Origin of the sequence: Curtobacterium sp. PhB146 (assembly GCF_004342995.1) — a bacterium.
Classification (GTDB): Bacteria; Actinomycetota; Actinomycetes; order Actinomycetales; family Microbacteriaceae; genus Curtobacterium.
Window position 1 is genome coordinate 1 of the sequence record NZ_SMBN01000001.1, and the last position, 56,633, is coordinate 56,633.

53 protein-coding genes, 1 tRNA gene and 1 rRNA gene (1 of these 55 running past the window's edge) are annotated in these 56,633 nt (G+C 71.3%); 20 read left to right on the top strand and 35 right to left on the bottom strand.

What is annotated here, in order from left to right; genetic code table 11:
• The 16 genes from EDF33_RS00005 to infC form a co-directional block, all read right to left on the bottom strand.
• Positions 1-75 (bottom strand): 16S ribosomal RNA (locus EDF33_RS00005); the annotation flags it as partial.
• Positions 76-613: 538 nt separating this feature from the next.
• Positions 614-1,927 carry a tyrosine--tRNA ligase gene (gene tyrS / locus EDF33_RS00010; RefSeq protein WP_123338478.1) on the bottom strand — a complete coding sequence of 438 codons (1,314 nt, stop codon included), beginning with the start codon at positions 1,925-1,927 and terminating at the stop codon, positions 614-616.
• Between the two features lie 127 nt (positions 1,928-2,054).
• Complete coding sequence (locus tag EDF33_RS00015) at positions 2,055-2,750, bottom strand: DNA-3-methyladenine glycosylase (RefSeq protein WP_132099011.1); 696 nt, start codon at positions 2,748-2,750, stop codon at positions 2,055-2,057.
• Positions 2,747-4,183: an argininosuccinate lyase gene (gene argH / locus EDF33_RS00020; RefSeq protein WP_111086277.1), complete on the bottom strand. Its 1,437-nt coding sequence runs from the start codon at positions 4,181-4,183 to the stop codon at positions 2,747-2,749. Before argH ends, EDF33_RS00015 begins: the two co-directional genes overlap by 4 nt.
• Positions 4,184-4,225: 42 nt before the next feature.
• The gene (locus EDF33_RS00025; protein WP_132099012.1) at positions 4,226-5,422 is read right to left on the bottom strand and encodes an argininosuccinate synthase; all 1,197 of its coding nucleotides are present in this window, start codon (positions 5,420-5,422) and stop codon (positions 4,226-4,228) included.
• A gap of 9 nt (positions 5,423-5,431) precedes the next feature.
• Positions 5,432-6,394, bottom strand: coding sequence for an ornithine carbamoyltransferase (gene argF / locus EDF33_RS00030; protein ID WP_123338475.1), 963 nt, complete (start codon positions 6,392-6,394; stop codon positions 5,432-5,434).
• Positions 6,391-7,614: an acetylornithine transaminase gene (locus EDF33_RS00035; protein WP_123293377.1), complete on the bottom strand. Its 1,224-nt coding sequence runs from the start codon at positions 7,612-7,614 to the stop codon at positions 6,391-6,393. The genes argF and EDF33_RS00035 overlap by 4 nt, the downstream gene beginning before the upstream one ends.
• On the bottom strand, positions 7,611-8,663 hold the full coding sequence (argB, locus tag EDF33_RS00040; RefSeq protein WP_123293376.1) for an acetylglutamate kinase: 1,053 nt from the start codon (positions 8,661-8,663) through the stop codon (positions 7,611-7,613). Before argB ends, EDF33_RS00035 begins: the two co-directional genes overlap by 4 nt.
• A complete protein-coding gene (argJ, locus tag EDF33_RS00045; protein WP_243692315.1) occupies positions 8,663-9,871 on the bottom strand; it encodes a bifunctional glutamate N-acetyltransferase/amino-acid acetyltransferase ArgJ in 1,209 nt (402 codons plus the stop codon). The genes argB and argJ overlap by 1 nt, the downstream gene beginning before the upstream one ends.
• Positions 9,868-10,965 (bottom strand): NAGSA dehydrogenase family protein, encoded by a 1,098-nt coding sequence (locus EDF33_RS00050; RefSeq protein ID WP_132099013.1) that lies wholly within the window; start codon positions 10,963-10,965, stop codon positions 9,868-9,870. The genes argJ and EDF33_RS00050 overlap by 4 nt, the downstream gene beginning before the upstream one ends.
• Before the next feature lie 78 nt (positions 10,966-11,043).
• Entirely contained in the window at positions 11,044-13,536 is a 2,493-nt protein-coding gene (gene pheT, locus EDF33_RS00055) for a phenylalanine--tRNA ligase subunit beta (protein WP_132099014.1), read from the bottom strand.
• Positions 13,536-14,576, bottom strand: coding sequence for a phenylalanine--tRNA ligase subunit alpha (gene pheS / locus EDF33_RS00060; RefSeq protein WP_111086283.1), 1,041 nt, complete (start codon positions 14,574-14,576; stop codon positions 13,536-13,538). The genes pheT and pheS overlap by 1 nt, the downstream gene beginning before the upstream one ends.
• A gap of 92 nt (positions 14,577-14,668) precedes the next feature.
• Positions 14,669-15,532 (bottom strand): RNA methyltransferase, encoded by an 864-nt coding sequence (locus EDF33_RS00065; protein ID WP_123293373.1) that lies wholly within the window; start codon positions 15,530-15,532, stop codon positions 14,669-14,671.
• A 65-nt stretch (positions 15,533-15,597) separates the two neighbouring features.
• The gene (rplT, locus tag EDF33_RS00070) at positions 15,598-15,981 is read right to left on the bottom strand and encodes a 50S ribosomal protein L20 (protein ID WP_111086285.1); all 384 of its coding nucleotides are present in this window, start codon (positions 15,979-15,981) and stop codon (positions 15,598-15,600) included.
• A gap of 27 nt (positions 15,982-16,008) precedes the next feature.
• A complete protein-coding gene (gene rpmI / locus EDF33_RS00075) occupies positions 16,009-16,203 on the bottom strand; it encodes a 50S ribosomal protein L35 (protein WP_111086286.1) in 195 nt (64 codons plus the stop codon).
• Between the two features lie 60 nt (positions 16,204-16,263).
• A complete protein-coding gene (infC, locus tag EDF33_RS00080; protein WP_123293372.1) occupies positions 16,264-16,959 on the bottom strand; it encodes a translation initiation factor IF-3 in 696 nt (231 codons plus the stop codon).
• A 288-nt stretch (positions 16,960-17,247) separates the two neighbouring features.
• Between infC and EDF33_RS00085 the strand changes: the two genes are divergently transcribed.
• Positions 17,248-17,604: a DUF1844 domain-containing protein gene (locus tag EDF33_RS00085; RefSeq protein WP_173170823.1), complete on the top strand. Its 357-nt coding sequence runs from the start codon at positions 17,248-17,250 to the stop codon at positions 17,602-17,604.
• 102 nt (positions 17,605-17,706) lie between these two features.
• On the opposite strand, the gene EDF33_RS00090 is transcribed toward EDF33_RS00085, so the two are convergent.
• Complete coding sequence (locus EDF33_RS00090) at positions 17,707-19,059, bottom strand: phosphotransferase (RefSeq protein WP_131877381.1); 1,353 nt, start codon at positions 19,057-19,059, stop codon at positions 17,707-17,709.
• Between the two features lie 141 nt (positions 19,060-19,200).
• On the opposite strand from EDF33_RS00090, the gene EDF33_RS00095 reads away from it, so the two are divergent.
• The 4 genes from EDF33_RS00095 (at position 19,201) to EDF33_RS00110 (ending at position 24,497) form a co-directional block, all read left to right on the top strand.
• Positions 19,201-20,661: a CHAD domain-containing protein gene (locus EDF33_RS00095; protein WP_132099015.1), complete on the top strand. Its 1,461-nt coding sequence runs from the start codon at positions 19,201-19,203 to the stop codon at positions 20,659-20,661.
• Between the two features lie 49 nt (positions 20,662-20,710).
• Positions 20,711-21,166 carry a MaoC/PaaZ C-terminal domain-containing protein gene (locus tag EDF33_RS00100; RefSeq protein ID WP_132099016.1) on the top strand — a complete coding sequence of 152 codons (456 nt, stop codon included), beginning with the start codon at positions 20,711-20,713 and terminating at the stop codon, positions 21,164-21,166.
• Positions 21,167-21,253: 87 nt separating this feature from the next.
• Positions 21,254-23,116: a glycoside hydrolase family 2 TIM barrel-domain containing protein gene (locus EDF33_RS00105; RefSeq protein WP_132099017.1), complete on the top strand. Its 1,863-nt coding sequence runs from the start codon at positions 21,254-21,256 to the stop codon at positions 23,114-23,116.
• A 151-nt stretch (positions 23,117-23,267) separates the two neighbouring features.
• Positions 23,268-24,497 (top strand): hypothetical protein, encoded by a 1,230-nt coding sequence (locus EDF33_RS00110; protein WP_207906610.1) that lies wholly within the window; start codon positions 23,268-23,270, stop codon positions 24,495-24,497.
• A gap of 13 nt (positions 24,498-24,510) precedes the next feature.
• On the opposite strand, the gene EDF33_RS00115 is transcribed toward EDF33_RS00110, so the two are convergent.
• On the bottom strand, positions 24,511-25,560 hold the full coding sequence (locus tag EDF33_RS00115) for an amidase domain-containing protein (RefSeq protein WP_243692316.1): 1,050 nt from the start codon (positions 25,558-25,560) through the stop codon (positions 24,511-24,513).
• A gap of 110 nt (positions 25,561-25,670) precedes the next feature.
• Between EDF33_RS00115 and EDF33_RS00120 the strand changes: the two genes are divergently transcribed.
• On the top strand, positions 25,671-26,054 hold the full coding sequence (locus EDF33_RS00120) for a hypothetical protein (protein ID WP_123293366.1): 384 nt from the start codon (positions 25,671-25,673) through the stop codon (positions 26,052-26,054).
• Positions 26,055-26,221: 167 nt separating this feature from the next.
• On the opposite strand, the gene EDF33_RS00125 is transcribed toward EDF33_RS00120, so the two are convergent.
• The 5 genes from EDF33_RS00125 to galU all read right to left on the bottom strand — a co-directional run bounded on the left by EDF33_RS00125 (position 26,222) and on the right by galU (position 31,246).
• A complete protein-coding gene (locus tag EDF33_RS00125; protein ID WP_132099018.1) occupies positions 26,222-28,054 on the bottom strand; it encodes a hypothetical protein in 1,833 nt (610 codons plus the stop codon).
• Positions 28,055-28,268: 214 nt separating this feature from the next.
• Positions 28,269-28,344 (bottom strand) — tRNA-Ala (locus EDF33_RS00130).
• A gap of 73 nt (positions 28,345-28,417) precedes the next feature.
• The gene (locus EDF33_RS00135) at positions 28,418-29,509 is read right to left on the bottom strand and encodes a hypothetical protein (protein WP_132099019.1); all 1,092 of its coding nucleotides are present in this window, start codon (positions 29,507-29,509) and stop codon (positions 28,418-28,420) included.
• Between the two features lie 99 nt (positions 29,510-29,608).
• Entirely contained in the window at positions 29,609-30,268 is a 660-nt protein-coding gene (locus EDF33_RS00140) for a GNAT family protein (protein ID WP_111086296.1), read from the bottom strand.
• Positions 30,269-30,355: 87 nt separating this feature from the next.
• Complete coding sequence (gene galU / locus EDF33_RS00145; RefSeq protein ID WP_111086297.1) at positions 30,356-31,246, bottom strand: UTP--glucose-1-phosphate uridylyltransferase GalU; 891 nt, start codon at positions 31,244-31,246, stop codon at positions 30,356-30,358.
• A 115-nt stretch (positions 31,247-31,361) separates the two neighbouring features.
• Between galU and EDF33_RS00150 the strand changes: the two genes are divergently transcribed.
• The 3 genes from EDF33_RS00150 to mscL all read left to right on the top strand — a co-directional run bounded on the left by EDF33_RS00150 (position 31,362) and on the right by mscL (position 32,804).
• Complete coding sequence (locus tag EDF33_RS00150) at positions 31,362-31,946, top strand: 5-formyltetrahydrofolate cyclo-ligase (RefSeq protein ID WP_132099020.1); 585 nt, start codon at positions 31,362-31,364, stop codon at positions 31,944-31,946.
• A 1-nt stretch (position 31,947) separates the two neighbouring features.
• Positions 31,948-32,232 carry an FmdB family zinc ribbon protein gene (locus EDF33_RS00155; RefSeq protein WP_131921874.1) on the top strand — a complete coding sequence of 95 codons (285 nt, stop codon included), beginning with the start codon at positions 31,948-31,950 and terminating at the stop codon, positions 32,230-32,232.
• 71 nt (positions 32,233-32,303) lie between these two features.
• Positions 32,304-32,804: a large conductance mechanosensitive channel protein MscL gene (mscL, locus tag EDF33_RS00160; protein WP_123293361.1), complete on the top strand. Its 501-nt coding sequence runs from the start codon at positions 32,304-32,306 to the stop codon at positions 32,802-32,804.
• Between the two features lie 141 nt (positions 32,805-32,945).
• On the opposite strand, the gene EDF33_RS00165 is transcribed toward mscL, so the two are convergent.
• Together EDF33_RS00165 and EDF33_RS00170 are read right to left on the bottom strand one after the other, a co-directional pair.
• Complete coding sequence (locus EDF33_RS00165) at positions 32,946-33,530, bottom strand: CDP-alcohol phosphatidyltransferase family protein (protein WP_132099021.1); 585 nt, start codon at positions 33,528-33,530, stop codon at positions 32,946-32,948.
• A gap of 314 nt (positions 33,531-33,844) precedes the next feature.
• Positions 33,845-37,726 carry an ATP-binding protein gene (locus tag EDF33_RS00170; RefSeq protein ID WP_132099022.1) on the bottom strand — a complete coding sequence of 1,294 codons (3,882 nt, stop codon included), beginning with the start codon at positions 37,724-37,726 and terminating at the stop codon, positions 33,845-33,847.
• A 141-nt stretch (positions 37,727-37,867) separates the two neighbouring features.
• Here EDF33_RS00170 and EDF33_RS00175 point away from each other — a divergent pair, with 141 nt between their 5' ends.
• The 4 genes from EDF33_RS00175 to EDF33_RS00190 all read left to right on the top strand — a co-directional run bounded on the left by EDF33_RS00175 (position 37,868) and on the right by EDF33_RS00190 (position 41,598).
• Entirely contained in the window at positions 37,868-38,740 is an 873-nt protein-coding gene (locus EDF33_RS00175; RefSeq protein ID WP_132099023.1) for a CoA ester lyase, read from the top strand.
• Between the two features lie 10 nt (positions 38,741-38,750).
• Positions 38,751-39,218: a DUF6264 family protein gene (locus tag EDF33_RS00180; RefSeq protein ID WP_111086304.1), complete on the top strand. Its 468-nt coding sequence runs from the start codon at positions 38,751-38,753 to the stop codon at positions 39,216-39,218.
• Positions 39,219-39,326: 108 nt separating this feature from the next.
• On the top strand, positions 39,327-40,574 hold the full coding sequence (locus EDF33_RS00185; protein WP_132099024.1) for an FAD-dependent oxidoreductase: 1,248 nt from the start codon (positions 39,327-39,329) through the stop codon (positions 40,572-40,574).
• A gap of 145 nt (positions 40,575-40,719) precedes the next feature.
• On the top strand, positions 40,720-41,598 hold the full coding sequence (locus EDF33_RS00190; protein ID WP_123312106.1) for an aldo/keto reductase: 879 nt from the start codon (positions 40,720-40,722) through the stop codon (positions 41,596-41,598).
• Between the two features lie 95 nt (positions 41,599-41,693).
• On the opposite strand, the gene EDF33_RS00195 is transcribed toward EDF33_RS00190, so the two are convergent.
• Positions 41,694-42,179: a hypothetical protein gene (locus tag EDF33_RS00195; protein WP_132099025.1), complete on the bottom strand. Its 486-nt coding sequence runs from the start codon at positions 42,177-42,179 to the stop codon at positions 41,694-41,696.
• Positions 42,179-42,589: a hypothetical protein gene (locus EDF33_RS00200; RefSeq protein ID WP_123293354.1), complete on the bottom strand. Its 411-nt coding sequence runs from the start codon at positions 42,587-42,589 to the stop codon at positions 42,179-42,181. The genes EDF33_RS00195 and EDF33_RS00200 overlap by 1 nt, the downstream gene beginning before the upstream one ends.
• 114 nt (positions 42,590-42,703) lie before the next feature.
• Between EDF33_RS00200 and EDF33_RS00205 the strand changes: the two genes are divergently transcribed.
• On the top strand, positions 42,704-43,669 hold the full coding sequence (locus tag EDF33_RS00205) for an NAD(P)H-quinone oxidoreductase (RefSeq protein WP_132099026.1): 966 nt from the start codon (positions 42,704-42,706) through the stop codon (positions 43,667-43,669).
• On the opposite strand, the gene EDF33_RS20350 is transcribed toward EDF33_RS00205, so the two are convergent.
• Positions 43,666-44,355, bottom strand: a complete 690-nt coding sequence (locus EDF33_RS20350; protein ID WP_132099027.1) for a TetR/AcrR family transcriptional regulator — start codon at positions 44,353-44,355, stop codon at positions 43,666-43,668. The two genes, EDF33_RS00205 and EDF33_RS20350, sit on opposite strands and share 4 nt — an antisense overlap.
• Positions 44,356-44,431: 76 nt before the next feature.
• Here EDF33_RS20350 and EDF33_RS00215 point away from each other — a divergent pair, with 76 nt between their 5' ends.
• Entirely contained in the window at positions 44,432-45,874 is a 1,443-nt protein-coding gene (locus EDF33_RS00215; RefSeq protein WP_123936817.1) for a DHA2 family efflux MFS transporter permease subunit, read from the top strand.
• A gap of 15 nt (positions 45,875-45,889) precedes the next feature.
• On the opposite strand, the gene EDF33_RS00220 is transcribed toward EDF33_RS00215, so the two are convergent.
• From EDF33_RS00220 to EDF33_RS00250, 7 genes are all read right to left on the bottom strand, one after another.
• Complete coding sequence (locus tag EDF33_RS00220; RefSeq protein ID WP_123340816.1) at positions 45,890-46,666, bottom strand: amino acid ABC transporter ATP-binding protein; 777 nt, start codon at positions 46,664-46,666, stop codon at positions 45,890-45,892.
• On the bottom strand, positions 46,663-47,541 hold the full coding sequence (locus EDF33_RS00225; RefSeq protein WP_131877411.1) for an amino acid ABC transporter permease: 879 nt from the start codon (positions 47,539-47,541) through the stop codon (positions 46,663-46,665). The genes EDF33_RS00220 and EDF33_RS00225 overlap by 4 nt, the downstream gene beginning before the upstream one ends.
• Positions 47,542-47,545: 4 nt before the next feature.
• A complete protein-coding gene (locus EDF33_RS00230; protein ID WP_132099028.1) occupies positions 47,546-48,367 on the bottom strand; it encodes an ABC transporter substrate-binding protein in 822 nt (273 codons plus the stop codon).
• 431 nt (positions 48,368-48,798) lie between these two features.
• Positions 48,799-49,407 (bottom strand): hypothetical protein, encoded by a 609-nt coding sequence (locus EDF33_RS00235; protein WP_132099029.1) that lies wholly within the window; start codon positions 49,405-49,407, stop codon positions 48,799-48,801.
• A gap of 25 nt (positions 49,408-49,432) precedes the next feature.
• Positions 49,433-49,930: a cupin domain-containing protein gene (locus tag EDF33_RS00240; RefSeq protein WP_235035774.1), complete on the bottom strand. Its 498-nt coding sequence runs from the start codon at positions 49,928-49,930 to the stop codon at positions 49,433-49,435.
• The gene (locus tag EDF33_RS00245) at positions 49,927-51,363 is read right to left on the bottom strand and encodes an amidohydrolase family protein (protein ID WP_347812759.1); all 1,437 of its coding nucleotides are present in this window, start codon (positions 51,361-51,363) and stop codon (positions 49,927-49,929) included. The genes EDF33_RS00240 and EDF33_RS00245 overlap by 4 nt, the downstream gene beginning before the upstream one ends.
• Complete coding sequence (locus EDF33_RS00250; protein WP_165901126.1) at positions 51,360-53,048, bottom strand: adenosylhomocysteinase; 1,689 nt, start codon at positions 53,046-53,048, stop codon at positions 51,360-51,362. Before EDF33_RS00250 ends, EDF33_RS00245 begins: the two co-directional genes overlap by 4 nt.
• Positions 53,049-53,097: 49 nt before the next feature.
• Here EDF33_RS00250 and EDF33_RS00255 point away from each other — a divergent pair, with 49 nt between their 5' ends.
• The 5 genes from EDF33_RS00255 to EDF33_RS00275 form a co-directional block, all read left to right on the top strand.
• Positions 53,098-53,373 carry a glutaredoxin domain-containing protein gene (locus EDF33_RS00255; protein WP_123340820.1) on the top strand — a complete coding sequence of 92 codons (276 nt, stop codon included), beginning with the start codon at positions 53,098-53,100 and terminating at the stop codon, positions 53,371-53,373.
• Positions 53,374-53,770: 397 nt separating this feature from the next.
• Positions 53,771-54,610 carry an amidohydrolase family protein gene (locus EDF33_RS00260; RefSeq protein WP_132099030.1) on the top strand — a complete coding sequence of 280 codons (840 nt, stop codon included), beginning with the start codon at positions 53,771-53,773 and terminating at the stop codon, positions 54,608-54,610.
• A 42-nt stretch (positions 54,611-54,652) separates the two neighbouring features.
• The gene (locus EDF33_RS00265; RefSeq protein ID WP_132099031.1) at positions 54,653-55,522 is read left to right on the top strand and encodes a fumarylacetoacetate hydrolase family protein; all 870 of its coding nucleotides are present in this window, start codon (positions 54,653-54,655) and stop codon (positions 55,520-55,522) included.
• Entirely contained in the window at positions 55,522-56,334 is an 813-nt protein-coding gene (locus EDF33_RS00270) for an SDR family oxidoreductase (protein WP_132099032.1), read from the top strand. The genes EDF33_RS00265 and EDF33_RS00270 overlap by 1 nt, the downstream gene beginning before the upstream one ends.
• A gap of 87 nt (positions 56,335-56,421) precedes the next feature.
• A protein-coding gene (locus EDF33_RS00275) for a FadR/GntR family transcriptional regulator (RefSeq protein ID WP_111086323.1) crosses the window boundary here: on the top strand, positions 56,422-56,633 show its start. Its footprint extends 466 nt past the window's final position; only the first 212 of its 678 coding nucleotides appear in the window; the start codon lies at positions 56,422-56,424; its stop codon lies beyond the right edge, outside the window.

Consider the following 56,633-nt stretch of genomic DNA (forward strand, 5'->3'; position numbering starts at 1 on the left):
GCATCATCGTTCGACTTGCATGTGTTAAGCACGCCGCCAGCGTTCGTCCTGAGCCAGGATCAAACTCTCCGTAAAAAAATACAGACCCAACACCCCAAAGGGCATCAGACCGAGTTGATTCTGACTGTTGACTGTCTACTGACAATCTTCAATCCAAAAGGAATTGCATCATGACCTGAACAACCGAAGCTGCCCAGGCACGAGGTCAATCAATAAATTGGCATTGACAATGTGCACGCTGTTGAGTTCTCAAGGACCAGACGCACTCGCTCTTCGGCTCAGGTTCGAGCTCCAGCCACGAGGCTTGTGTACTTGGCTTGCCACCGGTGTGTCGTCGGACCCGGAGGTCCTGTGGCTCATCCCCGAGGGGAGAGAACCGGTGGGCTTGTCATCCTAGGCGTCGAAGCGATCGAGCACAAGGCCAGATCTGATCTTCAGTGGAGGATGGTCCCGCTTGAGGGCCGACGTGCTCTGGGCTTTCGCTCCAGCCGCTCCGCCGCACCTTTGGGGTGACGAGTAGGAACTTTACGCAGGCCTGGGCGAGTGTGCCAAGCCAGGCCCGATCCCGGGCGTGTCGCGTTGTGCAACACGCGTCGCCCGGGTGCCGGGGCGATCAGGCCAGCGTCACACCGGCGAGGGTCTTCTTGCCGCGGCGGAGCACGAGGACTCCCCCGGGCAGGGCGAGGTCCGACAGCGGTGCGGTGGCGTCCTCGGCTCGGACGTTGTTCACGTACACGCCGCCCTGGTCGATCGCCCGCCGGGCTTCGCCGAGGGACTTCACGAGCTCGGTCTCGACGAGGGCCCGGGCCACGTCGGCGCCGGCCTCGATGGTGACCGACCCCGGCAGCTCCGCGATCGCCGACCGCAGGGTGTCCGGGTCGAGGGCACCGAGGTCCCCGTTGCCGAACAGCGCAGCCGCGGCGTCGATCGCGGCCTGGGTGGCGTCGACCCCGTGCACGAGCGAGGTGACCTCGAATGCGAGGGTCCGCTGCGCTTCGCGTCGGAACGGTTCGTCGGCGACCGCCTGCTCGAGTCGCTCGATCTCGGCACGGGACAGGAACGTGAACTCCCGCAACCGGGCGATCACGTCGGCATCCGCCGTGTTGAGCCAGAACTGGTACAGCGCGTACGGCGACGTCATCTCGGCGTCGAGCCAGATCGCGTTGCCTTCGCTCTTGCCGAACTTCGTGCCGTCCGAGTTCGTGATCAAGGGTGTCCCGAGCGCGTGCACCGTCGCACCCTCGGCACGACGGATGAGCTCCGTCCCCGAGGTCAGGTTGCCCCACTGGTCCGAGCCACCCGTCTGCAGCGTGCAGCCGTACTGCCGGAAGAGCTCGCGGTAGTCGAGGCCCTGCAGGATCTGGTAGCTGAACTCCGTGTAGCTGATCCCAGCGTCGGAGTTCAACCGCGCGGCGACGGCGTCCTTCTTGAGCATCGAGTTCACCCGGAAGTACTTGCCGACGTCGCGCAGGAAGTCGATGGCGGACATCGGTGACGTCCAGTCGAGGTTGTTCACCAGCCGGACGCCGTTGTCACCGTCCGGACTGAGGAACCGTGACACCTGCCCCTGCAGACGCGCCACCCACTCGGCGACGGTCTCGCGGGTGTTCAGCGTGCGCTCCGCCGTCGGACGCGGGTCGCCGATGAGCCCCGTCGATCCCCCGACGAGCGCCAGCGGCTTGTGCCCGGCGAGCTGCAACCGACGCATGGTCAGGAGCTGCAGCAGGTTGCCGCAGTGCAGCGACGGTGCCGTGGGGTCGAAGCCGCAGTAGTACGTGATCGGATCACCGTCGAGGGCCTCTTGGAGTGCGGTCTCGTCGGTCGAGACCTGCACCAGACCGCGCCAGCGCAGTTCGTCCCACACCGAGGCGAAGGTGGGGTCGTTCTGCTGGCGCGTCAGGACGTCTTGAGCGGTATCACTGGACACCCCGCCATCGTAGCGGCGGCGCACCACCGACAGCGCGCGGTCGACCGGGAGGCCCGTGGTGCGTCTGGGCCCACGCCGCCGGTTCCGGCGCGACGCGCCAGCGGCGGGCCGGCCGTGCCGGTGGGGATCAGTCGAGGGCACCCTTGTGCCGTCGGTACGTCGAGATCGTCGGGTCGCCCGTCAACCAGAAGCGCCAGGGGTACTGCGCACCGCCGGCGATGCCGCCGACGCCGGTGCGCGGTCCGCGCGAGATGCGCGGGACCGGACCCGTCCCGCCGGGGCCGGGTGCGGTCTCGGTCAGGAGTTCCTCGACGACGCGGGCCGGAGAGGCGGAGGCGAGCCGCGCCTCCAGGCCGGGTGCCAACGTGAGCACGAACGGACCGGACCCGTCGAGCAGCGAGGTGCCGTCGTCCTGTCCGAGCACCGCGCCGAGGGCGCCACCGAGGTTGCCGGGGCCGCGCGCCAACGCGACGTCGGCAACCGACGGGCCACGTCGTCCGCGTGCGGTGTCGACGCCCTCGATCACCTGCGCACCGCGGAGCAGGGAACCGGAGGAGGTGCCGGCCGGTGCACTCACGACGTTGACGCAGGTGTGGATGCCGTACGAGCGGTACGCGTACAGGGTGCCCGGCGACCCGAACAGGTGGCGGTTGCGCTCGGTCGGACCGCGGTGCCCGTGCGAGCCGGGGTCGGTGGGGCCGAAGTAGGCCTCGACCTCGGTGATGCGCAGGGTCACGCCACGGCCCGCGATCGTCGCGCCGAGCAGCGCCGGGGCGATGCGCGGCGCCGGCTCGGCGAGCAACGCGAGCAGCCCCTCGGTCATCGCGTGAAGGGTGCGCCCTCGGCCAGGTCGTGGACGCGACGCGTGACGGACGCCAGCTGCTCGGCCACACGGTCCGGAGCGGTCCCGCCGACACCCGATCGGGACGCGACACTGCCCTCGATCGTGAGCACGGCACGGACCCCGGGGGTCAGGTGCTCGGAGACCGACCGGTACTCGTCGTCGGTCGGGTCGTCGAGCTCGATGCCGCGCTGTTCGCAGTACCGGACCAGCGCACCGGACACCTCGTGCGCATCGCGGAACGGGACACCCTGGCGGACCAGCCACTCGGCCACGTCGGTCGCGAGCGAGAAGCCCTGCGGCGCGAGCTCGGCCATCCGGTCCGTGTCGAACGTGAGCGTCGCGATCATGCCGGTGAAGGCCGGCAGCAGGACCTCGAGCGTGGCGACCGAGTCGAAGACGGGCTCCTTGTCCTCCTGCAGGTCGCGGTTGTAGGCGAGCGGCAGTCCCTTCAAGGTCGCGAGCAGGCCCGTCAGGTTGCCGATCAGACGCCCGGACTTGCCGCGCGCGAGCTCGGCGATGTCCGGGTTCTTCTTCTGCGGCATGATGCTCGAGCCGGTCGAGAAGGCGTCGTGGAGCCGGACGAAGCCGAACTCCTTCGTGTTCCAGAGGATGACCTCTTCCGACAGACGTGAGACGTCGATGCCGATCTGCGCGAGGACGAACGCGAACTCGGCGACGACGTCGCGGGCGGCCGTGGCGTCGATCGAGTTGTCGGCCGGGCGGTCGAACCCGAGCTCCGCGGCGATCGCGGCGGGGTCGAGACCGAGCGAACTGCCGGCGAGGGCACCGGCGCCGTACGGGCTCACGCTCGCGCGGCCCGCCCAGTCGCGGAGGCGCTCGAGGTCGCGGACCAACGGCCACGCGTGCGCCAACAGGTGGTGCGCGAGGAGGACGGGCTGCGCGTGCTGCAGGTGCGTGCGACCCGGCATGATCGCCGCCGGGTGTTCGTTGGCCTGCTGGGTGATCGCGTCGACCAGGTCGATCACGAGTCGGCCGATGCGCCGCCCGTGGTCGAGCATGTGCATGCGGCCGAGCGTCGCGATCTGGTCGTTGCGGCTGCGGCCGGCGCGGAGCTTGCCGCCGAGCTCCGGACCGAGGTCGGCGATGAGGAGGCGCTCGAGGGCGCCGTGGACGTCCTCGTCGGACTCGTCGGGCTGCAGCGTGCCGTCGGCGTGCGCGGCCTCGAGCCGGTCGAGTCCGGCGAGCATGCGCTCGAGTTCGTCCGCCGTCAGGTACCCGGCCGTGTGCAGGGCCCGGGCGTGCGCGCGGGAGCCGGCGATGTCGTACGGGGCGAGCTGCCAGTCGAAGTGCGTCGACTTCGACAGCGCTGCCAGGGCCGCACTCGGGCCGTCGGCGAAGCGGGCGCCCCAGAGGGCTCCGGTGTTGGTGGCGTCGGTCTTCTCGTCGGTCATGTCGTCCTGCGTCGTTGTCGTCGGGCCGGGTGGCGGCGGGTGTCAGTTCGCCGCGTCGCGGCGGGCGGAGATCTTGCTGGGGAGCGACCAGAGTTCGATGAAGCCCCTCGAGAGGGACTGGTCGAACGTGTCGCCGGTGTCGTACGTGGCGAGGTCGAAGTCGTAGAGGCTCTGCTCCGAGCGACGGCCGGTCACCGTCGCCCGACCGCCGTGCAGCTGGAGGCGGACGTCACCGGAGACGTGCTGCTGGGTGTGGTCGACGAAGGCGTCGAGGCTGCGCTTCAGCCCGCCGAACCACAGACCGTCGTAGACCAGGTCGGCCCACTCCGACTCGACACCGCGCTTGTAGCGGTTCACGTCGCGCTCGAGGGTGAGGCGCTCGAGCTCCTCGTGCGCCGTGATGAGCGCGATCGCCGCAGGGGCCTCGTACACCTCTCGCGACTTGATGCCGACGAGGCGGTCTTCGACGACGTCGATCCGACCGACGCCGTGCTTGCCGGCCACGGCGTTCAGCTCCTGCACGATCCGCAGCACGCTGAAGCGCTGCCCGTCGAGCGCCACCGGGACGCCGCGCTCGAACGTGATGGTCACCTCGTCCGGGTCGCGCGGGACGGCGGGGTCCTGCGTGTAGGCGTAGAGGTCCTCGGTCGGGGCGTTCCACGGGTCCTCGAGGAAACCCGTCTCGACCGCACGGCCCCACACGTTCTGGTCGATCGAGTACGGCGACCGCTGCGACTGCTGGATCGGCAGGGCGTGCTGCTCGGCGTACGCGATCGCCTTGTCCCGGGTCAGGGCGAGGTCACGCACCGGTGCCACGCTCCGCAGGTCCGGAGCGATCGCCGCGACCGCTGCCTCGAACCGGACCTGGTCGTTGCCCTTGCCGGTGCAGCCGTGCGCGACGCTGTCGGCGCCGAGCTGCTTCGCCGTCAGCGCGAGGTGCTTCGCGATGAGCGGGCGGCTCAGCGCCGACACCAGCGGGTAGCGCTTCTGGTACAGCGCGTTGGCCTTGAGGGCCGGCACGATGTACTCGTCGGCGTACTCGTCCTTGGCGTCGACCACGATCGACTCCACGGCCCCGCAGTCGAGCGCGCGCTGCCGGATCGAGTCGAGGTCCTCGCCGCCCTGGCCGACGTCGACCGCGAGTGCGACCACCTCTTTGCCGGTGGCGTCACGCAGCCAGCCGATCCCGACGGAGGTGTCGAGGCCGCCGGAGTAGGCGAGGACGACGCGGTCAGCCATGCGGTGCGCCTACGCGGTCGCCACGGCGTTCGCCGTTGCCGTCGTCGCGCCGTTCGCGGCGAGGAGCCAGGCCAGCAGCGCCTTCTGGGCGTGCAGACGGTTCTCCGCCTCGTCCCAGATGATGCTGCGCGGCCCGTCGATGACGTCGGCGGTCACCTCGTAGCCACGGTCGGCGGGCAGGCAGTGCATGAACACCGCGTCGTCGGCAGCGTGCGCCATCAGGGCGTCGTCCACGCGGTACCCGGAGAAGGTGTCGAGGCGCGACTGCTTCTCGGACTCCTTGCCCATCGACACCCAGGTGTCGGTGACCACGACGTCGGCACCGGCGACCGCTGCCACCGGGTCGGTGACGACCAGGACGGAACCGCCGGTCTCGGCCGAACGGTGCTCGGCGTCGGTGACGACCTGCGGGGACGGCGAGAACTCGGCGGGAGCCGCGACGCGGACGTGCATGCCCGCGGTCGCGCCGGCGAGCAGGTACGACTGCGCCATGTTGCTCGCGCCGTCGCCGATGAACGCCACGGTCTGGCCCGCCAGCGTGCCGCGGTGCTCGCGGATGGTGAGCAGGTCGGCGAGCAGCTGGCAGGGGTGGAAGTCGTCGGACAGTGCGTTGACGACCGGGACGGTCGTACCGGCGGCCATCTCCTCGAGACCGGCCTGCCCGTAGGTGCGCCAGACGATCGCCGACACCATGCGCTCGAGCACGCGGGCGGTGTCCGACGGGGTCTCCTTGCCGCCGAGCTGGCTGTTCGCCGTCGAGATGATGAGCGGGCTGCCGCCCAGGTCGGAGATGCCGACGTGGAACGACACCCGGGTGCGGGTCGACGACTTGTCGAAGATGACCGCGACGCTCTGCGGGCCGGCGAGGGGCTTCGCCCCCCAACGGTCGGCCTTCATCTGGTCGGCGATGTCGAGGATCGCGGACTGCTCGGCCTGGCTGAGGTCGTCGTCCCGGAGGAAGTGGCGGGTCATGCGGAGGTCTCCTGGGCGGCAGCGACGGCCGCGAGGCTCTGGGCGAGGATCGACACGAACTCGTCGATCTCGGCGTCGGACACGATGAGCGGCGGCGCGAGGCGCAGGCTCGACTCGTTCGGGGCGTTGATGATGAGGCCACGCTCGAGGGCGGCGGCGTTGACCGCGGCAGCGATCGGGCCGGTGAGCCCGACGCCGATGAGCAGACCGGTGCCGCGGACCTCTTCGACGAGCGGTGAGCCGATGCCGGCGATGCCGGTCCGGATCCGCTCACCCTTGACCACGGCGGCAGCGACGAGGTCCGCGCGTTCGATCTCCTCGAGCACCGCGTTCGCCACGCGGGTGCCGAGCGGGTTGCCACCGAAGGTCGAACCGTGCTGGCCGGCCGAGAACAGGTCGGACGCCCACCCGAAGGTCACGAGCGCACCGATCGGGAACCCGCCGGCGATGCCCTTGGCCACCGTGACGGCGTCGGGGGTGAAGCCGTGGCCCTGGTAGGTGAACCAGTTGCCGGTCCGGCCGACACCGGTCTGGATCTCGTCGAGGATCAGCAGCGCACCGTGCTCCTCGGTCAGCCGGCGCGCGGCGAGCAGGAAGCCCTCGGGCAGGTCGACGACGCCGGCCTCGCCCTTGATCGGCTCGATGACGATCGCCGCGACCGTGTCGTCGATGGACTCCTCGAGCGCAGCGACGGTGGAGTCGATGTGCTCGACGCCCGGGATCATCGGCAGGAAGTCCTGCTGGAGCGCGGGCTTGCCGGTGAGCGCGAGCGCCCCCATCGTCCGGCCGTGGAAGCCCTGCTTCAGCGCGAGGATGCGGGTCTTCTGCCCGTCGGCGCCCTTGTTCAGGCGCGCGAGCTTGAACGCGGCCTCGTTCGCCTCGGCCCCGGAGTTGCCGAAGTACACCCGCCCGGCGTCGCCCGCACCGGTGATGCGCTTGAGACGCTCCGCCAGCTCGAGCTGGGGCGGCGTCGCGAAGTAGTTCGACACGTGCACGAGCTTCGCGGCCTGGTCGGCGATCGCCTCGACCAGGACGGGGTGCGCGTGGCCGAGCGAGTTCACGGCGATGCCCGCCAGGAAGTCGAGGTACTCGTTGCCCTCGACGTCCCAGACACGGCAGCCCTGTCCGCGCTCGAGCATGATCTTCGGCGGGGTCAGGGATCGCATGAGCGACGCCCCGAACCGGTCGTTCCAGGTCTCGGTCTGCGTCTCGCTGCTCACGGCTGCTGCCCCTTCTCGGTCGTGCTGGCCACGTGTTGGCCGGTGCTGGTGCTCGTCGACGGTGCTGCCACGCGTCGGCCGATCTCGGCGTGGGTCATCTGGTTCTCGGTGCGTCGGCTCGGGTCCGGGATCACCTCGGTGCCCGCACCGCGCAGGGTGAAGACCTCGAGCAGGATCGAGTGCGGGATCCGGCCGTCGATGATCGTCGCCCCGCCGACCCCGCCGACCACGGCGTCGAGGCACGCGGTCATCTTCGGGATCATGCCCGACTCGAGGGACGGCAGGAGCGCGCGGAGTTCCTCGACCGCGATGAGGTCGACGAGCGAGTCGCGGTCCGGCCAGTTGCGGTACAGGCCGGGGACGTCGGTGAGCATGATGAGCTTCGACGCACGCAGCGCGATCGCCAGGGCACCCGCGGCTGCGTCGGCGTTCACGTTGAGCGCCTGGTCCGGGTGGGCGTCGTCGATCGCGATGCTCGAGACGACCGGGATGCGGCCGGCCTCGATCGCGGCGAGCACCCCTGACGGGTCGACGTGGGTGATGTCACCGACGTGCCCGAGGTCGTACTCCTGCCCGTCGACGACCACGCCCTTCTGCTCGCCGGTGAACAGCGACCCGCCGTCGCCGAACACGCCGACGGCCAGGCCCTCGCCGTGCTCGTTCATCAGGTCGACGATCTCGCGGTTGACCTCGCCAGCAAGGACGTCGCGGACGACCGAGATCGCCTCGGTCGTGGTGACGCGGTAGCCGCCACGGAACTCGGACTCGATGCCCTGTTCCTTGAGCGCGGCCGAGATCTGCGGACCCCCGCCGTGCACGACGACGGGGTGCAACCCGGCGTAGCGGAGGTAGACCATGTCCTCGGCGAACGCGCGCTTGAGGTCCTCGTTCACCATCGCGTTGCCACCGAACTTGACGACGACGACCTTGCCGGAGAACCGCTTGAGCCACGGCAGGGACTCGATCAGGGTCGCGGCCTTGACGGCGGCGAACTCGTGCTCTTCTTCCTTCGTGAGGGGCGTCCCGGCCCCTTCGGTGTCGTTCGCCATCAGCTGGAGTACGCGCTGTTCTCGTGCACGTAGTCGTGCGTGAGGTCGTTGGTCAGGATCGTCGCCGAGTGCGTCCCGACGCCGAGGTCGATGCGCACGTGGGTGTCCCGCGGCGTCAGGTCGACGGTGTCGCTCGGCTGGTCCGGAGCGCCGGCGTGGCAGACCCGGACACCGTTCATGCTGACGTCGACCGCGTACGGGTCGAAGTCGGCGTCCGTGGTGCCGATGGCCGCGAGGACCCGGCCCCAGTTCGGGTCGTTGCCGAAGACGGCCGCCTTGAACAGGTTGTTGCGCGCGACACTCCGGCCGACGGTGACGGCGTCGTCCTCGGTCGCGGCGTGCACGACCTCGATCGCGATGTCGTGGCTGGCGCCCTCGGCGTCCTGCTGCAGCTGGCGGGCCAGGTCGGCGCAGACCGCGGTCAGTGCTTCCTGGAAGTCGCCGACCTCGGGCGTCACCCCGCTCGCACCCGACGACAGCAGCACGACGGTGTCGTTCGTCGACATGCAGCCGTCCGAGTCGACGCGGTCGAAGGTGATGCGGGTGGCCGCGCGGAGCGCCTGGTCGAGCTGGTCCGGGGTCTGCACGGCGTCGGTCGTGATCACGACGAGCATCGTCGCGAGTCCGGGTGCGAGCATGCCCGCACCCTTCGCCATGCCGCCGACGGTCCAGCCGTCCTCGGTCACCACGGACTGCTTCGCCTTGGTGTCGGTCGTCATGATGGCCGTGGCCGCGTCCGGGCCGCCATCGGCGGTGAGCGCAGCGCCGGCGAGGTCGACGCCCCGGAGCACGCCGTCGCGGAACGTCTGGTCACCCACCCCGATGAGGCCGGTGGAGCAGACGACGACGTCGCCCGCACCGATGCCGAGGGCGTCACCGACGGCTTCAGCGGTCAGGTGCGTGGTCTGGAAGCCGAAGGGACCCGTGAAGCAGTTGGCGCCGCCGGAGTTCAGGACGACGGCGCGCGCGACGCCGTCACCGACGACCTGGCGGGACCAGATCACCGGGTGCGCCTGCGCGCGGTTGCTGGTGAAGACCGCCGCCACGGCCGCGTCGGGGCCGTCGTTGACGACGAGGGCCACGTCCGGCTTGCCGCTGGTCTTCAGGCCGGCGGTCACGCCGGCAGCGCGGAAACCCGCTGCCGCGGTGACGCCCTGGAGGCCCGGTTCGCCCTGGGTGGGCTCGCTCACGTCGGTGAGATCGGTCACGGTGCGACTCCGTCCACGCTGAGGCCCAGGGTCTCCGGCAGACCCAGGGCGATGTTGGTCGACTGGACGGCGGCACCCGCCGTGCCCTTCGCGAGGTTGTCGAGAGCCGTGACGGCGACGACGCGGCCTGCGGCCTCGTCCACCGCGATGCCGACGAGTGCGGTGTTCGCACCGATGGTGTCCGCGACCCGGGGGAACTCGCCCTCGGGCAACAGGTGCACGAACGGCTCGTCGGCGTAGGCCTGCTCCCAGGCGAGCCGCACGTCGCGGGCGCTGACACCCGGGGTGAGCTTGGCCGTCGTCGTCGCGAGGATGCCCCGCGACATCGGGACGAGCACGGGCGTGAACGAGATCGTCACGTCGGCAGCACCCGCCACGACCAGGTTCTGCTGGATCTCCGGGACGTGCCGGTGCGTGCCGCCCACCGCGTAGGCGCTTGCGGAACCCATGATCTCGGACGCCAGGTAGGTGTTGGCGAGCTTCTTGCCGGCACCGCTCGGGCCGACGCTCAGCACGGCGACGATGTCGTCCGACTCGACGAGCCCGGCCTGGATGCCCGGCTGGATGCCGAGCGTCACCGCGGTGACGTTGCAGCCGGGGACCGCGATCCGCTTGGTGCCGACCAGGGCCGAACGCTGCTTGCCCTGCGACGCGATGTCCTCGACCTCGCGCCACTCGTCGGCCGAACCCGGGGTCGGGGCGGCGAGCAGGAGCTCCGGCAGGCCGTAGGTCCAGGCGCCGTGGTAGTCGCCGCCGTAGAACTGCTCCCAGGCCGCGGCGTCCGTCAGACGGTGGTCCGCGCCGCAGTCCACCACGAGGGCGTCGTCCCCGAGCTCCTCGGTGATCGCCCCCGACTGACCGTGCGGCAGCGCCAGGAACACGACGTCGTGCCCTCGGAGCGTCTCGGCCGTCGTCTTCTCGAGGGTCAGGTGCGACAGCGACCGGAGGTGCGGCTGCGTCGCGATCAACGGCTGTCCGGCGTTCGAGAACGCCGTCACCGTCCTGACGTCGAACTCGGGATGGGCGGAGAGCACGCGCAGGAGCTCACCACCCGCGTAGCCGGAGGCTCCCGCCACGGCGACGGATACGGACATGGGATTCCACCTTTGGTCGGACTGGTCGTCGAGAGAGTCGGAGGCGGCGACCCCGGGCGGTGCTGATCCCGTCGTGGGTCAGTCGCGCAGGGTCGCCCCGAATCGCTCGCCGGCACGTCGGACTGCGCCGTCACGGGCCTCGGTGGCCTCGGCAGCGGTCAGCGTGCGGTCCGTGGCACGGAAGCGCAGGGCGAACGTCAGGGACTTCTGTCCCTCGTCCACGCCGGAGCCCCGGTAGTCATCCACGAGCCGAGCATACTCCAACAGGTCTCCGGCACCAGAGCGGACCGCATCCAACACGTCACCGGCCGGCACCCCGGCGTCGACGACCAGGGACAGGTCCTGCGTCGCTGCCGGGTACGACACGATCGGCGCGACCGCGACGAGGTCGGGGGCCGCGGCCACCATGGCGTCGAGGTCGAGCTCGACGACGGCCACCACGCGGGGCAGCACCGCAGCGGCGGACAGCTCCGGCAGGAGTTCGCCGGCGACGCCCACGACGGTGTCGCCCACGAGCAGCGACGCCGCGCGGCCCGGGTGCAGGGACGGGTGGGTGGTCTGCACGACGCGCAGTTCCACGCCGACGGCCCACGCGACCTGGCGAGCCGCGTCGATCGCGTCGGCGATGCCGTACGGCTCCGCCGCGACGCCCGCCTGCTTGCCGACGCGGTTGCCGGTGAGCAGAGCGGACACGTGGAACGGCTGTGCGGGCAGGGACGCGTCGAGCGCCTCGAGCGTCGCGCGGTCGGGCAGCGCGGCACCGGCCGGGACCTCGTCGGTGCCGAGCGTCACGCCCGTCGCCGGCAGGAACACCCGCGAGGTCTCGTAGAGCGCGACGTCGAGCAGGCCGCGCGAGACGTTCCGGCGGGCGGCGTCGACGAGGGCCGGCACACCACTGCGGCGGAGCAGGTTCTGCTCGCTGTCGAGGGCGTTGGCGAGGACGACGCTCGGGCCGCCCTGAGGGTCGATCCCCGGGTACGCGTCCTGCGTCGCGGCGGAGACGAACGGCGCCGTCACCGCTTCGACCAGACCCGCGGCGGCGAGGGCCGCGGAGACCCGACGGCGCGCCTGCTGGTGCGGGGTGAGCCCGCGTCCGGGCGGGGCCACGGGGAGCACGCTCGGGATGCGGTCGTACCCGACGATCCGCGCGACCTCTTCGACCAACGTGGTGTCGTCGGTCAGGTCCGGACGCCAGGTCGGCGGGGTGACGGCGAGCTGCGCACCGTCGACCTGCACCGTCGCGCCGATCGCACGGAGGGTGTCCACGACCTCGGCGTCGGTGTAGTCCACGCCGATGAGCTCGGCCGGACGCGAGGTCCGCATGGCGACCGTTGCACGGGGCTCGGTGTCGACGAGCGTGGAACCGAGAGCATCGGCCGTGCCGCCGGCCAGCTCGACGAGGAGGTCGACGGCACGGTTCGCAGCAGCCTCGGCCACGAGCGGGTCGACGCCGCGCTCGAACCGACGGGAGGCCTCGCTCGGCAGCTTGTGGCGTCGAGCGGTCCGCGCGATCGAGACCTGGTCGAAGCCAGCTGCCTCGATCAGGACGTCGGTCGTGCTCGCCGAGATCTCCGTCCGGGCACCGCCCATCACGCCGGCGAGCCCGACGGGGCCGTCGTGGTCGGTGATGACGAGGTCCTCGGGGTCGAGCTTCCGCACGGCGCCGTCGAGGGTCTCGAGCGTCTCGCCGGCAGCGGCACGACGGACACCCAGGCCACCGCGGACGGTCGACAGGTCGTAGCCGTGCAGCGGCTGGCCGAGCTCGAACATGACGTAGTTCGTGATGTCGACCGGCAGCGAGATCGAACGGACGCCTGCCAGTGCGAGACGCGACACCATCCAGGCCGGTGTCTTCGCGGTCGGGTCGATGCCACGGACGACGCGGGTGACGAAGGTGCTCGCGCCGACGCGACCGCGGATCGGGGCCTGGTCGTCGATCGTGACCGAGAAGCCCTCGGCCGTGCGGGGTGCGACGCGGTCGACGGGGTCGTGGAAGCTCGCGCCGGTGGCGTGGGCGTACTCACGCGCGACACCGCGCATGCTCAGCACGTACCCACGGTCCGGCGTGACGTTGATCTCGACCGCCGCGTCGTCGAGGCCGAGGAGCGCGATGGCGTCCTGGCCGACGTCGGGCTCCATGTCGAGGTCTGCGAAGCGGAGGATGCCCTCGTGCTCGTCGCCGAGACCGAGCTCGCGTGCCGAGGCGATCATGCCGTCGGAGACGTGGCCGTAGGTCTTGCGGGCCGCGATCGGGAACGGTCCGGGCAGCACGGCGCCGGGCAGCGTCACGACGACGAGGTCGCCCACGTCGAAGTTGTGCGCACCGCAGACGATGCCGCGGGGCTCGGGCTCGCCGACGTCCACCTGGCACCAGTTGATCGTCTTGCCGTTCTTCTGCGGTTCCGGGACGCGCTCGAGCACCCGGCCGACCACGACGGGGCCGGTCAGGTCGAAGGTGTGGACGTCCTCTTCCTCGAAGCCGACCGACACGAGCGCCGCGTGGACGTGCTCGAGGGTGACGTCCTCGGGGAGGTCGACGGACTCGCCGAGCCAGCGGAGTGGGACGCGCATCAGACCACCGTTCCGAACTGCTGCGAGAAGCGGATGTCGCCCTCGAGGAAGTCACGCATGTCGTTCAGGCCGTTGCGGAACTGCAGCGTCCGCTCGATGCCCATGCCGAAGGCGAAGCCCTGGTACTCGTCCGGGTCGATGCCGGCGGCACGCAGGACGTTCGGGTTGACCATGCCGCAGCCACCCCACTCGACCCACCGGGCGCCACCCTTGGCGTTCGGCTGCCAGACGTCCATCTCGGCGCTGGGCTCGGTGAACGGGAAGTAGTTCGGGCGCAGGCGGATCTGTGCTTCCGCGCCGAAGACCTGGCGGGCGAAGTGCTCGAGCGTGCCGCGCAGGTGCGCCATCGTCAGGCCCTTGTCGATCGCGATGCCCTCGACCTGGGTGAAGACCGGCAGGTGCGTGGCGTCGAGCTCGTCGGCGCGGTACACGCGGCCCGGGGCGATGACGTAGAGCGGGAGGTCGCGGGACAGCAGGGACCGCACCTGCACGGGCGACGTGTGGGTGCGCATGACCAGGTGCCGGTCGACGGGCTCGACGAAGATCGTGTCCGCCATGGCCCGGGCCGGGTGGTCCTGGTCGAAGTTCAGGGCGTCGAAGTTGAACCACTCGTGCTCGAGCTCGGGGCCCTCTGCCACTTCCCACCCCATGCCGACGAAGATGTCCGCGACGGCTTCGTTGAGCAGCGAGAGCGGGTGGCGCGAGCCGGTCGGGCGGTGGGTCGGCAACGCGGTGACGTCGACGCGCTCGGCCTCGAGCCGCGCGCGCTCTTCGGCCACGGCGAGGACCGACTCCTGCTCCGCGATCGCCGCGTTCAGCCGCCCGCGGGCCTGACCGACGAGCTTGCCCGCCGCGGCCTTCTGCTCCGGCGGGACGCTGCGCATCGACGCGTTCATCCGAGCCAGCGGCGACTGCTCACCGGTGTGCTCGGCCCTGGCCTGCTTCAGTTCGGCGACCGTCGTCGTGGCGCGGACGGCGGCGAGTGCTGCGTCCACGGCGTCGGCGACGGCCGATTCGCTGATCTCGAGAGGTTCTGACACGAGACCCAAGCCTACCGGCCGACGGGATACCACCCGCCTGCACCGGTCGGACTGTGGATGGCCGATGCCGACGACCGACCTGTGGAGGGAGGTCAGCTCCGGAGTGCGAACGCGGACTCGTACAGGCAGACCGAGGCCGCCGTCGCCAGGTTCATCGACTCCGCCTGGCCGTAGATCGGCACCTTCACCGCACGGTCGACGAGCGCGAGGTCCTCGGTGGTGAGCCCGCGGGCCTCGTTGCCGAACACCCACGCGGTCGGACCGTCGAGCATGCCCTCGGCCCGGACCACCGGCAGGTCGTCGCCCGAGACGTCGGCCGCGAGCACGGTGTACCCGAGTGCCTTCGCCCGCGCGATCGTGTCGGCCAGGGTCACGCCGACCGACACCGGCACGTGGAACAGCGAGCCCGTGGTCGACCGGACGACCTTCGGGTTGTACGGGTCCACCGACCGCCCGGTGAGGACCACCGCGTCGGCGCCGGCGGAGTCGGCGGCGCGGATGATCGTGCCGGCGTTCCCCGGGTCCCGCACCTCTTCGAGGATGGCGACCAGCCCCGGCAACGCGGCCGGCTCGTCGGCGTCCCCACGGGCCTCCAGGTCGACGGCAGCGGCAGCGTCACCGACGCGACGGTCCGGGAAGACGTCCTTGACCGACGTCGGGAACTGCTGGCAGACGGCGACGACGCCCTGCGGCGTCACGGTGTCGGCCATCGCGTCGAGGACCTGCTCCGTCACGAACCAGGTGTCGACCGGCGCGTCGTCGAGGCCGTAGCGGGCTGCGGCAGTCGGCGTCACGTAGAGCTCGCGCAGGAGCTCCGGGGCGTACTCGAGTGCTTCACGCACCGCCTGCGGCCCCTCCAGCAGGAAGAGGCCCGTTTCGGCACGGACGTCCTTCTTCGACAGGGCCGCGACGGCCTTCACACGTCCGGCACGGGGGTTCTCGAGGAGTTCGCTCACGACCCAAGTCTAGGAACGACGAAACCCCCGCCGTGCGGCGGGGGTTTCGCGAGCAGAAGAACTGACTACGCAGCCTTCGGGGCCGAGGTGTCGGCCGGGAGGGCCTTCTTCGCGGTCTCGACGAGCGCGGTGAAGGTCTCGGGGTTGTTCACCGCGAGGTCGGCGAGGATGCGACGGTCGACCTCGACACCGGCGAGACCCAGACCCTGGATCAGACGGTTGTAGGTCAGGCCGTTCGCGCGGGACGCAGCGTTGATGCGCTGGATCCACAGGCGACGGAACTCGCCCTTCTTCGCGTGACGGTCGCGGTACGCGTAGACCAGGGAGTGGGTGACCTGCTCCTTGGCCTTGCGGTACAGACGCGAACGCTGGCCGCGGTAACCCTCGGCGCGCTCGAGGATGACGCGGCGCTTCTTGGCGGCGTTGACCGCTCTCTTTACTCGTGCCATTGCACTATTCCTTTACGATCCGGGGGCTCAGTGGCCGAGGAGCTTCTTGACGTTCTTCGCGTCTGCCTTGGAGAGGACCTGGTCCTCGTTCAGGCGGGCCTTGCGCTTGGAGCTCTTGACCTCGAGGTTGTGACGCATACCGGCCTGCTGCTTCATGACCTTGCCGGTACCGGTGATCTTGAAGCGCTTCTTCGACCCGGAGTGGGTCTTCTGCTTGGGCATGGTGGTGCCTTTCCGTGGGATGGATGGGAGCCGCGTCGTTGCGGGGTCGGTCTGGGTGACCTACTCGGCGGGAGCGTCGCTCTTGGCCGGTGCCGTGTCCTGCGCGGGAGCCTCGGCCGGGGCCTCGGTCTCCGTCTCGGCGTCCGAGTGGTCCTTCGCAGCGTGCTCGGTGGCACGACGCTCGGCCTTCTGTGCAGCGCGCTTCGCGTTCTGCTCGCCCTTGACGTCGGACTTGTTCTTCAGGGGGGCGATGATCATCGTCATGTTGCGGCCGTCCTGGGTGGGACGGGACTCGACGACGCCGAACTCGGCGATCTCCTCCGCGAACTTGTGGAGGAGACGGACACCCTGCTCCGGACGCGACTGCTCGCGGCCACGGAAGAGGATCATCGCCTTCACCTTGTCGCCACCGAGGAGGAACCCCTCGGCGCGCTTGCGCTTCGTCTCGTAGTCGTGCACGTCGATCTTCAGGCGGAAACGGACCTCTTTCAGGTCCGTGTTCACCTGGTTGCGACGGGCTTCCTTGGCCTTCTGAGCGGCTTCGTACTTGAACTTGCCGTAGTCCATGATCTTGGCCACGGGCGGCTTCGAGTTCGGCGCGACCTCGACCAGATCCAGTTCGGCTTCCTGCGCGAGGCGCAGTGCCATGGCGATCGGGACAACGCCGACCTGCTCACCCTGCGGGCCGACGAGTCGGACTTCGGGAACGCGGATTCGGTCGTTGGTACGGGGATCGGTGATGCGGAGCTCCTTCAATCAGGTGGTGGTCGTCCGGGACGTTTGCCCTGGACGACAGCACGAGAGAGGAGATCTGACGCACGGATCGGAACCCGTTCGGCAGCCGCCCTGCGTCGGATCCGTGGACCCGACCGACGCGTGCACCCAGTTGCTGTGCACTCGCGGAGCGGTGGTGACCCGGTAGCCTGGTGGAACGCGGCCGCGGGTGGGAGAGACTCCTCTTTCGTGACACCGTCCGAGCGCTTCAGGAGAACCTGATGGCACACGGACAGCATCTGCCGCGAGCGAGTCTAGCAGAGGAGCACCGTGACCGACACCCCGATCGACGACGACGGCAGCGGCATCGACGCCGCCAGGGACATCTCGGAGGTGCCGGCCGTCGAACTCATCAACACCGTGGCCGTGCACCTGCTCAGTGCCGCCGCCGTGAAGGTCGGCCTGGCCGACGACCCCCAGGAGCAGACCGACCTGGACGAGGCGCGCAAGCTCATCACCGCACTGGCCGGACTGGTCACCGCCGCGGCGACCGAGATCGGCGACCACCACGCCCGTCCGCTGCGCGACGGGCTGCGCTCGGTGCAGCTCGCGTTCCGCGAGGCGTCGGCGATCCCGGACGCACCGGGCGCCGGACCGGGCGAGAAGTACACCGGCCCCGTCAACTGACGGCTGGCGGCTGACGCACGACGGGCGCTGTCCGTCACGGCGTTCGACGGGAGGCCCGTGGCGGGATCGCCAAGGGCCTCCCGTCCGCCTTCGGGTGCGCGGTCAGGACCCGCTGCGGCCGACCAGGCGCGTGACGGCCGTGAGCGGGATGCCGACCCAGTCGGGTCGGTTCCGGGTCTCGTAGACGACCTCGTAGACGGCCTTGTCGAGCTCGAACGCATCCAGGAGCTCCCGGTGTGCGCCGAGGTCGGTGCCGGTCCCCCGCTGGTACCCGTCGAGGAACCGCACGCGTGCCTCGTCCGCCCAGCCCGCTGCGTCGACCGGTTCCGCGTCGTGCGCCAGGGCTCCGGCGACGTAGTCGAACGACCGGAGCATGCCGGCCACGTCACGGAGCGTGACGTCCGGCAACGAGCGTTCGGCCAGGGGGCGGAGCGGCTCCCCCTCGAAGTCGAGGAAGACCCACCCGCGCGGCTCGGGGGCAGCGAGCACCTGCCCGAGGTGCAGGTCGCCGTGGATGCGCTGCAGGTCCGGCCAGGGCGTCGCCGTCGCCGCCGCGTACACCGCTCGGATCGCGTCTGCGTGCTCGGCGACCGCCGGGGCCTCGCGCGCGGCGGTGTCGAGCCGCTCGTGCATCGTCGCGACGGCGGTCCGTCGTCGCGCCTCGTCGGCGGGCTCGGACGGTAGTGCCTCGGCGAGGGTGCGGTGGACGTCGGCGAGCGCCGCCCCGAGCTGCTCGGCCCGATCGCCGAAGGGCGTGCCGGCGTGCGCTTCCTCGAGGGCCACGCGCCAGGCGTCCTCGAGGCCCGGCAGGAACTCCTGCGCGAACGCGAGGTGACCGGTCGCCGTGCCGCTGCCCTGCCCGACGTCGGGCCAGCTGCCCCGCAGTGCGCCGTAGACCTGGGGGACGCGTGCGCTGCCGGCTGCGGACAACGCGAGCTGCGTCGTGACGTCGGGGTTGTCGCCGTGGTGCAGGACGCGGAACACCTTGATGATGACGCGGGCACCGGACTCGGTGTCGCAGATGACCGAGGTGTTGGACTGCTCGCCGGTCAGGACGCGGGCAGCCGTGACGGTGCCGATGGGGCGGAGGCTCTGCGGGTCCGCGTTGATGCGTGCGGCGAGCGCCGTGATCCACGCGTGGTCGGCGGTGGCGTCGGCGATGGTGCCGTCGGGGCCGCTGGTCACGGGTGACTGGTAGAGGACCGGAGCCGCGGGTGCTGCGGGGGCTTCGTCGAGGACGAGCCGGGTGCCGTCGGCGGTGGAGAGGGTGCGGAGGCGCGGCACGGACCCCTTCGAGGCGTACCACCGGCGGTCGGCGATCCAGGACTCGAGGTCGTGGTCGCTCGCGGCGGTGTCGGTCGGGGCAGTACTGCTCGGGGGTGCGGTGGCGCTCGTGGGTGCGGTGTCGCGGGTGTCGGGTGCGGTGTCGCTGGGGTGGCGGGCTCCGTCGCTCATGCAGCGGACCGTACGCGCCGAGTGCTGGCGAGGTGCCGAGTCCGTCACTCATCCCTGCACAGCTCGCGGTTCTGGGCCGCCCGTCCACAGAACGCGCCTGCGCTCGGACCGCACGGGTGCTGGCGGACGACACTTGCGGACATGCCGAGCCAGCACCCCGCCCCCGACACCGCCCGCACCGATCCCCGCCGGAGCTGGCGGATCCCCGACGACCGCCGACTGCCGGCACTCGAGCCCCTCGCACCCGCCGTCGAACGGCACGAGCCCGTGACGCTCCGCGAGACCGTGTGGGACTCCGACGAGCGCGTGCTCGCGGCCGAAGGGGTGACGCTCACCCGCGCCCAGGACGGTTCCTGGAGCCTCGACCACGGCGACGGCCCGGAACCGGTGGGCGCGGACCTCGATCGACCGAACGGCGAGCAGCCCCCGCGTGACGGGATCGAGGTGTTCCTGCGCGGGCGGGCGATGGCGACGGTCCGCGTCCGGGACACCACGACGACGCTCGTGACCCTGCGCGGCAAGGACGGTCGGGTGCGGGCCGAGATCGCCGACGTCCGCGTGGACGAAGGCGACCCGGACACCTCCGTGCTGCGGTCCGCACGGTGGTGGGCGCTGTCGGACGACGGGCGCGACGGCACCACGGCACGAGCGGCCGAGCGGGCCCTGGACGACGCGGCCACCGAGCCGCCGGCGACCTCGGCGGTCGCGGTCCCGCCAGCACCCGTGCTCGCACCGGAGCGGCGCGGCAACCGGGCGAAGCGACCCCGTTCGGGCACCGCTGCGGCGTTCGTGCTGCGGGTCCTCGAATCGCTGCGCGCCGACCTCGTCGCGGTCGACCCCCGGGTCCGCGCCGACGACCACGAGTCGGTGCACGACTTCCGGAAGGTCATCCGTCGGCTGCGGAGCGTGCTCGCGGCGTACCGCGGGGCGCTCGACCGTGAGGCGACCGAGGCGGTGCGGGCCGCCCTCGCCGAAGCCGGACGGGTCGCCGGTGTCGCCCGCGATGCCGAGGTCCTGCACGGCGGGCTGTTCCGGTCGGCGGCACGGGCCCCCGAGGGCTTCGTCGACGCGCCGACGCTGGACCGGATCGGCGAGCAGGCGGCGGCACTCCGCAGCGCGGCCGCATCGGAACTCCGCCAGGCGCTGCGCTCGGACGACTGGTTCCGCACCCTCGACGCGCTCGACCAGCTGCTGCTCCGCGCCCCGGCCGGACCGCACGCCGACGACGCGGCCGCTGCCTTCGTGGCGAAGCGCATCGACCGCGAGCGCGCTCGGGTCCGACGACTGGTCGACGGTGGGGCGGCGGGCCTCGACGTCCTGCACGAGATCCGGAAGGCGGCACGGCGCCTGCGGTACGCACTGCAGGCAGCCGGTGACGTCGCCGACCTCGGGAAGCGGCGGCTCGGCCGGCTGCGGCGGGTGCAGGAGACGCTCGGTGACGCCCTCGACGCGGCTCACGCGGCAGATGCCTACCGGCGGCTCTCCGGGCCCGCGGCTCGGGACGGCGCCGACACCTTCGGGTACGGGGCGCTGGCGACGGCCGAGCACGCCGTGCTCGAGCGGGGGCTGCGACGTTCGCGGAAGGTGCTCGCCCGACTGTGAGCGCGGCCGGGCGTGAGGCTCGTCGCACTCCTCTGCGAGAATCGCGCACGTGCCCCACTACCTCGAGGACCTCGCCGCCGGACAGACCTTCACGACCCCGGGTCGCACGATCACCGAGGCGGACGTCGTGTCCTTCGCCTCGTGGACGAACGACAACAACCAGGTGCACACCGACGTCGAGTTCGCCGGCAAGACCCGGTACGGCCAGCGGATCGTGCACGGGCTGCTCGGCACCTCGCTCTGCCTGGGGCTGATCGCACGGACCGGGGTGTTCGAGGGGTCGGCCGTGGCACTGCTCGGGATCGACCAGTGGCGGTTCACCGCGCCGGTGTTCATCGGGGACACCGTGACCTGCGAGGTCGAGATCCTGTCGACGCGCCTGACGAGCTCCGGCACGACCGGCATCGTCGAGCGGACGGTCTCACTGCGGAACCAGCGCGGCGACGTCGTGCAGCAGGGACGCATGGACGTGATGGTCCTGACGCGCGACGCCGCGATCGCCTGACGTCGCCCCGAGCACCCACTGAGTTCTCCGGATGGCAATCGTTGCGACGCTCTTTACAACGATGTACCGGCGCGGGAGCATGGACCCATGAGCACGCTCGACGGCACCGTGGCCGCACCTGACACCGCATCCGCTCCCGCACTCCCCCTCGCTTCGCGGCAGGACGGCACCTACCCCCGGCCGCAGATGCTCCGCACCGCGTGGGCTGACCTCGACGGCACGTGGTCCTTCCGGAACGACGGCGACGACACCGCCTGGCGCACCGGGTTCCCCGACGCCCGCGACATCGTCGTGCCGTTCCCGCCCGAGTCGGTCGCCTCGGGCATCGACGAGCCCGGCTTCCACCCGGTGGTCTGGTACTCCCGTGCGGTCACCCGCGCCGACCTCGAGGCCGCCGGTCACGGCACCGCCGCACCCCGACTGGTCCTGCACTTCGGCGCCGTCGACTACTGCGCCCGCGTCTGGATCGACGGCCAGTTCATCGGCGAGCACGAGGGCGGCCACACGCCGTTCTCGTTCGACGTGACCGACGCCCTCGCCACCGACCCCGACGCCGTCCACACCCTGGTCGTCCGCGCCGAGGACGACCCGCACGACCTGACCCAGCCCCGCGGCAAGCAGGACTGGCACGAGGACCCGCACGCCATCTGGTACCGCCGCACCACGGGCATCTGGCAGACCGTGTGGCTCGAAGCCGTGCCGACCGCCTCGATCGAGTACCTGCGTTGGACGAACGTCGACCACGCCACCGTCCGCCTGACGGTCCGGATCGCTGGCGGCCGCACCGGCGGCGAGCGCCTGCGCGTCGTCGCCCGGTGGGACGAGCGCGACGAGCACCTCGCCACCGTCGAGGCCACGCTCGGCGACACCTCGGACGAGTTCGACGTGGTCGTGCCGATCGCGCGCCAGACGAACGGGCAGGCCGAGGACGAACTGCACTGGACCCCGGACGCCCCGCGCCTGGTCGACGCCACGGTCTCGCTCCTCCCCCGTACCGGCACGACGCCGATCGACTCCGTCGCGTCCTACTTCGGGCTCCGCACCGTCGGCGTCGACGGCGGCACCTTCCTGCTGAACGGCCACAGCTACGACGTCCGCAGTGTCCTGAACCAGGGCTACTGGCCGGACTCGCACATCGCCGCGCCGTCGCGCGAAGCACTGCGCCGCGAGGTCGAGCTCATCAAGGAGCTCGGCTTCAACGCCGCCCGCAACCACCAGAAGATCGAGGACCCCCGGTTCCTGTACTGGGCGGACCGGCTCGGCATCCTGGTCTGGGGCGAGGCCCCCGGCGCCTACGCCTTCTCGCCGCGGGCCGTCCAGCGCCTGATGCGCGAGTGGATGGACGCCGTCGAGCGTGATGCCTCGCACCCGTCGATCGTCACGTGGGTGCCGGCGAACGAGAGCTGGGGCGTGCAGCACATCAGCACGGATCCGGCGCAGCAGGCCTACGCACGCTCCTTGGCCGACGTCACGCGGGCGATCGACCCGACGCGTCCGGTGATCTCGAACGACGGTTGGGAGCACACCAACTCCGACATCGTCACGATCCACGACTACGAGGGTGCCGGCGACGCACTCGCCCGCACCTACGCCGACGATGCAGCACGCACGGCGCTGTTCACCCACTTCGGCCCGTCGGACCGCTGGGTGCTCGTGGGTGGCGCGCAGGACCTCGGCCAGCCGTTGATGCTCACCGAGTTCGGTGGCGTGAACTACCAGCCGGGTGCACAGCGCGAGGACGGCTGGGGCTACACCTCGGCCACCGACGGCGACGACTGGGTCACCCGCATCACGGCACTGTACGACGCGATCCGGGCGAGCTCGTTCCTGGCCGGCTCCTGCTACACGCAGCTGACCGACACCATGCAGGAGACGAACGGCCTGCTCAACGCCGACCGCTCCCCGAAGGTCCCGATCGAGCAGATCCGTCGCGCGGTCACCGGTCGCTAGCCGGGAGGCCCGCACTTCGTGAGCAGCGGTGGTCGGGTCCGGTAGACGGACCCGACCACCGCTGCTCACCATGAGGGCAGGTCAGCGCGCGGCCCGACGCACGGCCGCCCGCTGACGCGGGCACGGGCCCTGGTCTGCGAGGATCGGGCGGGTGACGAGCGTGGCGGAGACGAGCCGGGCCTCCCGGTCGGGGGTGCGCAGCCTGCTGACCGGACCCCGCAGCGCGTGGACCGCGCCCCTGCTCATCTGGGCCGCCTCGCGCCTGGTGAGCACGCTGCTGCTCGCCACGATGTACGTGCTGGCGACCGCGAACGGCTGGACGTTCGCGTCGTACCGGCAGGACCCGTCGTTCTTCACCTTCTCCGGATCGTGGGACGCCTCGTTCTACCGGACCATCGCGGAGCACGGGTACCCGGCCACGCTCCCCCTCGACGATGCGGGCCACGTCGCGCCGAACGCCTGGGCGTTCCTGCCGGTGTTCCCGGCCATCGTGCATGCCGTCATGGCCCTGACGGGTGCGTCGTTCTGGGTCGCGGGAGTGCTCGTCGCGACTATCGCCGGCGCCGGGGCCTGCGTCCTGCTGTACCGGCTCGTGCTCGCGGTGGGCTGCTCGCACCGGGCCCGCTGGGCCACCGCACTGTTCGCGTTCGCGCCGACCGGGTTCCTGCTGCAGGTCGCCTACGCCGAGAGCCTGCTGCTCGTGCTGCTGTTCGGAGCGCTGCTGGCGCTGGTCCGACGGCGGTACTGGCTGATCGCGCCGCTCGGGGTGGTCGCGGCGTTCACGAAACCCGGGGTCCTCGCGTTGGCCGTAGCGCTGGCCGTGCACCTGGTCGTCCGGTGGGTCGGGTCCCGCCGGTCTGCTCGACCTGCCGAGGTGTTCCCGTGGCGTGACCGCATCGCGATCGTGGTCTCCGGCCTCGTCGTCGCGGCGGCGGGCCTGGCGTGGCCGGTGATCGCCTCGGCGGCGACCGGGCGGCCGAACGCGTACGTGGACACCGAACTGTCGTGGTGGGTGGGGTTCGTCGGGCGACAGCACTTCGCCCCGCTGACGCCGTGGTTCACGATGGCCTCGACGTGGCTCGGGCCGCTCGGCATCCTGCTCGTGGTGGCGGTGCTCGGCGGTGCGGTGTGGTTCTTCACCCGACGGAGCACCCGCGCGCTCGGCACCGAGGTGCTCGCGTTCACGGCGTCGTACGGGTTGTACCTGGTCGCGGTGTTCCTGCCGCAGCAGTCGTTGCCGCGGCTGCTCATGCCGATGGCGCCGCTGCTCGGGTCGGATGTGTTCGTGCGGACGCGACGGCGGGCGGTGACGTGGCTCGTGGTCGGGGTGTGCCTGCAGCCCGTCGCGATCGTGCTGCTCTGGTTCCTCGGGTACCCCTGAGCGGGCAGGTGCCCTACGCGTCGAACGTGTGGAACCAGGCGGTCCCGCCTGGGTGCTGCACCGTGATCATCTCGTCGAGGTCGCGGTAGGGGCCGTCCTGGTTGTGGCTCGCCGACTTGATGCGGATGGTGCCGTCGGACTCGGTGAAGACCTCGGACACGATGGTGGTGTGGTCCGGCGACCCGTTCGCGTTCCAGTCGTAGAAGACGATGTCGCCGACCTTGACCTTGTCGCGCTCGTCCGAGGAGCGCCGGGTCAGCCCGAACTCCGCGGCGTTCGTCTCGAGCCACGGGTCCATCGTCGGGCAGTACGTCCACGTCGCGCTGTGCTCGGCACCGGCCGCGCGGTTGTACCAGTCGGAGCGCTGCTCCCAGCCGCGGGCGATGAGCGTCTGGCTGACGTAGTTCGCGCAGTCGCCGCCGATCGGGTTCATGGTGCCGTACTCGGACAGGTTGTAGTCCTTCCAGTGCGCCATCGCGTACTGGAGCTGCCGGTCGACGTCGGTCAACGCGGCGTAGGCCATCGACGACGTCGCCACCGCGGTGGACGCATCGGGCACCGGCGCTGCCGTGGGGGTCGGCGTCGCAGTGGCCGAGTCCTGCGTCGCGCCGGTCTGCCCGTCGTTCGCGGCGCTGCCGTTGCCGTCGGACGACTGGTTGGCGGACGGGGTCGGCTCGATCGACTCGGTGAAGAGCGCGACGGCGGCGTCACCGGCGGTGTACATCGCCTGGTGTGGAGCCGTGAAGGTGACCTTCGACTCGGTGGCCGTGACGTCGCGGGCAGCGACCCCGCCGACGGTGACGCCCTTGACCGCGGCGAGACCGGTGCCCGCGACGGTGACCGTGACGCCGCCGAGGAGCGGGACCTGCGCCGGGGTCAGGGACTTCGCGGCGGGCTTCGGGGTGGTCGTGCTCGTGCCGCCCTCGGCGTTGTCGTCCGTGCCGCTGCTGCCACTCTTCTTGCCGGCATCGTCGCTGCCGGACGAGCACGCGGCGACCGCGAGCCCGATCCCGGCGACACCGGCGAGGGACAGGAGTGCGCGGCGGTTCATCGAGGCAGTCATGACACAGTCAGCGTAAGCGACGCACCTGACGTTCCGACACGGCATGATCGTCTCCGGGGGGCGAGCGTCCTCCGTGTCCGCACGGACGCTTTCGAGAGGATCAGCAGACCATGCCCGAGAGCCACGACTTCTTCGTCGCCACCGACCCCGAGACCGCTCGCGGTCAGGTCCGACTCGCCCTCAGCCGCGAGGGCTACACGGTGGACGACGCCGAACAGGGCGCGCTCCGGGCCACCCGCGGCAGCATGGGCCTGACGCTCCTCATCGGCGGTCTCGCGAACGACCGCACCTTCCACACCCGGCTCGACGTGCAGATCATGGTCACCGCGGACGGCCGCACCGTCGCTCGACTGCTGCGCGGCTCCGGCAAGTCCGCGATCAAGGGCGGGGCGATCGGGATCTCGCGTGGCAACCGCGCGTTCGAGCAGGCCGCGAACGCGATCCACACGTCCTTCGCGCAGGCGGGTGTCCTGACGGACAGCTTCGCGAGCTGACGCGGTCGCGTCGCCGGGGCGCGGTGGACGGGTCCACCTGACGGACGGGAGGCCCGTGGCGGGGTCGCGCCGCGCCTCCAGACCGCCACGGGGCCCGTTCGCGTCCGGCTTCCGACAGGACACCCGACGAACGACTCGTGGATCGTCGCGAACCGCGTGCGGCCTCGTCAGGAGCAGGACCAGTTGCGGTCGATCTCCGTCGAGCCGAACGGCGTCTTGTACTGCGTCATCGCGATCGGGCCACCGAGCAGCCGTGCGCCGGAGCATGCTGCCTGCGCCTGGTCGAGACGGCCGTCGCCGATCGCGATCCAGCTCGGCAGGGGCCGGAGCGGGCTCGCGGTCGGGACGGTGCCCATGATCGTGCGGAACTGGTACGAGGTCGAGTACACGCCGATCTGCGTGACACCGCTGCTCTTCAGGGCCGCGACCATGCCCTCGAGCGCCACCCGGTTCTGACCGGTGTCGCTCAGGTGGGACAGGCCGGTCTCGACGTCGAGCCACCAGCGGTACTGCCCCGGGTTGGCGACGCCCCGGGTGTTCGCTGCTTCGTAGGCCCTGGCGTAGCCGTACATGTACGAGCACGCCGACGTCGTCTTCCAGGTCGGCTTCGCGCCGGACTGTGCCGTGCACGTGCCGTACGGGTTCGTCGCGGACTGCCCGTTCGGCGCGGCGTTGGACGTCGGCCAGACCGATGCTGCCGCCGCCCCGGGGTTGGCGAACAGCGCGTAGACCTGCGTCTTCGGCTGCGCGGTGCCGCCGGCTGACGACGCAGCCCAGGACAGCTGCTGCTGCAGGCACGGGTTCGTGGTGTTGCCGAGGCTCGAGTTCACCCCGACGATGCCGAAGGACTGGTCGGTCGGCACGCTCTTGCCGCACTGCGGGTACGAGACGTCCACGCCCGTCCCCGACCCGCTGTTGCCGTTGAGGAAGTACCCCACGACGTCGACGTACACGGTGGCCCTGCCCGCCGACACCTTCGCCTGCACCTGCCCTCCGGACGCCAGCGGCGCGATGAGCGCGTTGCCGATCGTCTGCCCCTTGGCGTAGATCTGCGTGGGCACGCTCGAGGCGAGCCCGGCGCCGACGACGCGGAGTGATCCCCCGACGCTGCCGCCACCGACCTTGGCGTTGATGACGGCCGCGGTTGCGTTGCGCGGGACGCCTGCGGTGCCGGCGACGGTGACCTTCGTCGCGGTGGTGCCCGCGGCGACGGTCGCGGCGCGGACGGGGTGTGCGGACACGAACACGGATCCGTTGGCGTTCGGTGCGTAGTACCCGACGACGTCGGCGAGCACGCGAGCGGACCCGGATGAGACCTTGGCCTGCACGGCGCCGCCGGACAGCCGGACGGTGGTGGTGTTCGCGACGGTGGTGCCCTTGGAGTACATGAGCGAGACGACGCCGGCGTTGTTGCCGTACGGGGTGAGGCGCAGCCGGCCGCTCGTCGCGGGACGGGACACGTCGGCCTGCAGCACGACGGCGGTGGCGTTCGACGGCACGCCCGCCTTGCCCGCGACGACGATGCGCTTGGCGCCGGTGGTGACGGTGCCGTTCAGCACGTTCGTCGGCGCGAGCGGCGTGTAGGTCGACCCGGTGGCGCTGGTGCCGTACCAACCGGCGACGTCGAGGGCGACGGTCGCCTTGCCGGCCGAGACCTTCACCTGGGCCTTGCCGCTGGTGAGTCCGACCGTGGTGGTGCCGGAGATCGGTTGCGCCCTGGCGAAGTTCTGGATGGCGGGGCTGGCGGTGCTGCCGAACGGGGCGACGCTCACGTACGCCGCCGCGCTCGGGGAGGTCACGGTCGCGGTCAGCACGACCGCGGTCGCGTTCGACGGGATGCCGTTGCGGCCGCCGAGCGTGACGGTCGTCAGCTTGCTCGTCGCGGTGCCGGACCAGGCTCGCGCGGGTGCCACGGGCGTGAACCGGCCGGTGGTCGGCGCTGCGGCCGATGCCGGTGCCACCGGGGCGACCACGAGCAGCCCGGCAGTGACGGCGAGCACCGTCCCGATCGATGCGATGGCAGTCCTGAAGCGCAACGTGTTCCCCCGTTCCCCGCGCCCCCTTGGCGCACCGGGAGTCTAGAACGATGCGCTCAGCAACACACCACCCCTGTTCGCGAACTGTGCACGACGACACAGTGACGCGAGCCTGTGGAACACACCGAATGCAGAACGGCCCGGAACCTGTCGGTTCCGGGCCGTTTCGGCATTGCCTTGGTGGAGCTAAGGGGATTCGAACCCCTGACCTTCTCATTGCGAACGAGACGCGCTACCAACTGCGCCATAGCCCCAAGTGCTCGACCACACTAGCACCACCGTTCGGCCGATCCGAAATCGTGGACAGCCGGTCGGGCGAGCCGCGACTCAGACCGCGCGGCGCCGACGCATGATCGCGTCGAGGTCGGCCTGCTGGTACGCGTCGTCGTCCAGGACACCCATGCCGGCCCACTTGCTCGGCGGACCCGTCGGCGCGGTCGGCTCGTCCGGCGTCTCGGCGACGAGCTCCGGTACTGCGGGAGCACGCAGCCCCAGCCGCTCCGCGAGACGCCCCTGGTCGTGGGCGGACAGCGACGCGGCAGCGTCCTCGAGCTCGGGCCGCATGCGTGACACCCGGGCGAGCGACGGGTCGGCCTCGCCCGCTCGGATGGCAGCGGCTTCGGCGTCCGCCTCGGCCTTGGCCTCGGCGACGCGCTCCTTGAGTCGCGCAGCGAGCTCGGCGGACGACTCCGGTGAGGCAGCGGGCGCTGTCGGTCGCTCCACGTACAGCGGCTTCGGCACCCGGTTCGGGGTCCAGCTGCGGTCCTGCGCGGGTTCTGCGGACTGCTCGGTCGTCAGCGGCGGTGCCGGGTCCGTCCACGTGCTCGCAGGCCGGGAGGCACGGGTCGCGCCCGCCTCGGCCGCCGCGACACGGGTCTTCCGTGCCGTCGCCACCTGGTGCAGCTGGGCGAGGACCGCTGCGGACCCACCCGCGGCGAGGAGCCCCGCGACACCGACGAGCCACAGGGCGGGCGCTGCGACGAAGACGACGAGCGCGACGACGACGCCGAGCGTGCCGAACAGGGTGGCTCCGAGCCGGGAGCGTCGCATGCGCATCGCGGTCAGTGCGGGCACCGACGACGCACGCTCGAGGACGGGGGCCTGCTCGGCGAGCCGGCGGGTGATCTCGCGCTGGCGTGCGGCCTCGTGGGCACGGACGATGGCGGTTCGCTTGGCCTCTTCGGACCGGGCGACGCGCTGCGCCTCGGCCAGGGACTTCGCGTTCATCTCGACACGGACCTCGTCGGGCAGTTCAGCGGTCTGCGCCAGGATCCGCAGGGTCTGCTGCAGCCGGATCGCGTTGCGTTCGGTGGCGAGGTACTGGCGTCGGGCGGCCCACGACGGCATCAGGTAGACGAGCCAGAGGACGGCCGCGACGAGCAGGACGATGCCGCCACCCCACGAGCCGATTCCTGCCATGGGGACACGGTAGGGGCGGGGGTATCCCCGTCGCGTGATTGCGGAACGCGTGTTGCGCGTGTCGCGGCGGAATCCGTGGGACGTGCCACGGGCCTCCCGTCAGAGACGCGGCGTGGTGGTGATCGGCAGCGCCGCTTCGTCACGGGCCGCGAGCGGCACGGCACCGAGGCCGGGTGGCACCTGCCCGCGGACCCAGCGCTCGAGGACGCCCTCGCGGACCTCTTCGGCGACGAGCGCGAAGCAGAAGTGGTCGCGCCAGTCTCCGTTGATGTGGATGTACCGGCGGCGCAGCCCTTCGTACCGGAAGCCCAGCTTCTCGACGACGCGCAGCGACGGGGCGTTCTCGGGCCGGATGCAGATCTCGATGCGGTGCACGCCGACCGCGCGGAAGCAGTGGTCGACGGCCAGGGCGACCGAGATCGGGGTCACGTTGTGTCCGGCGGCGTCCTCGACGACCCAGTAGCCGATCGAGGCACTGGCCAGCGACCCGTAGGTGATGCCGGAGACGTTCAGCTGCCCGACGAACCGGCCGTCGAGTTCCATCGCGAACGGCAGTCCGAGTCCCGCGCGGGCGTTGGCCTGGAGCGCGCGGATGCTGCCGCGGACGTCGGTGGAGACGTGTCCTGAGGGGTTCGTGGCCTCCCAGGTGCGGAGCCACGAACGGTTGGACGCCAGCGCGAGGTCGAGGTCGCGCGTGTCACGGAGCCGGAGGGGCCGGATGGTGACCCGCCCGTGGGACAGGGTCGGGATCGTCGTCATCGCTTGGTTCCTCCGGGATCCCGCCGCTGTGCGGGACGGGGTGTCCCGCCCGGGTCCGTGTGCACGGTCCCGGGCGGGATGGCCGACTCATTCGCCCGCGTTGAACTCCTTCAGCCACGACTTGAGGTCGGGGCCGAGGTCTTCGCGGTCCGAGGCGAGCTGCACGATCGCCTTGATGTAGTCGAGTTTGTCACCGGTGTCGTACCGGCGTCCACGGAACACGACGCCGTACACGCCGCCGGTCCACTCCTCGGCGCTCGCCATCTTCATGAGCGCGTCGGTGAGCTGGATCTCGCCGCCCTTGCCGGGCTCCTGCTTCTCGAGGACGTCGAAGACCTCGGGGCGGATGACGTAGCGGCCGATGATGGCCAGGTTCGAGGGCGCCTCGCCCTGCGGGGGCTTCTCGACGAGCCCGGTGATCTTCACGACGTCGTCGGTGTCGGTCGGCTCGACCGTGGCGATGCCGTACAGGTGGGTCTGCGACTCGGGAACCTCGAGCAGCGCCACGATCGTGGCGTTCTTCTCGCCCTGGACCTCGATCATGCGCTTGAGCAGCGGGTCGCGGGCGTCGATGATGTCGTCGCCGAGGAGCACGGCGAACGGCTCGCGGCCGACGTGCATCTTCGCGCGGAGCACCGCGTGGCCGAGGCCGAGCGGGTCGCCCTGACGCACGTAGTGCATGTCGGCGAGGTCCGTCGACTGGTTGACCTTCTGCAGCTTCTCGTGGTCACCCTTCTTCTTGAGGGTCTCCTCGAGCTCCGACACGTGGTCGAAGTGGTTCTCGAGTGCGTTCTTGTTGCGGCCCGTGATCATCAGGACGTCGGTGAGTCCTGCGTCGACAGCCTCTTCCACCACGTACTGGATGGCTGGCTTGTCGACGACGGGGAGCATCTCCTTCGGCATCGCCTTGGTCGCGGGGAGGAAGCGAGTGCCCAGCCCTGCCGCTGGGATCACCGCCTTGGAAATCTGGAAGCCCATGCCCCAGACCGTATCCGATCCGGGTTTCCGGGGCATGTCATCGCTACTGGGGACACGGCATCAGCGCGTTTCCCGGCGGGAAGCCGCAACGGATGCGCTCGGTAGACTCCTGCGCATGATCGCTGATCTCGGGAACGAGAAGCGCGCCCTGCGAGCCGAACTCCGGCAGCGGCGGCGCGCCCGGACCACGACGGAACGCGACGCGGACAGTGCGGCGCTCACCGCGACCCTGCAGCGCTTCGCCGAGGAGCGCCAGGTCACCTCGCTGGCGCTCTACCTGTCGGCGTCCGATGAGCCGAACGTCCGGCCGTTCCTGAACTGGGCGTTCGCGCACGACATCCGGGTGCTCCTGCCGGTCACGCGCGAGGACGGCCTGCTCGACTGGGCGGTCGGCGACGGTGAGAGCGAGACCGAGGGGATCTTCGGCATGCCCGAGGTCGTCGGCGAGGTCCTGTCCCCGATCGCCATCAACGACGTCGATGCGATCCTCGCCCCCGCGGCCGCGGTCGGGCACGACGGCGTCCGGATGGGTTGGGGGCGCGGCTACTACGACAAGACCCTCGGGTCCATGGCGAAGCGCCCGCCCGTCTATGCTGTGATCTTCGACGCGGAGTACCTCGACGAGGTCCCGCGCGAACCCCACGACGAACCCGTCGACGGCATCATCACGCCGTCGCGCATCATCACGTTCCGGAGCTGACGTGCCTACTTACTCGTACCGTTGCACCGAGTGCGACAACGCGTTCGACATCAAGCAGTCGTTCTCCGACGCCACCCTGACCGAGTGCCCGGTGTGCGGCGGTGTCCTGCGCAAGGTGTTCTCCCCCGTCGGCGTGACGTTCAACGGCGGCGGCTTCTACCGCACCGACTCCCGCCCGGCGCCGAAGTCCGAGGGCTCGTCGAGCACGCCGGCCAAGTCGGAGACGAAGTCCGCCCCGGCGAAGACCGAGTCGAAGCCGAGCACGCCGAAGCCCAGCGCCTCCTGACCACGAGCACTCCTCGCCGATAGGTTGATGGGGTCGCCGTCCGGCGACTGTCCTCGACCGGAAGGAGTCCCGTGAAGGGCTTCAAGGAGTTCCTGCTCCGCGGCAACGTCATCGACCTGGCCGTCGCAGTCGTCATCGGTGCTGCGTTCACCGCGATCGTCACCGCGATCGTCACCAGCCTCATCAACCCCCTGATCGGCGCGGTCTTCAACGCGTCGAGCCTCGACAAGGCGCTCGTCTGGTCCATCCCGACGGTGTCCGGCGGAAGCGCGAAGATCCTGTTCGGCGCGATCATCGGCGCGGTCATCAACTTCGTGATCGTCGCCGCGGTCGTGTACTTCGCCCTCGTCGTGCCCGTGAACCACCTGAAGAAGGTGGCGTTCGAGCGTGTCAAGAACGACGAGGAGCAGACCCCGCAGGACGTGCCCCCGACCGACGTCGAGGTGCTGCTCGAGATCCGCGACCTGCTGCGCTCCCAGAACGGCGTCTCCACGAGCACGGGAACCGGCGCGCACATCGCCCCGAACACCGCTCCCGAGGGACCCGGCATCGGCGGCTCGACGAAGCTTTAGCAGGGTCGTCCCCGCCGAAAGCGCCGCGATCGCGCCCCTCCACGGCCATCGCGCCCCGACTCTTCGGGGCGCGATGCCCGTTCGGGGGCGCGATCGTGCGCTACCGGCCGCAGCCGGCGTCACGCTGCGGCAGGGGGCGCGTCAGTCGGCCGTGACCGCTCGCCGCTTGGCGAACATCGCCGTCGCGTACTGGATACCCGCCAGGACGTGGCCCACGGTGCCGAGGTAGACGAAGACCAGTGCGACGACCCGCACCCACGGCGCGTTCTCGTCGACGGCGTGCACGGCCGCGAACAGCAGCACCGGCAGGCCCACGAAGAGCAGCGCGGAGCGGATCTTGCCGGTCCACGTGACGTCGAGGTCCGGGTTGCCGTGGAACAGCACGCTCGACAGCACCACCAGCACCAGGTCGACGAGCACGACGACGGCGACGACCCACCACGGCAGCAGGCCGGTCAGCACGAGCGACAGCACGATGGCGATGATGGCGAGTCGGTCGGCGACGGGGTCGATCGCCTTGCCGAGCTTCGAGCCCTGGTCGAACTTGCGCGCGATGAAGCCGTCCGCCCAGTCGCTCACGCCGATGACGACGAGTGCGACCAACGCCCAACCCGGGTGTCCGGCGACGACGAGCCACACGAAGACCGGGATCAGCAGCAGCCGGAACAGCGAGATCAGGTTCGGCCAGGTCTGCCAGTCGGGGCGCTCCCGCACGGTGTCAGTCATCGCAGGCCAGGCTACCTGCTACCAGTGGGGCGGGACGTCCGCCCGGAGACGGACATCGTTCTCGCCGGATCCGTGCCGCGCCGGCTCCGGCGCGGGGGTGGGGTCTGAACCCGGCACCGGCTGGGTGGTGACGCGTCTGCGGCGCCGCACCGGGCCTCCCGACAGGTCGTCCGTGGCGCGTTCCGGAGACGCTGACCGGACGGGAGGCGCGGCTGACGACGCGTCGTCGGCTCGCGTCCACGTGCCCACCAGCTGGTCCGTCTCCGGCGTCACCGGACCGGCGGGCCGGGAGGCCCGCCGACTCGGCCGAGGAGTCATCGGCGGGCGGGGATCGGCGGGATCGAGATCTCCTGCGTGGCGCCACGGTCGACACCGAGCACGGCGGCGACGGTGTTCGCGACACGGTCCGGGTCGGAGAACAGCTGGAACGCGTGCACGCGGACGTAGTGCCATCCGAGTCGGCGCAGGACCTCGGGGCGCAGGCGGAGTGACTCGCGCAGCGATCCCTTGACCAGCGACGCGTCGGTCTCGATCGTGACGCAGACCCCGCCGTGCGCGGCCACCAGGCCGAGCTTGCCGCGGTGTCCGAGCGCGACCGGGATGCCGCGCATCTCGAGTCGGCGGGCCAGGTCGACGAGCAGCGGGTCGGAGTCGTCCGGCACGTACTCGGCGGTGGTGCGCGCACGCACCTCGGCCAGGATCTCGGCGAGGGCGACGGTGCCGTGGCCCATGCGCTCGGCCTCGATGTCGGACGGCTGGAAGCACGTCACGATCACCATCGAGCGGCGCGCACGGGTCATCGCGACCGCGAGCAGCCGCTCGCCGCCGGGCTTGCCGAGCGGACCGAAGTCGCGCAGGACGCGGCCGTGCGGGGTGCGGCCGTAGCCGATGGAGAACACGACGCGGTCGCGGCTCTGCGCGACCGACTGCTCGAGCGTCGCCACGATGAACGGCTCAGCCCGATCGCCGATGACGAACTCGGTCAGGTCCTTGTGGCCCTGCGCCGCGGTCAGCACGGCCTGCTCGACGCGCACGGCGTGCTTCGCCGAGGCGGTGATGACCATGAGCGACTCGGACGGGCGGGTGCGGGCGTGGTCGATGACGAGGCGGACGACGCGGTCCACCTCGGCGTCGACGCTCTCGACGGCGCCGGACTCGGGGTCGGGCACGGCCTTGCCGTCGCTGACGTAGTCGAGCGCGATCGAGCCGTGCCCGAGGAACGAGCCGGCCCACGGCAGCGACTCGATCTTGCCGCCGTAGAAGCGACGGTTCACGAGCTCGGCCAGGTCCTCGCCGCCGGCGCGGTACGACCGCGAGAGCGAGAGGGTCGGCAGCAGCGTGGAGAGCTTCGCCAGGGCGGAGTCGGCGTGGAAGGCGTCGAGGGTGCCCTCGTCGACCTGCAGCGCACGGTGCTCGGGGTCGACGGCGATGCGGAACGGCGACGGCGTCTGCGTGACCGGGTCACCGAAGACGACGGTCTGGCGCGCACGACGGACGGCTCCGACGGTCTCGGCGATGGTCACGGCGCCGGCGTCGACCAGGATCACGGTGTCGAACGGCATCGTGTCGGCGATCTGCGAGACCTCGTACGGGCTCGCGAGCCACACGGGTGCGATCGACCGGGACAGGTGCGGTGCGGAGTCCTGGAGCAGCCGCGAGGTGATCGCACCCTCGCGCAGCTGGGTCTTCAGCGCCGTGGCCTCTTCCGGCCAGTCGACGAGTCCGACCTTCCAGTTCTCGGCGAGCTGCCACGCCAGGCCCTGGGAGACCCCGGCCGCGTGGGCGTCGTCGACGAGGCGGAAGTCGGCCTCGACCCGGTCGAGCATGTCGGTGTTCGCGCCGAGCAGGGCCCGGTCGGACTCGAGCATCGTCTCGAGCGCGGACTGCCACCAGGCGAGTTCGAGCTCGGCCGGCACCTGCAGGTCCGGCACGTGGCGGTTCGCCAGGTCGGTGATGAGCGGCTCGAGCTGCAGGTCGCGCAGGGTCTGCATGAGTTCGGTGCGCTCCTGCAGGTTGTGCAGGACGTCGGACTCGGCTGCGAGCTCGGCGATGGTGGGGACGAGCTGGTCGACCGGGGTGTTCGCGAGCTGCCGGTCGCGCTCGGTCCGGCCGAGCGGCTCGTCGAGGCGCGCGAGGTCCTCGGCGACGTTCGAGAACAGCACCTGCACGTCCGCGATGCCCGTGGGCACCTCGGGGTTCACGCCGGCGGCGACGTAGCGCTGCCACAGCACGCGCTGCTGCTGCACCCGGGTCAGGGCCTCGTGCAGGTCGGAGACGTGCACGCCGGGGCGGACGTACTCACGAGCGAGCTTCTTCAGACGACGGCGGTTCGTCGACGACATCGGAGCGCCCTCGCCACGCGGGGCCGTGGCGGCGACGAGCTCGGACACCGAGCGGTCGAAGACCACCGGCAGGAAGCGGTCGAGGGTGTCACGGATCTCGGTGAGCAGGCGCAGGTAGATGCCGAGCTCGTTGATCGTCGTGAACTGGCGCATGTGTGTCGAGCTCACCAGGTCGTGCGCCCGGCGGAGCAGCGTCGGCAGCCCGTCGGAGTCGAGGTCCTTCGCGATGCGGTGGGCGCGCTGGGCACCGTCGCTGGTGGAGAACTTCGCTCCGTACCAGGGCGAGTCGTCGGGGCCGTAGCGGAACTCACCGAGGTTGGCCGCGCTGACCATCGTCTCGGCGACGCGCGAACGCCCCTCGACCATGGACGCCACGGACTGCTTCGACAGCCGCGCGGTCGTCGAGGGCGGGACCGGCAGGAGCGACAGGCGCGAGAGCTCGACCAGGCAGTCGAGCACCGAGACGCCGAAGTCGGCGTCCTTGCGCGTGAGCGAACCGCGGTAGTCCTTCAGCACCTTGCGGAGCCGGACCAGGGCGTCGTCGACCTCGCGCAGGTTCGGACGGGCCGCCTTCTCGTTCCGGGCGATGGCACGGACGACGTCACGGCGCAGGGTCGACGGTGTGACCGCGACGCCGGGCAGCTGGACCTCGCCGAAGCGCGCCGCGATGCCCCGCAGGGTCGCACGGCGCGGGCTCACCACGAGGACGCGCTTGTTCGCGGCGACCAGGCCGCCCAGGGCGTTCACGATCGTCTGGGTGCCGCCGGTGCCGGGCAGGGTCTTGACGACGATGGAGTTGCCGGCCGCGATCTGCGCGATCACGTTCTCCTGCTCGTCGTCGGCGTCGAGCAGCAGCGTGTCGGTCTCCGGGCTGCGCTCGTCCGACGGGGTCTGCTCGACCGGGTGGTACGACTGCTCGACCTGCCACTTGGCGCTCGGGTTGCCGGCCAGGGCGTCGAGCACGGGGTGGGACAGGTCGCCGGTGTCCTCGACCAGACCGGTCGCGACCTCGGCGAACGTGGAGACCACGAGCCGGGCGTGCACGGAGAAGCCGGGGATGTGCGCGGTCAGGCCACGCAGGCGGTCGATGACGGGGTTCGGGGTGAACGAGCCGTCCTGCTGCGCGAGCGCCACGAAGGACTGCGCGTCGAGGATGACGCCGAACTGCTCGTGCAGGGCGTCGGCGAGACCCGGGTTGAGCACGGGTTCGCCGAGGAGCCGGACCTCGAAGTCACGGCCGTGGCGGCGGATCGCCAGCGGGCGCAGGAGCACCGGGCCGCGGAACTGCTCGTCGCCGTGCTTCCAGTCGGCCATGCCGATGCCGAGCTTCACGGCGTCGATCCCGCGCACGGTGGCGAGCTCGGTGCCCTTCGCCTCGACCTGGCCGGCGGCGACGCGGGCGGCACGGAGCGCCACCTCGTCGCGGATCAGGCTGGACAGCAGGGTGGTCTTGCCGGTGATGAACTGGGCGAGGCCGCCCGGGTGCGTCGTCGACAGTTCGATGCGCGCGCGGGGGTGGTCGCTGAAGTGGGTGAGCGGGCTCGTTCCGCCGACGCCGGTGAGCTGGCCGCGCCAGCCGTCCCACGTCGGTTCGGCCGCGTTGCCCGCCTGCAGCCGGGGATCGCCGAGGCTGATCGCCTGCGGGCTGGTCAGCTGCAGTTCCGGGCGGAGCGTGCGGTCCGGTTCGTCGTCGGTCCGGTCCTCGTCCACGTCCTGCTGCTCGTCTCGGTCGTCTGGCTCGTCGCGGTGGTCGCGGTGGTCGCGCTGACCGCGGTCGTCTCGCTCGTCGTCGGGGCGCTCGTGGGCACCCTCGACGGGGACGTCGTCGTTCACGTCGTCCTCACCGTCGGTCACCCTGTCCGCTCGCCACACATCCGACACTGTAGGCGGGAACGAGCGCCCTCTCTGGCAATGAACCGAGGTTTCGGGGTTTCCGGTGCACGGTGAAGCGCTCAGGGTCCGCGCCCGACGCGCCCGATGTGGTACCAACGGGGCATGGCCATCGACGACCGCACCACCCCGTCCGCCCCCACGCCGAACCGGCGTCGATCGGTCCCCGCCGAGATCTCCCGCTCGTGGCTGCTCGTCTCCGGCACCGCGACCGACCGGTTCGAGAAGTCCCAGCGGTCCCGCGCCGACCAGATCATCCTGGACATCGAGGACGCCGTCGACCCCGCCGCCAAGCCCTCGGCTCGGCAGGGCGTCGCCGCGTGGCTGGCCGGAGGCGGCGAGGCCTGGGTCCGGATCAACGACGTCACGACCGACTTCTGGGCCGACGACGTCGAAGAACTCCGCGGCCTGCCCGGACTGCAGGGCGTGATGCTCGCGAAGACCGAGTCCCCGGCCCAGGTCACCGACACGTGGCACCGGCTCGGCGGCCACACCCCGGTGATCGCCCTGGTCGAGTCGGCGCTCGGCATCGAGGAGTCCGTCTCGATCGCGCGGGCGCAGGGCGCGTTCCGGCTGGCGTTCGGCTCCGGCGACTACCGCCGCGACACCGGCACGAGCGCCGACACCCTGGCGATGGCGTACCCGCGGTCGAAGCTCGTCGTCGCCTCGCGCGTCGGCGACCTGCCCGGCCCGATCGACGGCCCGACGGTGGGGTCGTCGCACCCGATCCTGCGCGAGCAGTCCCAGGTCGCGGTGTCACTCGGCCTGACCGGCAAGCTCTGCCTGGACACCGAGCAGCTGCCCGTCATCAACGAGGTCATCTCCCCCACGCCGACCGACGTCGCCTGGGCGCAGGACTTCCTCGACGACTTCGAGGCCCGCGGCAAGGTCATCCGCGACGGTTCCGACCTGCCCCGCCTGGGTCGGGCGCAGAAGATCCAGCGGCTCGCACAGGCGTTCGGCGTGGAAGCGCGGTAGGACTGCTCCCATGACCTGGTCCAACGTCCCCGGCGGTCCGCCGCAGTCCTCGCCCGGCCCCCAGGACCCGCAGCGCGCGGCCTGGGAGCGCAGCGGCACCACGTTGTTCCCGCCGGCGAAGCTCGCCGACCGGATCTCCACCGTGCTGCTGCTGGCCTTCGGCGCCGTGATGACCATCGTCACCGCCGTCGTCGGCATCATCGCGGTCATCTCGGCGACCGCGACCTGCGATGCCTCGGCCGGGTGCTCGCCCGGCGGGTACATCGGCGGCACGGCCATCGCGGTCGGCGGCGCGTTCGTGATCGGCGTCGCCACGATCGTGCTGGCGATCGGCGCGTGGATCCGTCGGAAGTCGTCGTGGTGGATCGCCGCGGTCGGCTTCGTGCTCGCGATCGCCGTCATCACGTGGGGTGGGGTCGTCTTCGCGAACGCCGCCGACGACGAGACCGCGTCGTCCTCGGTGTCCGCGAGCGCCTAGCGCCGTCGCGCACCACTTCTCCGACAGGACACGAGGTGATCACCTCGTGTCCTGTCGCGTCGTGCGTGCGCACAGTGCGCGGGTCCGACAGGGCGTAGCGTCCACGGCATGGTGACGGTGTCGCGGACGACGGTCGCGGTGGTCGGTGGTGGCCCCGCCGGGGTCGTCCTCGGTCTGCTGCTCGCCCGGGCCGGCATCGCGGTGCGCGTCATCGAGCAGCACGACGACTTCAACCGGGACTTCCGCGGCGACACCGTGCACGCCTCGACGATCCGGCTGCTCGACGAGCTCGGCCTCGGCGAGCGCTTCCGGGCCCTGCCGCAGTCACGGCTCGACGACTTCTCCCTGCCCATGCCCGACGGGTCACGGCTGCTGCTCGGCGACTTCTCGCGGCTCGCTCCTCCGTACGACCACGTGGCGATGGTGCCGCAGTGGGACCTGCTCGACCTGCTCGTGACCGCTGCCCGGCAGGAACCGTCGTTCGACATCGCGATGGGCCGCGCGGCGACCGGGCTCATCGAGGAGAACGGTGCGGTCACCGGGGTCCACCTCCGCCGGCGCGACGGCAGCGGCGAACCCGAGGAGCTCCGCGCCGACGTCGTGATCGCGTGCGACGGACGGAACTCGGTCCTGCGCCGGGCAGCAGGGCTCGTGCCACGGGCGTTCCCGGTGCCGTTCGACACCTGGTGGTTCCGGCTCCCCCGTCGGTCGGGCGACGCGGCGAGCGCCCTGACCCCCGCGTTCTCGGGCAACGACGTGCTGCTGAGCTTCCCGCGGCCCGACTACCACCAGGTCGCGTACTTCGCTCCGAAGGGCTCGGACGCGGCGCTGCGGGCTGAGGGGATCGACGCCTTCCGGGAGCGGGTGGCGCGGCTCCGTCCGGACTTCGCCGACCGGGTCGACGCGATCGGGTCGATGGACGACGTGCACGTGCTCGACGTCCGGATGGACCGGTTGCGGCGGTGGTGGCGGCCGGGGCTGCTGTGCATCGGCGACGCGGCGCACGCGATGTCGCCCGCGGGCGGGGTGGGGATCAACCTGGCGGTGCAGGACGCCGTGGCGACCGCGGGGATCCTGGTCCCGTCGTTGCGGCACGGGCTCCGAGGTGCAGGGCTGGACGGTGCGTTGGCCGCGGTGCAACGCCGCCGGAGGCCGCCGGCAGTGATCGTCCAGTCGGCGCAGGCCGTGCTGCACCGCGTCGTGTTCGAGCGGGCCTTCGCCGGACGACTGCAGGACGGGCCACCGCTACTGCCCGTGCTGCTCGCCCGGTACGTGCCGCCGTCGCGGGGTCTCTACGCCCGGGGCATCGCGTTCGGGCCGCTTCCGGAGCACGCGCCGAGCTGGGCGCGCCGCTGAACGGAGCGGGCGCGGTGGACGGGACCGGACGGCGGACGGGAGGCGCGGGGCGGAGCCGCCACGGGCCTCCCGGTCGGCGGGCGGTCACCACCACTGCGCGACGCACCCTGTGCGCGACTGCGCACCCCCGGCGCATGCTGGGGCCATGAAGCAACGAGTCATCGGAGACGTGTCGGTCAGCGCCATCGGTCTGGGCGGGATGCCCATGTCGATCGAGGGGCGCCCCGACGAACGACAGTCCATCGCGACCATCCACGCCGCGCTCGAGAACGGTGTCACGCTCATCGACACCGCCGACGCGTACCACCTGGCCGCCCACGACGAGGTGGGGCACAACGAGGAGCTCATCGCCCGGGCGGTCCGCGAGTTCCACGGCGACACCGAGTCGATCCTCATCGCCACGAAGGGCGGACACCTGCGACCGGAAGCCGGCGCCTGGGCGCAGAACGGCCACCCGGAGTACCTGAAGCAGGCGGCGAAGGCGTCGGCGAAGCGCCTCGGCGTCGAGGCGATCGGCCTGTACCAGTTCCACCGTCCGGACCCCGCTGTCCCCTACGCCGAATCCGTCGGCGCGCTCGGCGAGCTGCTCGACGAGGGCGTCATCCGGATGGCCGGCATCTCGAACGCAGACCCCGACCAGATCCGGACGGCGAACGAGGTCCTCGACGGACGACTCGCCTCGGTGCAGAACCAGTTCTCGCCGAAGTTCCGGTCGAGCGAGCCGGAACTCGAGCTCTGCGACGAGCTCGGGATCGCGTTCCTGCCGTGGAGCCCGCTCGGTGGCATCGCGAACGCCGCCGACCTCGGCACCGCCTACGAGGACTTCGCGTACATCGCACGCGACCGTGGCGTGACCCCGCAGGTCATCGCGCTCGCGTGGGAGCTGCAGAAGAGCGACGTCGTCGTCCCGATCCCCGGGGCGTCGCGGCCGCAGTCGATCCTCAACTCGCTGACCGCACCGACCGTGAAGCTGCGGCCGGAGGACGTCGCCCGTCTGGACGCGTCGCAGCCGGCGGCCGTCTGAGGCGGCGTCGTCCTGCCGCTCCACGGCGCGTGGCGACGCCCCGCAGTTCCGGTCGGAGCTGCGGGGCGTCGTGGTGTCGGGGCCGGGTGTGGCGACTAGTTGCTCGGGCAGACCGCCGAGACCTCGTTGAGCGAGGACTGCACGTCGGTCTGGGCGTCCTTCGCCTCGGCGGAGTCGCTCGAGCCGCTGGAGGTGAGCGCCGAGGCGTACGCCTTCGCGTCCTCGGTGAAGTCCTCGAAGGCGTCGTGGACGTCGTCGTTGGTGACCTTCGGCAGCGCGGCGTCGAGACGGTCGGTGAACTCGCCGACCAGCTTCGCCCGCGCAGCGGGGTCCGCCGGCGCCGAGGACGACGTCTGCTCGGCGATGAACGACTTGAGCTCGTTCTCGACCAGGGCGCACGCCTCGGCCTTGGTCTGCGTGGGAGCGGCGGCCGAGGTCTTCGACGGGGCGGACGTCTTCGACGTCTCCGTCGAGGCGCCGTCGTCGGACGAGCCGCCGTCGCTGGACGAGCCGCCGGAGCAGCCCGCCAGCAGCGCCACGGCGACGAGCGCCGTGGTCACCGCGGTGAGGGTGCGGCGCATCAGGAGTTGCACTCCTTCTGGAAGGCGTTGCCGGCGTCCTGCACCTTGGTGCTGGACTTCGTGAGCGCCGAGACGTCCGCCGACTGCGGGTCCTTCGCGATGTCCTCGATCTGGTCGACGAGGTCGCCGTAGGCGTCCTCGAACGCCTCGCCCTTGTCCTGCAGGGCGTCGTCGGACAGGTCGTCGACGCCGTCGGAGATCTTCTCGTCGAGCTCCTTGAGCTTCGTGACGGCGGCGTCCGGGTCGGACTGCAGGTTCGCGGCTTCGGACTGCACGCCCTCGGCGGCGGACTTGACCGTCTTCTCGAACTGGGTGCACTGGTCGGCCTTCGACGGCCCGGTCGAGCAACCGGCGAGCAGGGTGAGCGCGAGGCCGGCGGTGGCGAGCGCGATGAGCTTGTTCTTCGGCATGGTGGAGAGTCCCCCTCGATCGGTCCGCACTCCCCCGGATGAGGTGCAGATCCGTCATCGAGCGTACATGGGGCACTCACAGGATGACCGGCTGCCCGGCGTACCGTCGAGGGCATGCGCGCCATCACGTTCGACGACACCGCCATGTCCGTGACCGACCTGCCCGACCCGGTGCCCGCCGCGGGCGAGGTGCTCATCGAGGTCGCCGCCGCCGGGGTGAACAACGCCGACCTGCAGCAGCGCGCGGGGAACTACCCGCCGCCGCCCGGGGCCTCGGAGATCCTCGGGCTCGAGGTCTCCGGCACCGTCCGGGCACTCGGCGACGGCGTGACCTCGGTGGCCGTCGGCGACCGCGTGTGCGCCCTGCTGTCCGGCGGCGGCTACGCCTCGCTCGTCGTGGCTCCCGCGACGCAGGTGCTGCCGGTCCCCGACGCGGTCGACCTGGTCGAGGCTGCCGGCCTGCCCGAAGCCGCCTGCACCGTATACTCGAACATCGGCATGCTCGCCGGACTCCGCCCCGGGCAGACCCTGCTCGTGCACGGTGGCACCGGCGGCATGGGCTCGCACGCCGTCCTGTGGGCGAAGGCCCTCGGTGCCACGGTGATCGCGACGAGCGGCGGTGACCGCAAGGTCCAGGCGTCGCGTGACCTGGGTGCCGATCTGGTGGTCGACCACCGCACCGAGGACTTCGTCGAGCGCGTCCTCGCGTTCACGGACGGCGTCGGGGTCGACGTGGTGCTCGACGTCGTCGGACCGTCGTACCTGGCGCGGAACCTGCAGGCCCTCGCACCCAACGGGCACATCGCCGTCATCGCCTCGGGCAGCGGCAGCACCGCCGAGCTCGACCTCGGTGCGCTGATGCGGAAGCGGGCGTCGATCAGCGGGACGACCCTGCGCGCCCGGCCGCTCGCCGAGAAGGCCGCGATCGTCGCCGCCGTCCGTGAGCACGTCTGGCCCTTCGTCGCCGACGGCAGCGTCCGCCCGGTCATCGACACCGTCCTGCCGCTCGCCGAGGTCGAGGAGGCGCACCGGAAGGTCCGCGACGGCGAGGTCGTCGGGAAGGTGCTGCTGACGCTCTAGGCGCGTGGGCGGGCTGCGCCCGGGTGCCCTGCACCCGGGTGCCCTGCGCCCGGGTGCCCTGCGCCCGGGTGCGCTGCGCCCGGGTCTGCCGCGCTCGGCCGCACCAGGTCGAGTACCTGCCCGCACTTCGCGCCGAACGTCGCACGGAGCAGGTCCGCCGCGTCGCGGTCCTCGTCGAACCGTGCGGGCATGTCGATCGCGAGCATGATCGCGAAGATCATCCCGCTGCCGAGGAAGCCCTGCACCTGGTCGTCCGGGATCCCCGCCTCGTCCCGCAGGAACCGGTAGATCTCGAGGAAGCCGTCGCGTGCGGCCGCACCGATCGCAGGCTCGGCACCGGAGACGAACCCCTGCAGCAGCACGGTGTGCAGGCCCTGCTCGGCAGCGAGGTCGACGAACTGCTCACCGATGACGTGCGCGGGCACGTCGTCCGGGCCGAGGGTCGTCAGGGTCTCGCGCCAGGCGTCGAGCAGGATGCCGAGCGTGTCGCGGAAGACCTCGAGGAACAGCGCTTCCTTCGACCCGAACATCCGGACGACGTACGGCTGGCTGATGCCCGCCGCCGAGGCGATCTGGTCGGTGGTGGTGCCGTGGTAGCCCTGGCGGCCGAACACCCCGCGTGCGGCTTCGAGGATCATCGCGCGACGCTGCGCTGCCGGCATCCGGACCGCTGTCTCCGCGCTCATGGTTGACAGGTTATCAGTCGATTACTACAGTCCGTCGAGACAAGTAATCATCGGATTACCAACGACTGGAGACACCATGTCCCGACGCATCCCCGTGTGGCTCGCGATCGCCGCCGCGTCCCTCCCGATGTTCATGGCGACGCTCGACAACCTCGTCGTCACCAGCGCACTCCCCGCCGTGCACGCCGACCTCGGCGCCTCGGTCGAGGAGCTGCAGTGGATCACCAACGCCTACACGCTCGCCTTCGCCGCCCTGATGCTGCTGGCCGTCGGCCTCGGCGACCGCATCGGCCGCCGCCACCTGTTCATCGCCGGCATCGGCGTCTTCACCGTCTCATCGGCCTTCGCCGCGATGAGCACCGACCCGACCGCCCTCATCGTCTGGCGCGCGGTCGAGGGGGCCGGCGCCGCGGCGATCATGCCCCTGTCGCTGACCCTGCTCGTCGGCAGCGTCCCGGACCGCCTGCGGACCGTGGGCATCGGCGTCTGGGGCGGCATCTCCGGCCTCGGCGTCGCGCTCGGCCCGCTCATCGGCGGAGCCGTCGTCGAGAGCTGGAGCTGGGAGGCGATCTTCTGGCTCAACGTCCCCGTCGGCGTGATCGCGATCCCGCTCGCCCTGTTCGCCCTGCCGAACACCCGTGGCGCCCGGGTCCGGACCGACGTCCTCGGCGTCGTGTTCGCGGGTCTCGGGGTGCTCGGCGTCGTGTTCGGCATCGTCCGCGGCAACGACGCGGGCTGGACGAGCACCGAGGTGCTGGTCGGCCTCATCGGTGGCGGTGCACTGCTCGTCGCGTTCGTCGTCCGCCAGGCCACGACGGCCGCACCGCTCCTGCCGCTCCGGTTCTTCCGCGACCGCAGCTTCACCCTCGCCAACCTCGTCGCCATGACCTTCTCGTTCGGCGCGTTCGGGTCGGTCTTCATCCTGATCCAGTTCCTGCAGGTGGTGCAGGGCCGGTCACCGCTCGAGGCCGGCGTCTGGACGATGCCGTGGACGCTCGCACCGATGATCGTCGCGCCGCTCGCCGGGATCATCGCACCACGGGTCGGCACCCGGGTGCTCATCGCCGGCGGCATGGCGTTCCTGTCCGCCGGACTGTTCTGGATCGCCGCCACGATGTCCGCCGACGTCACCTTCACCGGCCTCCTGCCCGGCTTCCTGCTCGCCGGCATCGGCATGGGCGCCGTGTTCGGGCCGATCTCGACCGCCGTGCTCGCGCGGATGCCGCAGGACGACCACGCGAAGGCCTCCGGCGCGAACTCCACCCTGCGCGAGATCGGCGTCGCACTCGGCATCGCGGTGCTCACCGCCGTGTTCACCGGTGCCGGCGGCCAGCTCACGCCCACCGGTTACGTCGACGCGGCACAGCCCGCCGTGCTGGTCGGAGCGGCCGTCGTCGCAGCCTCGGCACTCGTCGCCGTGTTCCTGCCGGCAGGTCGCGGATCCCACGTCCCCGACGTGGTCGCCGATGATGCTCGGGAGGCGCGCCCCACGCCCGCCGTCCCGGCTCCCGTCGCGTAAGCGCCCGGTCTGGTCCTAGGCGTGGACGCGGGAGAGGAACTCGACCAGCGCCGGGTGCTGCGGGGCGTCGAGGACCTCGGCGGGGACGCCCTGCTCGACGACCTCTCCCCGGTGCAGGAACACGATCCGGTCGGCCACGTTCCGCGCGAAGTGCATCTCGTGCGTGGTCATCAGGATCGTCGACCCCTGCCGCTTCAGCTCGGTGACCAGGTCGAGCACCTCGCCGACGAGCTGGGGGTCGAGGGCGCTCGTGACCTCGTCGAGCAGCAGGAGCTCGGGGTCGGACGCGATCGCCCGGACGATGGCCACACGCTGCTGCTGGCCGCCGGAGAGCCGGTCCGGGTAGGCATCGGCGAACTCCGCGAGCCCGATCCGTTCGAGCAGCCGACGCGCGGTCGCCTCGGCCTCGGCCCGGCCGACGCCGTGCACCTGCCGCGAAGCGAGTGTCACATTGTCGAGCACGCGCATGTGCGGGAACAGGTTGAACTGCTGGAAGACCACGCCGATCCGCGCCCGGACGCCGTCGACGGCGATGCGGGGATCGGCGATGTCGGTCCCCTGCAGCAGGATCTCGCCGTCGTCGATGCCCTCGAGCAGGTTCACCGTCTTGAGCAGGGTCGACTTGCCCGAGCCGGACGCCCCGATGACGCAGATGACCTCGTGGCGGTGCAGCGTCAGGTCGATGCCGCGCAGGACCTCGTGCTCGCCGAAGGCCTTGCGCAACCCGCGCAGCTCGAGGACCGCAGCGTCCGCACCCGACGCACCACGGGCCTCCTGGCCGACCTCGCTCATACGGTCCCTCCGATCTGCTCGCGCCGCTGCTGGCGGCGCGCGATCGCGTCCGTGACGCGGATCAGCGGCAGGCTGATCACCACGAACAGCAGCCCCGCGACGAAGTACGGCGTGAAGTTGTAGGTCTCCGCCTGCGCGATCTGCGCCGAACGGACCGCGTCGACCGCGCCGAGGATCGACACCAGGCCGACGTCCTTCTGCATCGAGACGAAGTCGTTCATCAGTGCCGGTGTCACCTTGCGGATCGCCTGCGGCAGCACCACGAGTCGCAGCGTCTTGGCGTGCGAGAGCCCGAGCGACCGTGCGGCCAGACGTTGCGAGGGGTGCACGGCCTCCATGCCGGCACGCAGGACCTCAGCGATGTACGACGAGTACGTCAGGACGATCGCGATGGTGCCCCAGACCTCGGCGGGCAGCCGCGGGAACACCCCGAGACCGGGGATCCCGTAGCCGACCAGGTACAGCACGATGATGAGCGGCAGGCCGCGGAACAGGTCCGTGTACCCGGTCGCGAGCATCCGCAGCGGGAAGAAGACCGGGTTCCGCAGACCCCGCACCACTGCGAGCAGGGTGCCGAACACGGCGACGCCGATGGCGCTGAAGAACAGGATCCGGACGTTCAGCCAGAGCCCCAGCAGGATGTCCGGGAACGTGTCGATCGCGGTCTGCGGGTCGAAGAACGACTGCTGGACCGCTGCCCAGCCGGGGGTGTTCACGACGCCGAAGTAGGCGATCGCGATCACCACGAGCGTCGACACCACCGACACCACGATCGACCGGCGTCCGCGCTGCCGACGGTAGAGCCGACGTTCGAGCTCGACCTGGCTCGGCGCGGCTGCGGCGACCGGGGTCCCGGCGCCTGCTGGCACGGTCATGCGGTTACTTCAGGACCGGGGTGTTGGTCTCCGAGGAGAGCCACTTGGTCTGCAGGTCCTCGAGCGTGCCGTCGTCCGTCAGCGACTTGAGCGCCTTGTCGACCTTGCTCGTGAGCTCCGAGCCCTTCGGCAGGACGAAACCGAACTGGTCGCCCGTGCCGTCGGACGGGAACTGCGCCGACACCGTGCCGTCGTCGAGCTGCGCTGCGGCCATGTAGAACGCCGTCGGCAGGTCGGTGACGATCGCGTCGATCTGGCCCGACTTCAGTGCGAGGACGGCGTCGTCGTTCGAGTTGAAGACCTGCGGGGTGATCCCGAGCACGCTCTTCACGCTCGCGATCGACGTGGACCCGGTGGCGACGCCGATGGCGTCCTTCTTGAGCGCGGCGATGCTCGTGTCGTCGACGGCCTTCGAGGTGCTGGTCGTCACCACGGCCTGCGTCGTCGTGTAGTACGCGCTCGACATGTCGACGGCCTTCTTGCGCTTCGCGTCGATCGAGAACTGCTGGACGTTGAGGTCCCAGTCCTTCGGACCCGGTGCGATCGCGCTGTCGAAGGTGCTGCGCTTCCACACGACGTCGGACTTGGCGTAGCCCATCTCCTTCGCGACCGCGTAGGCGACGGCGGACTCGAAGCCCTTGCCGGACTCCGGCTTGTTGTCCTCGATCCACGGCGAGTATGCCGGCTCACCGGTGGCGACCGTCAGCTTGCCGTCGGTGACGGTGCCGTCTTCGTTGCTGCCGCTGCCGGCGGCGCACGACGTCAGGGCGAGGGCGGCGACCGCGGCTGTTGCGACGGCGAGGGTGAGGCGGAGGGATCGGGTCACGGTCGGGCCTTCGTGCGAGGGGGGGGGTGGGGGCAGGTCGAAGTGTACTTCGCGGTGGGATACCAACGCGACTCCGGGCGCTCCTCGTGACCCGGTCTCGTGTCACACACCAGTCGACGGGTCGACGTCTGGCTGGTAATCTGGCGACGCGGGCTGAACCGAGCGCATGCTCGGCTGAGGTCTGAGATCAAGGGGCGTCCCAGCACGGGGCGCCCCCTTTCTGTTCTCGGGACGCTCCCGAACGCGATCACGGCCAGACGACGATGGCGTCGCGCCGAGCGTTCGTCACCTCGGTGCGCCAGACGGGCCGCAGCTCGTCCCACATCGTCTCGTCGCAGACGCTGCCGCTCTTCGGGCCAGGCGACTGGAACCGCCGGAACCCCGCGTACGCGACCAGGTCGGCCGCCTGGACGAAGTAGGACGACGCCGAGTCACGAGGGACCGGATCCTCGACGAGCAGCGGCGCGCTGACACGAGAACCCCCCTGGTGCGAAGCTGTGCCGCCGGAAGCGCCGGTGGATCGCGCGGACCGTCGCGTCGTCGCCCGCGTCGTGCACGAGGATGATCGGCTTGCCGGATTGCTCGGACCGGATCCGGAGACGCTGGAGCAGGTAGGTCCAAGCCCGGTCCTCGGGCCGGTAGTCCATCGGCCGGGCTTCCTTGTCGATGACGATGGCGAAGACCCCGGAGGCCACGACGCTCAGCGCACCGAGCGATCTGCGGAACACGTCGCGACGCTGGCCGTCACCGAGCCCGAGGTGGCGGAGGTCCCCTCGCCCGCGCAGGAGCACGTTCGCCTTGAGCTCATGGCGGAGGAGGATGCCGTACGTGTCCCGGATCTCGCGACGGACCCCCGACAGCCAGTCGAGACGATCGGTCCAGTCACCGCCAGGGACGAGCACGCATCCCAGCGTGTAGGTGCGCGTCGCGCCCGGGGACACAGCCGGATCCCCCTTGTCACCGGTCTCGTCCACGTACGCGAACTCGAACGGAGCGTCGAGCGCCGCACGGGCGAGGGCGGGAACGCGACCGGACTCCATCCGACCAACATACCAATGTGGTACGTCAGTCGGCCATCGTGAAGTCCTCGAACGAGAAGCCCGGCGACACCAGGCAGCTCAGCAGCACCTCGCCGTCGTTCGGGATCGTCCGCTGCCACACGCCGCCGCGCACGAACGCCTGTGCGTCGTTCACCCGGTCACGTCCGGCGTCGGGCCCGAGGGTGATCCGCGCGCCGGGCTCGGGAGCATCGCCGGAGCCGCCGAGTTCGAGCTCCACGGTGTCCGGACCGTGCCACATCCAGATCTCGTCGCTCGTCACCCGGTGCCAGGCCGAGGCCTCGCCCGGGGGCAGCAGGAAGTGGATCAGGGTCGCGGCGGGGCGGTCCCCCGCGGGCGTCGTCACCGTGGCCGGCGAGGTCCAGGTGCGGACGTACCAACCGCCCTCGGGGTGCGGTTCCATGCCGAGGGCGATGGCGCGCTTCGGCACGTCGAGCCACTCGATCAGTTCGCCGTCGACGGTGCGACGGGCGGCCATGCCGGGGCGGGGTGCGGTCTCGGTCATGATTCCTCCACAGGGATGACAGGGCGAGCGGGGCGGTCGGGCGACGACGTGGGCACGCCGGTCAGTGCTCCGTCGACGGCGCGGACGACCCCACGGATGACGGTCGCGGACGCACGCCCGGCCCCGTCCTCGACGAGCTCGGCGAGTGCGTCGGGCACGGTGCGGGCATCGACGTCGAAGACGGCCAGGTCGGCGCGGGCCCCCACGGCGAGGTGGCCGATGCGGTCCGGCCCGACGGCGAGTCCCATGGCGTGCGCACCACCGAGCGTCGCCGCAGACAGGAGCCGCTCGTGCAGGTCCCGGTGCCCGTAGCCCTGGGCACGGGCGATCCGGTGCAACGCCGTGACGTCGGCCATCAGGTCGAGGGACGGTGACGACGACAGCGAGTCGGTGCCGATGGCGATCGGGCTGCCCTCGCGCAGGTAGTCGGCGACGGGAGGCGGGTCGAGGCCGATGACGGCGTTCGACCGCGGGCACAGTGCGACTGCGGTGCCGCGAGCGCGCAGGAGCGCCCGGTCGGCAGCGGTCATGTACACGCCGTGCGCGATGTGGCAGTCCGGGCCGAGCACCCCGAGCCGGTCGACGAACGCGGTGGCGCTCGCCCCGAACCCGAGTGCCCGGAGCGCCCGGAACGAGGGCACGTTCGCCAGGTGCCAGTCGTTGCCGTGGCCGACGCCGTCGACGCCGTCGAGTCCGGGGACCGGTCCGAGGGCGATGCGCTCACCTTCGAAGGCGGCCTCGCCGAGGTGCAGGTGCAGGCGGAGCCCACGCTGCCGGACGATGTCGGGGAGTTCGAGGAGGGGCGCGACCTCGAGCGAGTACGGCGCATGCGGCGACAGACCGGCGCCGGGGTTCGTCGGGATCCGGGCGAGTTCGTCGAGCACCTGGTCGCGGCCGTGCGACTGCCAGGCGTCGTTCTCCCAGTCCATCACCTCCCAGTAGGCGATGCCGCCGAGCCCGGCATCCTCGAGCGCGGTGGAGGCCTCGATGTCGGTGACGATGTCCGCGATGCTCGTGACGCCCCCGCGGATCGAGGCGGCGGCACCAGCGGCTGCTTCGGCCCGCCAGTCGTGCGGTTCGGCGTAGTCCTGGTTGAACGCGGACGCCCAGTCCTCGAAACCGTTGTACTGGCCTCGGCCGACACTGGCCATGCCGGTGTACTGCAGGTGCGAGTGCGCGTTGACGAGGCCCGGCAGGAGGGCTCCGCGCCACTGCCGTTCGGTGAACGTCGCACCCGAGCCGGCGAGCTGGTCGACGACCCAGGACCGGTCGCCGACGTGCAGGATGCGGCCGTCCTGCACGGCGACGGCACCGTCGGCGATCGGGGGCGCGGTCATCGGCACGACGACGCGCGCCGAGTGCACGACGACGGAGTGGTCGGCACGCGGGTGCGTGGCGGTCGGGTGCGAGTCGCTCGGGTGCGCAGCGCTCATGCGGGGTCTCCGAAACGACGCGTCCGGACGTCCGGCTCGCGGTCCGCAGGGTGTTCGGCTGGAAGGCCGGGAGGAACAGGGCGCGCTCCGAACGCGGCGAGCGCCACGCGGGCGGTCGCGTCGTCGACCGCGGGATCGATGGGCACGACAGCTCGCTCCAGTTCGTCGCCGCGCTCCAGCAGCATGCGGACGGCCCCGAGCTGCGCGGCGAAGGACAGGTCCATGATCTCGATCGGGTTGCCCTCGGCCGCGGTGATGTTGATGCAGCCGCCGCGGTCGAGCACGATCGGTCCGCCCTCGGCGTCGGGGAACACGAGGCGCTCGGCCTTCGGACCCACTGGCCGCAGTCCGGCTCCGGCGGCGCGGGCGTCGTCGAGCGCGACCTCGTGGTCGACCCCACCCGCGACGGCGACGACGGCCCCGTCCGCGCACGAGCGCAGCACGCGCAGGTCGATGGTGTCGGCGACCCCGGTGGCGCTCACCACGAGGTCGGCGTCCTGCACGGCCTCGGCGAGCGGCGCGACGGCGTGGCCGGCGAACAGCGCCTGCAGGGCGCGCACCGGGTCGGTCTCGGCGACCGTGACCCGGAAACCGAGGGCGGTGAGCACCAACGCGACCCCCTCGCCGACGTGCCCGAACCCGGCGACGACCGCCGCGCCTCCCGAGATCGCTCGGTGCGTACCGGACGGGAGCCCGTCGACCAGGTCGAGCATCGCGAACACCGTCGACTGCCCGGTGCCGTACCGGTTGTCGAAGAACGTCTTGGTGCGGGCGTCGTTGACGGCGACCACGGGGATGCCGAGCTCGCCCCGCGACGCCATCACGCGCAGGGGTCGGAGGCCGCTCGTGGTCTCCTCTGCCGCGCCGAGCATCGTCGGCAGCAGGTCCGGACGCTCCTGGTGGGCGAGCCGGATGACGTGGGAACCGTCGTCGAGCAGGATGTGCGGGCGGGTGTCGAGCATCGCGAGGGCGAGCGACTTCTGCTCCGGCAGCGAGGCCGCGCTGCTCGCGTGCACCGTGAGACCAGCTGCCCGGAGCGACGCGGCCACGGCGTCGTCGGTCTCGTCGGCGTGCGCGTAGACGACGACCTCCGCACCGGCGTCGCGGAGGAGCAGGCTCAGCACCGCCGTCTTCGGCTCGAGGAACATCGCGACGCCGATGCGGGTGCCGCGGAGCAGTCCACCGTCGCGGAGTTCGGCGGCGACCGCGCGCGAGACGGGCATCGAGCGTCGCGCCCAGCGCAGCCGGGCGTCGGCGGCCGGGTCGTCCTCGGGGTCGCGGCCGGTGGAGACCAGGAAGACGTCGTCGGAGAGCATCGGGACGCCGAGCACGCCCGGGCGGGCGGTGACTACGGGGCCGAAGGCGTCCTCGTCGACCGCGGGCAGGTGCCGGCCGGCGTCGATCACGATGAGCGTGGCGCCGCGGGGGCGGTCGGCCTCGCGCTCGATGACGGGGGTGGAGTCCTCGGGGGAACCGAGGCACCAGAGCTGGTCGATCGGTTCGTGCTCCGCGGCCGGGCGCGCACCGAGGCCGGTCAGCAGGCCGTGCAGCGCCGACGCGTCGCGGAGGTCGCCACCGACGATGCGGAACCGACGGGCCGCGACGAGCAGGTTCGTGACCGCGGCGAAGCGCCGGACGGCCGCCGACGCCCAGGATCGCGTCTCGGGGTCGGGTCCTGGCGGCATGCCCCAATCGTAGGGAATGCGCGGGGGTCCGCCGACGTACTCTCTGGGCATGAGCGATGCATCCACGACCGAAGTGTTCGACAAGGTGACGATGTTCGGTGCGGACTGGTGCCGCGACTGCCGCCGGTCCAAGGCGCTGCTCGACACCCTCGGCGTCGACTACGAGTACGTCGACGTCGAGCAGGACCTGTCGGCGGCCGACCGTGCCGAGGCGATCAGCGGGCGGAAGAACATCCCCGTCGTGGTGCTGCCGAACGGCAAGCACTTCGTCGAGCCGTCGGACGCCGAGCTGCGCGCCGAGCTCGAGGCCTCCGGCGCCGTCTGAGCTGTGGGCGGCTCGGCCGGCCGGCCGGCCGCTTCCGCGAAAGCGACAGTCTGTCGCCGAACATCGGCGGCAGTCTGTCGCGCTGGCGGCACCGACCGTGCGACGGGACGAGATCTGTCGCCTTCGCGGGATGCTCTGGGATCAACCCGGCCAGGAGGCGCGGTGCGCGCCCGACGCGCACCGTGCCTCCCGGCCGTGGTCGCGCCCAGAGCCCATCTGTCGTCGTCGGGCGCGCTGGCGCTTCGCGCTTTCGCGAAAGCGACAGTGTGCCGCCGAACATCGGCGGCACACTGTCGCTCTGGCGGACCGGACCGGCAGGTGCGGCGACTTCTGTCGCTTTCGCACCAAGCACATCGAGCACCGGGCGGACATCGGATGAATCGGGCATCATGAGGGCGTGATCATCGACGCTCACCACCACCTCTGGGACCCCGCCGACCGGCCGTACCCCTGGATGGACGACTCCGTCGCCCCGATCCGCCGCCGGTTCGACGTGGATGACCTCCGCGCAGCGACGCAGGACACCGGCGTGACGCGGACCATCGTCGTGCAGGCCGTGCACGATTCCGACGAGACGGCCTGGCTCCTCGAGCAGCCCCGACCGGTCGCGGGCGTCGTCGGCTGGGTGGACCTGACCGCGCCGGACGTGGCGGACCGGATCGCCGCCGTCCGTGCGCTCCCCGGCGGTGATCGCCTTGTCGGCATCCGGCACCTGGCACAGGACGAGCCGGACCCCGGCTGGCTCGGCCGCCCCGACGTCGCCCGCGGGGTGCGAGCCCTCGCCGGTGCCGGCCTGGTGTTCGACTTGCTCGTCCGCGCCCGAGAGCACTCGGCCGCGCTGGCCCTGGTCGACGCCGTCCCCGACGCATCGTTCGTGCTGGACCACGCCGGCAAACCATCGATCGACACGGGTGACCTGGCCTGGCCCGGACGGATGGCCGACTTCGCTGCACGCCCGAACGTCACGTGCAAGGTCTCCGGCCTGCTCACCGAGGCCGGACCGGACTGGCGCGACCGCCCGGTCGACCGGTACGTCCGCGAGGTCGTGGAGCAGTTCGGCCCCGAGCGGTCGTTGTTCGGCTCGGACTGGCCGGTGTCGACCCTGGCGACCGAGTACGCGGCGGTCGTGCAGCGGACGACGGACGCACTCGCCGACCTGTCGACGACCGAGCACGACGCCGTCTTCGGCGGAACCGCGGAGCGCATCTACCTTGTCCCGAGGACCACGCAGACATAGGATGTTTCTGGCTGCACTGGCGCAGCCGGAAAGCGAGGAACGATGCAGTTCGCACGACTCGGCCCGGCGGGGAGCGAGATCCCCGTGGCCATCGACACCGACGGCGAGGTCTTCGACCTCCGCTCGATCACCAGTGACATCAGCGGGTCCTTCCTGGCCTCGGACCCGGTCGGCCGCGTCGACCACGCCCGCAGCGCCGGCGACCTGACGATCATCGGCCGGGACCGGGCCGACGGCATGCGGCGCGGGGCACCGATCGCCCGCCCCGGCAAGGTCGTCTGCATCGGCCTGAACTACCGCGACCACGCCGCCGAGACCGGCGCCGACATCCCCACCGAACCGATCGTGTTCATGAAGGACCCGATGACGGTGATCGGCCCCGACGACGAGGTCCTGATCCCCCGGAACAGCACGAAGACCGACTGGGAGATCGAGCTCGCGATCGTCATCGGCCGCACGGCCCGGTACTGCGAGACCGATGCGGAGGCCGAGGCGTCCATCGCGGGCTACGCCATCGCGAACGACGTGTCCGAGCGGGAGTTCCAGCTCGAACGCGGTGGACAGTGGGACAAGGGGAAGTCCTGCGAGACCTTCAACCCGCTCGGACCGTGGCTGGTGACGCCCGGGTCGCTCGCCGCCGCCGGCCTCGACCCCGCGGCACTCGCGCTCCGGCTGGCCGTCAACGGCGAGGTCCGGCAGGACGGCACCACCGCCGACATGATCTTCCGTCCTGTGGAGATCGTCCGGTACCTGTCGCAGTTCATGGTGCTGTACCCCGGCGACGTCGTCAGCACGGGGACCCCGGCGGGCGTCGCGCTGGCCGGACACGCGCCCTACCTGCAGCCCGGCGACGTCGTCGAGCTCACCGCCGACGGGCTCGGCTCGCAGCGCCAGACGGTCGGAGCAGCCTGATGGCGGACGCAACCGGCAGCGCCGGCAGCACCGGCAGCACCGGCAGCACCGGCGGCGCTCGCAGCGCTGCCAGCCACGACGGCGTCCGGGCCATCGTCACCGGGGGCGCGTCCGGCATCGGCGCGGCGATCGCCGCCGCCCTGCAGGACCGCGGTGCCACGGTCGCCGTGCTCGACCTCCAGCCGTCGACCGCCGAGGGGTTCGTCTCCATCACGTGCGACGTCAGCGACGACGCCTCGGTCCGCACCGCCGTCGCCACCGCCGTCGAGCAGCTCGGCGGCCTCGACGTCCTGGTCAACAACGCCGGCATCGGCGCCCAGGGCACGGTCGAGGACAACGACGACGACGAGTGGCGACGCGTGTACGAGGTCAACGTCCTCGGCGCCGTCCGGCTGTCGCGGGCTGCGCTCCCCCACCTGCGGGCGTCGGGCAACGCGAGCATCGTGAACACCTGCTCGATCGCCGCCACCGCAGGGCTGCCCCAGCGGGCGCTGTACTCGGCGACCAAGGGTGCGATCGCCGCCCTGACCCGCGCGATGGCCGCCGACCACATCCGCGAGGGCATCCGGGTCAACGCCGTCAACCCCGGCACGGCCGACACCCCGTGGGTCGCGCGGTTGCTGTCCACGGCGGGCGACCCGGCCGCCGAGCGCGCTGCCCTCGAGGCCCGGCAGCCGCACGGTCGGCTCGTGCAGGCGGAGGAGGTCGCCGAGGCGGTCGCCTACCTGACGAGCCCGCTCGCCCGGTCCACGACGGGCGTCGACCTGGCCGTCGACGGCGGGATGCAGGCCCTCCGGCTGCGGCCCGCCTGATGGTCCGGCCGTGACGACCGGGAGGCCCGGCTATCGTCGACCTGTCGGCTCGCGTCCGCGAGCGGGCCGGGATCAGGAGGTGGTGACGTGGCGTCACTGACCGACGATGCGATCGCACGCATCCAGCAGATGATCGTGAGCGGTGAGCTCCAACCCGGGCAGCGCCTCCCGCCCGAGAAGGAGCTGAGCGAGTCGCTCGGCCTGTCGCGGAACAGCCTGCGCGAGGCGGTGAAGGCCCTCGAACTCATCCGCGTGCTCGACGTCCGTCGTGGCGACGGCACCTACGTGACGTCGCTGGA

Excerpts from the sequence above, each read along its gene's own strand:
- EDF33_RS00015 (WP_132099011.1), bottom strand. The coding sequence starts at position 2,750 with ATGACCGAGGGGCTGCTCGCGTTGCTCGCCGAGCCGGCGCCGCGCATC.
- argH (WP_111086277.1), bottom strand. The coding sequence starts at position 4,183 with ATGACCGACGAGAAGACCGACGCCACCAACACCGGAGCCCTCTGGGGC.
- EDF33_RS00025 (WP_132099012.1), bottom strand. The coding sequence starts at position 5,422 with ATGGCTGACCGCGTCGTCCTCGCCTACTCCGGCGGCCTCGACACCTCC.
- argF (WP_123338475.1), bottom strand. The coding sequence starts at position 6,394 with ATGACCCGCCACTTCCTCCGGGACGACGACCTCAGCCAGGCCGAGCAG.
- argB (WP_123293376.1), bottom strand. The coding sequence starts at position 8,663 with ATGGCGAACGACACCGAAGGGGCCGGGACGCCCCTCACGAAGGAAGAA.
- EDF33_RS00050 (WP_132099013.1), bottom strand. The coding sequence starts at position 10,965 with ATGTCCGTATCCGTCGCCGTGGCGGGAGCCTCCGGCTACGCGGGTGGT.
- pheT (WP_132099014.1), bottom strand. The coding sequence starts at position 13,536 with ATGCGCGTCCCACTCCGCTGGCTCGGCGAGTCCGTCGACCTCCCCGAG.
- rplT (WP_111086285.1), bottom strand. The coding sequence starts at position 15,981 with ATGGCACGAGTAAAGAGAGCGGTCAACGCCGCCAAGAAGCGCCGCGTC.
- rpmI (WP_111086286.1), bottom strand. The coding sequence starts at position 16,203 with ATGCCCAAGCAGAAGACCCACTCCGGGTCGAAGAAGCGCTTCAAGATC.
- EDF33_RS00090 (WP_131877381.1), bottom strand. The coding sequence starts at position 19,059 with ATGAGCGACGGAGCCCGCCACCCCAGCGACACCGCACCCGACACCCGC.
- EDF33_RS00095 (WP_132099015.1), top strand. The coding sequence starts at position 19,201 with ATGCCGAGCCAGCACCCCGCCCCCGACACCGCCCGCACCGATCCCCGC.
- EDF33_RS00105 (WP_132099017.1), top strand. The coding sequence starts at position 21,254 with ATGAGCACGCTCGACGGCACCGTGGCCGCACCTGACACCGCATCCGCT.
- EDF33_RS00115 (WP_243692316.1), bottom strand. The coding sequence starts at position 25,560 with ATGACTGCCTCGATGAACCGCCGCGCACTCCTGTCCCTCGCCGGTGTC.
- EDF33_RS00120 (WP_123293366.1), top strand. The coding sequence starts at position 25,671 with ATGCCCGAGAGCCACGACTTCTTCGTCGCCACCGACCCCGAGACCGCT.
- EDF33_RS00135 (WP_132099019.1), bottom strand. The coding sequence starts at position 29,509 with ATGGCAGGAATCGGCTCGTGGGGTGGCGGCATCGTCCTGCTCGTCGCG.
- EDF33_RS00140 (WP_111086296.1), bottom strand. The coding sequence starts at position 30,268 with ATGACGACGATCCCGACCCTGTCCCACGGGCGGGTCACCATCCGGCCC.
- galU (WP_111086297.1), bottom strand. The coding sequence starts at position 31,246 with ATGGGCTTCCAGATTTCCAAGGCGGTGATCCCAGCGGCAGGGCTGGGC.
- EDF33_RS00150 (WP_132099020.1), top strand. The coding sequence starts at position 31,362 with ATGATCGCTGATCTCGGGAACGAGAAGCGCGCCCTGCGAGCCGAACTC.
- EDF33_RS00165 (WP_132099021.1), bottom strand. The coding sequence starts at position 33,530 with ATGACTGACACCGTGCGGGAGCGCCCCGACTGGCAGACCTGGCCGAAC.
- EDF33_RS00175 (WP_132099023.1), top strand. The coding sequence starts at position 37,868 with ATGGCCATCGACGACCGCACCACCCCGTCCGCCCCCACGCCGAACCGG.
- EDF33_RS00180 (WP_111086304.1), top strand. The coding sequence starts at position 38,751 with ATGACCTGGTCCAACGTCCCCGGCGGTCCGCCGCAGTCCTCGCCCGGC.
- EDF33_RS00185 (WP_132099024.1), top strand. The coding sequence starts at position 39,327 with ATGGTGACGGTGTCGCGGACGACGGTCGCGGTGGTCGGTGGTGGCCCC.
- EDF33_RS00190 (WP_123312106.1), top strand. The coding sequence starts at position 40,720 with ATGAAGCAACGAGTCATCGGAGACGTGTCGGTCAGCGCCATCGGTCTG.
- EDF33_RS00195 (WP_132099025.1), bottom strand. The coding sequence starts at position 42,179 with ATGCGCCGCACCCTCACCGCGGTGACCACGGCGCTCGTCGCCGTGGCG.
- EDF33_RS00200 (WP_123293354.1), bottom strand. The coding sequence starts at position 42,589 with ATGCCGAAGAACAAGCTCATCGCGCTCGCCACCGCCGGCCTCGCGCTC.
- EDF33_RS00205 (WP_132099026.1), top strand. The coding sequence starts at position 42,704 with ATGCGCGCCATCACGTTCGACGACACCGCCATGTCCGTGACCGACCTG.
- EDF33_RS20350 (WP_132099027.1), bottom strand. The coding sequence starts at position 44,355 with ATGAGCGCGGAGACAGCGGTCCGGATGCCGGCAGCGCAGCGTCGCGCG.
- EDF33_RS00215 (WP_123936817.1), top strand. The coding sequence starts at position 44,432 with ATGTCCCGACGCATCCCCGTGTGGCTCGCGATCGCCGCCGCGTCCCTC.
- EDF33_RS00220 (WP_123340816.1), bottom strand. The coding sequence starts at position 46,666 with ATGAGCGAGGTCGGCCAGGAGGCCCGTGGTGCGTCGGGTGCGGACGCT.
- EDF33_RS00225 (WP_131877411.1), bottom strand. The coding sequence starts at position 47,541 with ATGACCGTGCCAGCAGGCGCCGGGACCCCGGTCGCCGCAGCCGCGCCG.
- EDF33_RS00235 (WP_132099029.1), bottom strand. The coding sequence starts at position 49,407 with ATGGAGTCCGGTCGCGTTCCCGCCCTCGCCCGTGCGGCGCTCGACGCT.
- EDF33_RS00240 (WP_235035774.1), bottom strand. The coding sequence starts at position 49,930 with ATGACCGAGACCGCACCCCGCCCCGGCATGGCCGCCCGTCGCACCGTC.
- EDF33_RS00245 (WP_347812759.1), bottom strand. The coding sequence starts at position 51,363 with ATGAGCGCTGCGCACCCGAGCGACTCGCACCCGACCGCCACGCACCCG.
- EDF33_RS00250 (WP_165901126.1), bottom strand. The coding sequence starts at position 53,048 with ATGCCGCCAGGACCCGACCCCGAGACGCGATCCTGGGCGTCGGCGGCC.
- EDF33_RS00255 (WP_123340820.1), top strand. The coding sequence starts at position 53,098 with ATGAGCGATGCATCCACGACCGAAGTGTTCGACAAGGTGACGATGTTC.
- EDF33_RS00265 (WP_132099031.1), top strand. The coding sequence starts at position 54,653 with ATGCAGTTCGCACGACTCGGCCCGGCGGGGAGCGAGATCCCCGTGGCC.
- EDF33_RS00270 (WP_132099032.1), top strand. The coding sequence starts at position 55,522 with ATGGCGGACGCAACCGGCAGCGCCGGCAGCACCGGCAGCACCGGCAGC.